This window comes from Desulfovermiculus halophilus DSM 18834, assembly GCF_000620765.1.
GTDB classification, from domain to species: domain Bacteria; phylum Desulfobacterota; class Desulfovibrionia; order Desulfovibrionales; family Desulfothermaceae; genus Desulfovermiculus; species Desulfovermiculus halophilus.
In genome coordinates, this window is record NZ_JIAK01000014.1 from 1 (window position 1) to 57,473 (window position 57,473).

At 59.0% G+C, this 57,473-nt stretch carries 52 protein-coding genes (1 of these 52 running past the window's edge); 21 read left to right on the forward strand and 31 right to left on the reverse strand.

The annotated features are described in order from the left end of the window. From N902_RS0107985 to N902_RS0108010, 6 genes are all read left to right on the forward strand, one after another. On the forward strand, positions 1-380 hold a 380-nt coding region (locus tag N902_RS0107985), incomplete at its 5' end, for a 3-hydroxyacyl-CoA dehydrogenase family protein (protein ID WP_027370511.1). A 362-nt stretch (positions 381-742) separates the two neighbouring features. Further along, the gene (locus N902_RS0107990; RefSeq protein ID WP_034622281.1) at positions 743-1,897 is read left to right on the forward strand and encodes an acyl-CoA dehydrogenase; all 1,155 of its coding nucleotides are present in this window, start codon (positions 743-745) and stop codon (positions 1,895-1,897) included. A gap of 10 nt (positions 1,898-1,907) precedes the next feature. Then, positions 1,908-2,888, forward strand: coding sequence for a CoA transferase subunit A (locus N902_RS0107995; protein WP_027370513.1), 981 nt, complete (start codon positions 1,908-1,910; stop codon positions 2,886-2,888). Continuing rightward, positions 2,888-3,721 carry a CoA-transferase subunit beta gene (locus N902_RS0108000; protein ID WP_051564438.1) on the forward strand — a complete coding sequence of 278 codons (834 nt, stop codon included), beginning with the start codon at positions 2,888-2,890 and terminating at the stop codon, positions 3,719-3,721. The genes N902_RS0107995 and N902_RS0108000 overlap by 1 nt, the downstream gene beginning before the upstream one ends. A 180-nt stretch (positions 3,722-3,901) precedes the next feature. After that, a complete protein-coding gene (locus N902_RS18715) occupies positions 3,902-6,253 on the forward strand; it encodes a sigma-54-dependent Fis family transcriptional regulator (protein WP_051564439.1) in 2,352 nt (783 codons plus the stop codon). A gap of 84 nt (positions 6,254-6,337) precedes the next feature. Continuing rightward, a complete protein-coding gene (locus N902_RS0108010) occupies positions 6,338-6,802 on the forward strand; it encodes a pyridoxamine 5'-phosphate oxidase family protein (protein WP_027370515.1) in 465 nt (154 codons plus the stop codon). A 152-nt stretch (positions 6,803-6,954) separates the two neighbouring features. Here the strand turns inward: N902_RS0108010 and N902_RS0108015 are convergent, their stop codons facing one another. The 9 genes from N902_RS0108015 to N902_RS18720 all read right to left on the reverse strand — a co-directional run bounded on the left by N902_RS0108015 (position 6,955) and on the right by N902_RS18720 (position 14,492). Continuing rightward, complete coding sequence (locus N902_RS0108015; protein WP_027370516.1) at positions 6,955-7,815, reverse strand: damage-control phosphatase ARMT1 family protein; 861 nt, start codon at positions 7,813-7,815, stop codon at positions 6,955-6,957. A 55-nt stretch (positions 7,816-7,870) separates the two neighbouring features. After that, on the reverse strand, positions 7,871-8,101 hold the full coding sequence (locus N902_RS0108020; protein ID WP_027370517.1) for a hypothetical protein: 231 nt from the start codon (positions 8,099-8,101) through the stop codon (positions 7,871-7,873). A gap of 25 nt (positions 8,102-8,126) precedes the next feature. Continuing rightward, on the reverse strand, positions 8,127-8,936 hold the full coding sequence (gene cysQ / locus N902_RS0108025; protein ID WP_027370518.1) for a 3'(2'),5'-bisphosphate nucleotidase CysQ: 810 nt from the start codon (positions 8,934-8,936) through the stop codon (positions 8,127-8,129). 495 nt (positions 8,937-9,431) lie between these two features. Then, positions 9,432-10,169, reverse strand: coding sequence for an RNA methyltransferase (locus N902_RS0108035; protein ID WP_034622284.1), 738 nt, complete (start codon positions 10,167-10,169; stop codon positions 9,432-9,434). A 53-nt stretch (positions 10,170-10,222) separates the two neighbouring features. Next, positions 10,223-10,891: a lactate utilization protein gene (locus tag N902_RS0108040; RefSeq protein WP_034622285.1), complete on the reverse strand. Its 669-nt coding sequence runs from the start codon at positions 10,889-10,891 to the stop codon at positions 10,223-10,225. 10 nt (positions 10,892-10,901) lie between these two features. Next, positions 10,902-12,074: a M20 metallopeptidase family protein gene (locus N902_RS0108045; protein ID WP_027370521.1), complete on the reverse strand. Its 1,173-nt coding sequence runs from the start codon at positions 12,072-12,074 to the stop codon at positions 10,902-10,904. 88 nt (positions 12,075-12,162) lie between these two features. Next, complete coding sequence (gene rocD, locus N902_RS0108050) at positions 12,163-13,362, reverse strand: ornithine--oxo-acid transaminase (protein WP_027370522.1); 1,200 nt, start codon at positions 13,360-13,362, stop codon at positions 12,163-12,165. After that, a complete protein-coding gene (locus N902_RS20625; protein ID WP_153304175.1) occupies positions 13,359-13,661 on the reverse strand; it encodes an amidohydrolase family protein in 303 nt (100 codons plus the stop codon). Before N902_RS20625 ends, rocD begins: the two co-directional genes overlap by 4 nt. Positions 13,662-13,664: 3 nt before the next feature. Continuing rightward, complete coding sequence (locus tag N902_RS18720) at positions 13,665-14,492, reverse strand: ATP-grasp domain-containing protein (protein WP_051564440.1); 828 nt, start codon at positions 14,490-14,492, stop codon at positions 13,665-13,667. Positions 14,493-14,596: 104 nt separating this feature from the next. Here N902_RS18720 and N902_RS0108060 point away from each other — a divergent pair, with 104 nt between their 5' ends. Genes N902_RS0108060 through N902_RS17045 form a run of 5 tightly spaced genes read left to right on the forward strand, consistent with a single transcriptional unit; the run spans position 14,597 to position 20,705 of the window. Beyond that, complete coding sequence (locus N902_RS0108060; protein ID WP_027370523.1) at positions 14,597-15,136, forward strand: hypothetical protein; 540 nt, start codon at positions 14,597-14,599, stop codon at positions 15,134-15,136. Next, positions 15,133-17,805: a DEAD/DEAH box helicase gene (locus N902_RS0108065; RefSeq protein ID WP_027370524.1), complete on the forward strand. Its 2,673-nt coding sequence runs from the start codon at positions 15,133-15,135 to the stop codon at positions 17,803-17,805. Before N902_RS0108060 ends, N902_RS0108065 begins: the two co-directional genes overlap by 4 nt. A gap of 24 nt (positions 17,806-17,829) precedes the next feature. Further along, on the forward strand, positions 17,830-18,549 hold the full coding sequence (locus N902_RS17040; protein WP_051564441.1) for an SWIM zinc finger family protein: 720 nt from the start codon (positions 17,830-17,832) through the stop codon (positions 18,547-18,549). A 26-nt stretch (positions 18,550-18,575) separates the two neighbouring features. After that, on the forward strand, positions 18,576-19,718 hold the full coding sequence (locus tag N902_RS20160) for an SWIM zinc finger family protein (RefSeq protein ID WP_027370525.1): 1,143 nt from the start codon (positions 18,576-18,578) through the stop codon (positions 19,716-19,718). 36 nt (positions 19,719-19,754) lie between these two features. Continuing rightward, positions 19,755-20,705, forward strand: coding sequence for a D-2-hydroxyacid dehydrogenase (locus N902_RS17045; protein ID WP_051564442.1), 951 nt, complete (start codon positions 19,755-19,757; stop codon positions 20,703-20,705). Between the two features lie 577 nt (positions 20,706-21,282). On the opposite strand, the gene N902_RS0108085 is transcribed toward N902_RS17045, so the two are convergent. The 6 genes from N902_RS0108085 to N902_RS0108110 all read right to left on the reverse strand — a co-directional run bounded on the left by N902_RS0108085 (position 21,283) and on the right by N902_RS0108110 (position 25,086). Further along, complete coding sequence (locus N902_RS0108085) at positions 21,283-21,933, reverse strand: histidinol-phosphatase (protein WP_027370526.1); 651 nt, start codon at positions 21,931-21,933, stop codon at positions 21,283-21,285. Further along, positions 21,914-23,035: a M20 family metallopeptidase gene (locus N902_RS17050; RefSeq protein ID WP_051564443.1), complete on the reverse strand. Its 1,122-nt coding sequence runs from the start codon at positions 23,033-23,035 to the stop codon at positions 21,914-21,916. Before N902_RS17050 ends, N902_RS0108085 begins: the two co-directional genes overlap by 20 nt. A gap of 133 nt (positions 23,036-23,168) precedes the next feature. Beyond that, complete coding sequence (locus tag N902_RS0108095) at positions 23,169-23,495, reverse strand: LolA-like protein (RefSeq protein ID WP_027370527.1); 327 nt, start codon at positions 23,493-23,495, stop codon at positions 23,169-23,171. Positions 23,496-23,531: 36 nt separating this feature from the next. Next, positions 23,532-24,242 (reverse strand): CDP-alcohol phosphatidyltransferase family protein, encoded by a 711-nt coding sequence (locus N902_RS0108100; protein WP_034622287.1) that lies wholly within the window; start codon positions 24,240-24,242, stop codon positions 23,532-23,534. Positions 24,243-24,294: 52 nt separating this feature from the next. Next, on the reverse strand, positions 24,295-24,876 hold the full coding sequence (locus N902_RS0108105) for a DedA family protein (protein WP_027370529.1): 582 nt from the start codon (positions 24,874-24,876) through the stop codon (positions 24,295-24,297). Positions 24,877-24,897: 21 nt separating this feature from the next. Then, positions 24,898-25,086: a hypothetical protein gene (locus N902_RS0108110; protein WP_034622290.1), complete on the reverse strand. Its 189-nt coding sequence runs from the start codon at positions 25,084-25,086 to the stop codon at positions 24,898-24,900. Positions 25,087-25,272: 186 nt separating this feature from the next. On the opposite strand from N902_RS0108110, the gene N902_RS0108115 reads away from it, so the two are divergent. The 5 genes from N902_RS0108115 (at position 25,273) to tsoX (ending at position 29,027) form a co-directional block, all read left to right on the forward strand. Next, complete coding sequence (locus N902_RS0108115) at positions 25,273-25,467, forward strand: hypothetical protein (RefSeq protein WP_027370531.1); 195 nt, start codon at positions 25,273-25,275, stop codon at positions 25,465-25,467. A 232-nt stretch (positions 25,468-25,699) separates the two neighbouring features. Then, positions 25,700-26,638: a ketopantoate reductase family protein gene (locus tag N902_RS0108120; RefSeq protein ID WP_027370532.1), complete on the forward strand. Its 939-nt coding sequence runs from the start codon at positions 25,700-25,702 to the stop codon at positions 26,636-26,638. Beyond that, on the forward strand, positions 26,635-27,492 hold the full coding sequence (gene panB, locus N902_RS0108125; protein ID WP_027370533.1) for a 3-methyl-2-oxobutanoate hydroxymethyltransferase: 858 nt from the start codon (positions 26,635-26,637) through the stop codon (positions 27,490-27,492). Before N902_RS0108120 ends, panB begins: the two co-directional genes overlap by 4 nt. 540 nt (positions 27,493-28,032) lie before the next feature. Then, complete coding sequence (locus N902_RS0108130) at positions 28,033-28,686, forward strand: DUF1638 domain-containing protein (RefSeq protein ID WP_027370534.1); 654 nt, start codon at positions 28,033-28,035, stop codon at positions 28,684-28,686. 62 nt (positions 28,687-28,748) lie between these two features. Further along, positions 28,749-29,027, forward strand: a complete 279-nt coding sequence (gene tsoX, locus N902_RS0108135; protein WP_337662328.1) for an HSGNPxU motif (seleno)protein TsoX — start codon at positions 28,749-28,751, stop codon at positions 29,025-29,027. Between the two features lie 383 nt (positions 29,028-29,410). Here tsoX and N902_RS17055 read toward each other — a convergent pair whose 3' ends face one another. The 5 genes from N902_RS17055 to N902_RS19920 all read right to left on the reverse strand — a co-directional run bounded on the left by N902_RS17055 (position 29,411) and on the right by N902_RS19920 (position 34,435). After that, complete coding sequence (locus N902_RS17055; RefSeq protein ID WP_051564446.1) at positions 29,411-29,830, reverse strand: PaaI family thioesterase; 420 nt, start codon at positions 29,828-29,830, stop codon at positions 29,411-29,413. A gap of 59 nt (positions 29,831-29,889) precedes the next feature. Then, positions 29,890-31,533, reverse strand: coding sequence for an AMP-binding protein (locus tag N902_RS0108145; RefSeq protein ID WP_027370536.1), 1,644 nt, complete (start codon positions 31,531-31,533; stop codon positions 29,890-29,892). A 77-nt stretch (positions 31,534-31,610) separates the two neighbouring features. Continuing rightward, positions 31,611-32,180 (reverse strand): helix-turn-helix domain-containing protein, encoded by a 570-nt coding sequence (locus N902_RS0108150; RefSeq protein ID WP_027370537.1) that lies wholly within the window; start codon positions 32,178-32,180, stop codon positions 31,611-31,613. A 123-nt stretch (positions 32,181-32,303) separates the two neighbouring features. After that, positions 32,304-33,353, reverse strand: coding sequence for a PP2C family protein-serine/threonine phosphatase (locus tag N902_RS0108155; protein ID WP_027370538.1), 1,050 nt, complete (start codon positions 33,351-33,353; stop codon positions 32,304-32,306). After that, a complete protein-coding gene (locus N902_RS19920; RefSeq protein ID WP_027370539.1) occupies positions 33,344-34,435 on the reverse strand; it encodes a PDC sensor domain-containing protein in 1,092 nt (363 codons plus the stop codon). Before N902_RS19920 ends, N902_RS0108155 begins: the two co-directional genes overlap by 10 nt. A gap of 135 nt (positions 34,436-34,570) precedes the next feature. Between N902_RS19920 and N902_RS17060 the strand changes: the two genes are divergently transcribed. From N902_RS17060 to N902_RS0108180, 4 genes are read left to right on the forward strand one after another with little or no spacing between them, the layout of a single operon-like run. After that, the gene (locus tag N902_RS17060; RefSeq protein WP_034622295.1) at positions 34,571-35,881 is read left to right on the forward strand and encodes an alkaline phosphatase family protein; all 1,311 of its coding nucleotides are present in this window, start codon (positions 34,571-34,573) and stop codon (positions 35,879-35,881) included. Between the two features lie 15 nt (positions 35,882-35,896). After that, positions 35,897-36,397 (forward strand): type VII toxin-antitoxin system MntA family adenylyltransferase antitoxin, encoded by a 501-nt coding sequence (mntA, locus tag N902_RS19165; RefSeq protein ID WP_084288050.1) that lies wholly within the window; start codon positions 35,897-35,899, stop codon positions 36,395-36,397. After that, positions 36,303-36,728, forward strand: coding sequence for a type VII toxin-antitoxin system HepT family RNase toxin (gene hepT / locus N902_RS0108175; protein WP_027370540.1), 426 nt, complete (start codon positions 36,303-36,305; stop codon positions 36,726-36,728). Before mntA ends, hepT begins: the two co-directional genes overlap by 95 nt. A 59-nt stretch (positions 36,729-36,787) precedes the next feature. Then, positions 36,788-38,911, forward strand: coding sequence for an ATP-dependent helicase (locus tag N902_RS0108180; protein WP_027370541.1), 2,124 nt, complete (start codon positions 36,788-36,790; stop codon positions 38,909-38,911). Between the two features lie 486 nt (positions 38,912-39,397). Here the strand turns inward: N902_RS0108180 and malQ (N902_RS0108185) are convergent, their stop codons facing one another. The 5 genes from malQ (N902_RS0108185) to malQ (N902_RS0108205) all read right to left on the reverse strand — a co-directional run bounded on the left by malQ (N902_RS0108185) (position 39,398) and on the right by malQ (N902_RS0108205) (position 49,828). Next, a complete protein-coding gene (gene malQ, locus N902_RS0108185; protein WP_027370542.1) occupies positions 39,398-40,894 on the reverse strand; it encodes a 4-alpha-glucanotransferase in 1,497 nt (498 codons plus the stop codon). Between the two features lie 145 nt (positions 40,895-41,039). Further along, positions 41,040-42,908, reverse strand: a complete 1,869-nt coding sequence (treZ, locus tag N902_RS0108190; RefSeq protein ID WP_153304169.1) for a malto-oligosyltrehalose trehalohydrolase — start codon at positions 42,906-42,908, stop codon at positions 41,040-41,042. A gap of 17 nt (positions 42,909-42,925) precedes the next feature. Beyond that, positions 42,926-44,866, reverse strand: a complete 1,941-nt coding sequence (glgB, locus tag N902_RS0108195) for a 1,4-alpha-glucan branching protein GlgB (RefSeq protein WP_034622298.1) — start codon at positions 44,864-44,866, stop codon at positions 42,926-42,928. Between the two features lie 86 nt (positions 44,867-44,952). Next, positions 44,953-48,288, reverse strand: coding sequence for a maltose alpha-D-glucosyltransferase (gene treS / locus N902_RS0108200; RefSeq protein WP_027370545.1), 3,336 nt, complete (start codon positions 48,286-48,288; stop codon positions 44,953-44,955). A 10-nt stretch (positions 48,289-48,298) separates the two neighbouring features. Further along, the gene (gene malQ / locus N902_RS0108205) at positions 48,299-49,828 is read right to left on the reverse strand and encodes a 4-alpha-glucanotransferase (protein WP_208596288.1); all 1,530 of its coding nucleotides are present in this window, start codon (positions 49,826-49,828) and stop codon (positions 48,299-48,301) included. A gap of 147 nt (positions 49,829-49,975) precedes the next feature. Between malQ (N902_RS0108205) and N902_RS0108210 the strand changes: the two genes are divergently transcribed. Further along, on the forward strand, positions 49,976-50,425 hold the full coding sequence (locus N902_RS0108210; protein ID WP_027370547.1) for a universal stress protein: 450 nt from the start codon (positions 49,976-49,978) through the stop codon (positions 50,423-50,425). Positions 50,426-50,475: 50 nt separating this feature from the next. On the opposite strand, the gene N902_RS0108215 is transcribed toward N902_RS0108210, so the two are convergent. From N902_RS0108215 to N902_RS0108240, 6 genes are all read right to left on the reverse strand, one after another. Further along, complete coding sequence (locus tag N902_RS0108215) at positions 50,476-50,814, reverse strand: P-II family nitrogen regulator (RefSeq protein WP_027370548.1); 339 nt, start codon at positions 50,812-50,814, stop codon at positions 50,476-50,478. Between the two features lie 86 nt (positions 50,815-50,900). Continuing rightward, positions 50,901-52,241: a glycosyltransferase gene (locus tag N902_RS0108220; RefSeq protein ID WP_244147392.1), complete on the reverse strand. Its 1,341-nt coding sequence runs from the start codon at positions 52,239-52,241 to the stop codon at positions 50,901-50,903. A gap of 101 nt (positions 52,242-52,342) precedes the next feature. After that, complete coding sequence (locus tag N902_RS0108225) at positions 52,343-54,601, reverse strand: hypothetical protein (RefSeq protein WP_027370550.1); 2,259 nt, start codon at positions 54,599-54,601, stop codon at positions 52,343-52,345. Between the two features lie 79 nt (positions 54,602-54,680). Beyond that, positions 54,681-55,922, reverse strand: a complete 1,242-nt coding sequence (locus N902_RS18725) for an OmpA family protein (RefSeq protein ID WP_051564444.1) — start codon at positions 55,920-55,922, stop codon at positions 54,681-54,683. 226 nt (positions 55,923-56,148) lie between these two features. Continuing rightward, positions 56,149-57,054: an AEC family transporter gene (locus N902_RS0108235; RefSeq protein ID WP_027370551.1), complete on the reverse strand. Its 906-nt coding sequence runs from the start codon at positions 57,052-57,054 to the stop codon at positions 56,149-56,151. Positions 57,055-57,148: 94 nt separating this feature from the next. After that, positions 57,149-57,473: the 3' end of an FAD/NAD(P)-binding protein gene (locus tag N902_RS0108240; RefSeq protein WP_027370552.1), read on the reverse strand. The gene runs 515 nt beyond the window's last position; only the last 325 of its 840 coding nucleotides appear in the window; its start codon lies beyond the right edge, outside the window; its stop codon occupies positions 57,149-57,151.

The following is a 57,473-nucleotide window of genomic DNA, read 5'->3' on the forward strand; positions in this document are numbered from 1 at the left end:
TGGCCACCTCGGAAGAGGTCACGGCCACGGTCCGGTCCGTGGCCGAGTCCATGGGCAAGACCCCGGTGGCCTGCCGGGACGTGCCCGGGTTCGTGTCCAACCGGGTGCTGATGGTCATGCTCAACGAGGCCCTGTGGGAGCTGTACGAGGGTGTGGCCGCGGCCGAGGGGATCGACCAGATCATGAAGCTGGGGATGAACCACCCCATGGGTCCGCTGGCCCTGGCCGACCTGATCGGGCTGGACACGGTCCTGTCCATCCTGGAGGTCCTGCAGGACGGCTACGGTGATCCCAAGTACCGGCCCTGCCCCCTGCTCAAGTCCTATGTCAACGCCGGCTGGCTGGGCCGGAAGAGCGGCAAGGGAATCTACGAGTACTAACCCGCATATTGGCCAAGGCGCAGGCACGCTCGCGCTAGCCAAGCATACAAACGATTTCGATTTCGATTTCGATACCGATACCGATTGGGAGTGGTTACCCATTAGGGTCCTGATAAGACAAAGGATCACTGGCGCGAAGAATAAGCGTCCAGTGCATCCGCCCCGTTTGTTGGGATTTGCTTTTTTCAGGATCGAAATCGCTATCGGGATCGGGATCGATATCCAAAAATTGAGGGTTCCTGCTGCACCGAATAACATATTCTTTCGATTTCGATAGCAATCCCGATTTCGATTTGGATTATCCTACAACCATTAACTCATAACAGTTTTTCATCCAAAAAGTGTAAGGAGATATATTTTCCATGCAGCTGAGCAAAGAACAACTCATGATCCAGAAAATGGCCCGGGAGTTTGCCCGCAAGGACCTCATGCCCATGGCGGCGGAGCGGGACCAAAAACACGAATATCCGGCGGATAGCCTGAAAAAGATGGGCGAGCTCGGCCTTCTGGGTATGCTGGTTCCGGAAGAGTACGGGGGCGAGGACATGGATACAGTGTCCTATGCCCTGGCCATGAGCGAGGTGGCCTATGCCTGTGCCTCCACGGCCGTGATCATGTCTGTGCACGACTCTATATGCTGCGGGAGCCTGCTCCGGTTCGGCACAGAAGAACAAAAGCAGAAATATCTGGTGCCCATGGCCCAGGGAGAGTTTGTCTGCTCCTTTGCCCTGTCCGAGCCCGAGGCTGGCTCGGACCCGGCCGGAATGGAGACCACGGCTGTCCGGGACGGCGACCATTATATCTTAAACGGGACCAAGCGATGGATCACCGGCGGGGCCACCTCAGAGCTGTTCATCGTTCTGGCCAAGACCGATCCTGAAGCCGGTCACAAAGGGATCTCCGCCTTTCTGGTCACCAAGGACATGGAAGGCTTTTCCACCGGCCGTTTGGAGGACAAGATGGGCCAGTGCGCATCAGACACCACGGACCTATTGTTCAACAACTGCCGGGTTCCGGCTGATCACCTCCTGGGCAAGGAAGGCCAGGGCTTTGTAGTGGCCATGTCCGGCCTGGACGACGGGCGGATCGGCATCGCCGCCTTGTCCCTGGGTGTGGGCCAGGCCGCCCTGGATCAGGCAGTGGAGTACTCCAAGCAGCGGGTGCAGTTCGGCAAGCCCATCGCCAAGAACCAGGGCCTGCGCTGGATGATCGCAGATATGGCCACAGACGTAGAAGCCGCCCGACTGTTGGTGTTAAACGCCGCGGCCAAGAAGGACAACGGTCAGAAATGCAGCAAGGAAGCCTCCATGGCCAAGCTGCATGCCTCGGAGATGGCCAACCGGGTCACCGGACAGGCCATCCAGATCCACGGCGGATACGGATACACCAAGGAGTTCCCGGTGGAACGCCTGTACCGGGACGCCAGGGTGCTGACCATCTATGAGGGGACCTCCCAGGTCCAGAAGGTGGTTATTGCCAATGACGTGATCGGGGACAAGAAGAAAGGTAAGAAGTAAGGAGAGGTCAATGGAGAAAAAGAAAGCACAGCGCATGGACCTGTCCGAGGCTGTCGCCATGATCCGGGACGGGGATTTGCTCACCTTTTCCGGATTTACCATCTGGCGCAGGCCCATGGCCGCAATCTATGAGATGATCAGGCAGGGCAAAAAAGACCTGCATCTGGTGGAAGTTCAGGGGGGGACACACAGCGACCTGCTCATCGGGGCCGGGTGTGTGAAGATATGGGAGTCGTGCTGGATCGGGCATGAGCTCTACGGCAAGCTGGGGGGCAACCTGGCCCGCAAGGCCGAGGCCGGGGAGGTGATCATCGAGGACTACACCCATATGCAGCTCTTGTGCCGTATGGCCGCCGGAGCCATGGGCCTGCCCTACTATCCGACCTATGCCGGCCTGGGTACGGACCACCTCAATCCGGAGTACGACCATCTGGGCAAGCTGGGTTACCGGGAGGGTTCCTATCCCAAGATCCCCAAAAAGAAGTACGAGCTGGTCAAGGATCCTTTCTTTGACAGCGAGCTGGTGCACGTCCCGGCCTGCAACCCGGACTGGTGCATTGTGTTCACCCAGGAGGTGGGCAGCGAGGGGACTCTGCGCCTCCAGGGCCAGCGCTTCAGCGACGAGGAGGCCATCAAGGCCGCGGACAATGTGCTGGTGCTGGCCGAACACGTGGTCTCAGAGGATTACATCCGTCGCGATCCGGATCGGAATCTGATCCCCCACTACATGGTGGACGCCATTGTGGAATGCCCCTGGGGTGCCCATCCCACCGGATGCTACGGCCTGTACGAGCCGGACGGACGATTTATCCAGGATATCTACAAAAAAACCCGGACTCAGGAAGGCCTGGAGGCCTGGGTGGATGAATGGATCCTTTCGGTCTCTGATTTCGACGGTTATCTGCATAAGCTGGGAGTGCCGCATCTGAAAGTGCTCAAAGCCAATCCGGCGGAAAAGCATTCCACACAGATCAAAAGGGGGAAAGCCTGATGTATAAGGAAAAGAGCGGTTCAGGCAGCGGTGCGTCGGCTTTGAGTCCGGGCGAATACCAGCCCATCGATATGCTGGCGGTGGCCGCGGCCAGGGAGGTTGCGGACGGTGATATCGTGTTTGCCGGAACCGGGTTGCCCATGCTGGCCATGAGCCTGGCTCAGCTGAGCACGGCCCCGAAATCGGTCTGCATCTACGAAGCTGGAAGTATTGACGGCTGTCCCTGCTCCATCCCCACCTCGGTGGGCGATGCCCGGTGCATTGAGAACGCCTCGGTTGCTTCCGGATTGTTCGATGTCTTTCATCAGCTGCAACGGGGATGGGTGGACCTGGCCTTTCTGGGCGGGGCGGAGATCGACAGATACGGGAATGTGAACACAACCGGGATCGGAAGGTACGGAGTGGTTCCGGAAAAGCGTCTGACCGGGGGTGGGGGCAACCCGGACATCAACGGTTTGGCCAAAAAGACCGTGTTCATCATGGTCCAGGAAAAACGGCGGTTCAAGGAGCAGGTGGACTTCATCACCTCCCCGGGCTGGCGGATCCCCAAGTGGCCGGAAGGGGAGATTCGGCACAAGCAGGAAGTCTACAACCGGGCTTATCGGGGGGGACCAACGGCCGTGATCACGGACATGGCAGTCTTTCGCTTTGACGAACAGGGGGAGATGTACCTGGATACCGTCCATCCCGGATTCACGGTTCAGGATGTGCAGGCAAAGTGCGGGTTTGTGCTGAATGTGGATCGGGTCAGCGGGGAGACCAAGGCCCCGACCAGGGACGACGTCCAGCTGCTGTATACCCGGATTGACCCGGAGCGGGTCTTCTTGCCCTGATTCAGGACAGAACGGCATGATCGTGATAGAGCCCGGACCTCAGCCCGATGACTGAGTCCGGGCTTTTGTTGTTCAGCGTCTTTCTTGTGAATCGCACGGCTTGTATCCTGAGGATAAAGTGTACTAGGATGCGCTCAGCCAAAGGGAAAAAAGCTTTCGAACCATTGCCTGGAACTCTCTATGTATATTGAGGATCACGCACGCAGCGGCATGGCCGATCTGGAAATCTATAAGCAGACCATTCAAATCCTGCGCCAGTTCAAAAAATGCCTGTTCAGGGCCCAGAGTGAGGAGGGATTCCTGCAGGAGCTGTGCGAGCTCATTGTTCGCACCGGGGGCTACAGAATGGCCTGGGCGGGGTATAACCTGGAGCCCGATCCCGGGCCTCTGGAACTGGTGGCCTGTCATGGACAGGGCACAGACAAAGATTTTGTGCGGCAATGTCTCCTGCTTGATCCGGTGGGCAATCGACATATGGGCCCCAGCCTGCGGGCTGTGGAAACAGGCGAGCCTTTTCTGGTCCACGATATCCCCCGCATGTCCAGCATGGCCTTTTCCAAGTGGAAGGAACTGGCCATGGAGTATGGCTTTGGGGCTGTCTTGAGCATACCTTTGCGTCTGCAGCAGGAGATGCTCGGCGTTTTGACCGTTTATACGGATGTGAATCAGGGGTTTGATCCTGTGGTTGAGGAAGTGCTTCTGGAGTTGTCCGCGGACATCGCCTACGGGATTCAAAGCCTGAGGACCCAGGCCGATCATGAACATGCCGAGGAAGTCATCCAGCGTACCGAGGCCAAGTACAGGGCGGTCCTGGAGAATACCGGGACTGGGACCATTCTGATTGAAAACAATGAAACCGTGTCCTTTGTCAATGAGACCTTCACCAATTTGACCGGATATTCCAAGCAGGAAATCGTGGGTCGGATGAAGTGGTCGGATTTCGTGGCCGCAAAGGACAAGCAACGGATGCAGAACTACCACGTGTGGAGGCGGACAGTTCCAGGCAAGGCCCCGTCCGTGTACCAGTGCACCGTTGAGGATAAGCAGGGCCGGCATATGAATGTGCTGATGAAGGTGGGCATGGTGGAAAACAGCACCATGAGTGTAGCCTCGTTCATGGATATCAGCCAGGCCACCCAGGCCCAGGACATTTTGTCCCAGAAAGAATCACAGCTCAATGTCCTGCTGGATAATTTTGAAGGCTTTATCTACGTTCGGGATACTTCCTATCGTATCGAGTATATCAACAAGCGGCTGATCAACCGATTGGGCCGGGACCCAAGAGGTGAGCTGTGCTACAAGGCCCTGTATAACAAGGAGAAGCCCTGTCCGGGGTGCAGGCACGAGATCCTGGGCCGGGAAGACTTCATGAAGCGTGAGTTCCACAGCAGCATTGACGACCGCTGGTATCGTGCGGTGCTCTCTCCCATCCTGAATTCCGGGGGAGCAGTGTCCAGAGTCCAGTGTCTGCTCACGGACATTACCGAGCTCAAGGAAGCGGAAAGCGATCTCATTGAGCGGGAGAAAAAGCTGAAAAAAGCCAGTCTCAGCCTGCAGAGCATGGATGGATCCAGGTTTCGGCTGGGGCGGATCCTGGGCAAGAGTCAGGCTATGCAGGAGGTCTACGATCTGATCCTTAAGGCGGCTGCATCGGACGACTATGTCCTCATTTACGGCGAGGCGGGGACGGGCAAAGAGCTTGTGGCCCAGACTATACACGACCTGAGTCCCAGGGCCAAAAATACATTTTTGCCGGTTAACTGCGGGGCGATCCATGAGAACATCATTGAAAGCGAATTCTTTGGATACAAGAAAGGGGCGTTTACCGGCGCGGACAAGCACAAGCCGGGATACATGGATGTGGCCGACCAGGGCACCCTGTTTTTGGACGAGGTGGGCGAGATACCATTGAGCATGCAGGTCAAGCTTCTGCGGGTCATGGACGGCAATGGGTATCTGCCCTTGGGCGGGGTAACCACCAACTCCTCGGATGTGCGCATTGTGGCCGCTACAAACAGGGATCTGCAGGATCTGGTCCGCCAGGGGCATATCCGCCAGGACTTCTTTTACCGGATTCATGTTATCCCTATCCCACTTCCCCCACTGCGGGAACGAAAAGAGGATCTGCCTCTGCTCATCGAGCACTTTGTCTCCTCCATAACCGGACAGGAGCAGAGCGACCCCCTGCCGGCCAGGGTGGTGGAGACCCTGCACCATTACAGCTGGCCGGGCAATGTGCGTGAACTGCAAAGCGTGATCAAAAGGACCTTGACCATGGGCCGTTTTGATCCTGAATTCCTGGATCATTCAAATGCCTGGCAGGAGCAGAGCCCTGGGATTGGTCATGATGCAGGTCAGGATTTGCTCTTTCAGCAGGATATGGACTTGAAGCAGGCCACAGAGGCTTTTGAAAAGCAATTTATTGAGCAGGCATTACAGTCCAATCGCTGGAGCCGGATGCACACAGCCGAGGCCTTGGGCATTCACCGCAAGACCCTGCACGCCAAGATGCGCAAGTATGGGGTGGAGTAGACGCATCTGCATACATGCTCAAACTCCAAAAATCTCCAGTCTGTTCCGGAATCTGTTTTTGGGTATCATAAGGAGGAGTGGCACATGGGCCGTGATGATCGGTACATAGAAGAGTCTGAGGAAATAAAGGCCGTCATCCGGCGGTGCGGTGTATGCCGTTTGGGATTGGCCAGGGAGAACGAGCCCTATATCGTTCCGGTCTGTTTCGGATTCGACGGTCATGCACTGTACATCCATACCGGAACAACAGGCCGGAAGATTGAGTTCTTTGAAGCCAACCCGCAGGTTTGCTTTGAGTTCGAGGACAATGCCCGGGTGATCGCGGATTCGGACAAGCCCTGCGCCTGGAGTATGATCTACACCAGTGTGGTGGGCAGCGGCCGAATTAGGGAGCTGCATACTGAGGATGAGAAGGTGGGCGGCTTGAATCAAATCATGAACCATTACTCCGGTAAGTCCTGGGTCATGCCCAGGGAGAAGCTGGACTCAGTCCGGGTCTGGGCCGTGGATATCGAGTCCATGCGGGGGAAGTCGTCCGCGCACAGCTGACAAAGGCCGGGCCAGAAAGTCTGGGCGGGTTTTGTATAAAAAACTGTTCATAGTTATCAGGATCCGATTGGGTAACCACTCCCAGTCGGTATCGAAATCGTTTTCATGCTTCGTTAGCGCAAGCGTGCCTGCGCCTTGGCAAGCATGTGTGGTTAGTAAGTCCTGAGCTGATCAAAAACTGACGTCCGGACTGGAAAACCGGTCAATCCGGCAACTACCGGACATTTGACCTTGAGGGCGAAAAAAACGCCCGGCAGACGGCCGTGCAGGGCTTCGAAATTGCCCTGGCCCTTGCTGATGACGATCTGGGTGGCATACAGCTCTTCCAGGAACTCTGGATCACACCTGGAAAGGATTGTACCCGGGCTGTCCACGCCTGAAGAGATCACCCGGCACAGGCGGTCCATGCCCACAAATCGGGCGTCCTCCAGGGTTGCATCGTTGAGGATGGGCGCCCCCCGGACCACATAACTCACCTCTGCCCCCAGCTTCTGCAGCTCTTTGACCAGGAGAGTATCCATGCCGATCTCCCCGGCGTTGTCGCCCAGAATCATGATCCTGGTCCGTACGGATTCCAGAAGCTGGCGCAATGTGGTGTAGCCTTGCATTCTTTCCTGGGCCTTTTCTTGGTTCAGAGCCGCTTCCCAGTCGAACTCCCCATCGACTCCCACATCTATATAATTGGCGATCAACGAGAAACGCAGGGCGGTCAGAAGAGGATCCGGACTGGTCTGGATCTGTTTCTTCAACACCGGCAGGAGGTTCAGGACTTGGGTGTTGGCCGTGTGTTTATGCTGGGCAAAAAAGTCGTTTTGGCCGCTGATTTCAGCTGCTTGGGCATAAATCCGGGCGGCCAGCTCCGGGGGCGGGTGATTGGTATCGGTGGCATGGATGATGTCCCGGCATTGGGTCTGAATCTGCTGCTGCAGCTGGTGATCCTCGCCGGCTATCATGGCGGCCAGTTTTTCGATTTGGCGTTCAAAACAGGGGATGCATTCGGTAAAGGTCTGCATACAGTATCCTCATTCGTAATATCCCGGCCGCAAGCGTACAGGGGTGTGTCCAGCTTTATTTCTTATGCGAGGGGTCTGCCTCATCCTGATCTTCGTCTTCTTCGTCCGTGGGGCTGATATCTGTTTTTTTTCGTACGCCCAGGCCAAAGATGTACAGGACAAAGAGCAGGGGAGTAAAGAGCATGGCCTGCTCCAGTCGGCCGTAAAACATGCTGACCACACTGAAGACAACGGCGCCGATGACCAGGATCAGCAGGATCCAGGCCAGAACTTTGGAATCAGTCATGGAATGCCCTGCTTTGATTGGTCTGTCATGCGTAGCTTTCGACCACAAACCATGGATTGTGCAGATCCTCTTTATTGTAGATCAAGGGCTGGTCAGTATCCCAGACCCGAACCCTGCATCCGGCTGCCAGGGCTATGGCCTGGCCTGCGGCGGTGTCCCACTCCATGGTCGGACCCAGGCGGGGATAGACGTCCGCCTGCCTTTCGGCCATGAGACAGAACTTGAGGGAGCTCCCGGCGGAGACGAACTGGACCTCGCCCAGCTCCCGTTCCTTGTCCTGGACATAGGCCTCCAACTCTGGACTGGGGTGGGAGCGGCTGCCGACGATGGTGAACGGACCGGACCGCTTGTCGCCCTCAGGGAGCTGAGCCGAGGATTGCAAAACAGCGTCCAGCTCAAGATCCAAAACCTGGGGAGGGGTGCCACAACGCCGGGCGCCAAGCTCGGGGCTGCCCAGATACAAGGTGTTCGTGGCCGGGACGAAGATCACGCCCAGCACAGGGGTCTGATCCTGCACCAGGGCGATGTTCACCGTAAACTCCCCGTTGCGCTTGATGAACTCCTTGGTTCCGTCCAGGGGATCGACAATCCACAGCCGATCCCAGGTTTTCCTCTGCTCAAAGGCTGCGCTTGTTCCTTCTTCGCTGAGGACCGGGATGGAGGTCTGGTCCAGGTGCCGGGAGATGATCTCGTGTCCGGCCTGGTCGGCTTTGGTCAACGGAGACGTGTCCTCTTTGTGTTCTACAGAGAAATCTGTTTGATAGATCTCCAGGATCTTCTTTCCGGCGTCCAGAGCCGCTGTGACGGCTGTGGATACAAGATTGAGGTCAGGCATAATCACTTTTCCTGTTTGGGTTGGGAATGAAATTCTTCAGTCGCTGCGCTCCTTCAGAACGACAAGAGGGGCGGAACTGCAAAAAGTCGATTGATGTTAAGGATGAGCCAAGCTAGAGCCTCCCACCAATTGATTCTTCTGTCATCTGTCGTCTATCCTCTGTCGTCTGTCAGCGGGCCGCCATTTTCCTGTTTTGTTGGGCTAATCCAAATCGAAATCGGGATCGCTATCGAAATCGAAAGAATATGTCATTCTGTGCAGCAGGAACCCTCAGCTTATGGATATCGATCCCGATATCGATTTCGATCCTGAAAAAAGAAAATCCCAACAAACGGATGCACTGGACGCTCATTCTTCGCGCCAGTGATCCTTAAGCGTTATCAGGATCCGATTGGGTAACCGCTTCCAGTCGGTATCGGAATCGAAATCGTTTGTATGCTTGGCTAGCGAAAGCGTGCCTGCGCCTTGGCAGGCATGGGGGTTAGAAAGAAGGACCTACGGCCTGCGGTTTGCCAACCACTGCACCTGGCGGCAGATGCCCATGAGCAGGTTGTATTCGTAGCGCTTGAGGTGCAGTCGTCCCAAAAAGCGGCGCAGGGGCATCATAAAGTAGTCCGCATTCTGCTCGTGCAGAAAATCGATACTTTGCAGGGTATCCTGCATGGTGTCAAAGAGCAGGCGCAGCTCGGCCTGGGTGGTCGCTTCTTCCCTATCCAGGGGCAAACGGCGCTTGAGTCCGGCCGGCCTGCGCTGCAGGCACTCATAGAGCAGGATGAGGACTGCATGGGAGAGGTTGAGGGACCACGCCCCGGGGTCGGTGGGGATGGATACCAGCTCGCTGCATTGTTCGATCTCCGCATTGGCCAGGCCCATGTCCTCCGGTCCGAAGAGCAGGGCTACCCGCAGGCCGCTTTCCAGCTCGTTGGTGATTCGATCCGCGGCCTGTCCCGGAAGAAGGACGCGCTTTCTCCATCCTCCGGTCCTAGCCGTGGTTGCGTAGACCCGGTGCATCGGGGCCAGGGCGGAGTGCACGTCGGGATGGATCTGCATGTGTTCCAGGATGCCCTTTCCCTGGGCAGTGGCCAGGCTGCGCCCGGCCTGGGGGCTGTAGGATCCTGGAGCAGCCAGGCTCAGGTTGGGGCAGCCCATGTTGGCGCAGACCCGGGCCACGGAACCTATATTTTCTGAGAGCTTGGGCCGGCAGAGGATGACGGTCAGGTTGGGAAACAGCATGCGGGCGTCCTTGGCGAGCATCCGTCCGCCCGGGCAGGGACGGATGTTGACTGTTACAGTCCCAAATCCTGATTGATGAGTACCACCTGGATCCGCTGGGCGGGGAAGGAGCATTCGGTTATGGTCCAGGTGTTGCATACCCGTTGGGGACTGGAGCATTCATGGCACTTTCCGGTCGTTGCGCAGGGGGTCTTGAACCCGTGGCGAAGGGCATTGGCCGGTGCCGACAGATGCTTGATCCGGGCCATGCCGGCATGCAGCCCGGGAACGATCTTGTTCCGCCCTACGCAGATGATCACATGTCTGGGGCCAAAAGTGATCCCGGAGACCCGATTGCCGACCATATCCAGATTGATCAGCCGACCGTCTTCAGTCAGGGCATTGGTCCCGGTCAGGAAGAGATCGACCAGCAAGGCCTGCCGTCGGCGCTCAATGATCTCCGGGCGGGGAACATCGGCCTCAAAGGTCTGAATCAGCTGGACATCATGCCGAGCGGGTATCTCCTGGATCAAGCGGGTGGCGGCCAGGGTCATCGAGTCCCCCCAGGACATGCTGGTGAACTCGATGCTGGGCAGGATCTCACTGAGTACCAGCTCTCTGGTCTGATCCGCGTTTTCCGCGATATGCGCCCCGAAGTTCCTGGCTTGCAGAGACTTCTGCACCTCGGTCAGCTTGATGCGCCAAAACTCGTCAAGGGATGTGTCTGTTGCGTTGCCTGCCATATACTTCCTTCTATTGCGTTCTGCCCAGGGCCAGCAGGGCATAGCCGGCAGCCAGCTCCACCCCGAGGGGGAGGATGGATTCGTCGAAGTCGAAATCCGGGCTGTGCAGTGCGGCCTTTCTCTGGTCCCCGATGCCCAAAAAGACATAGCAGCCGGGGACCTTGTCCAGGAAGAAGCTCATGTCTTCACCGCCCATGGTTCGCTCCGGAACCTGAATCCTTTCCCGGGAGACAACCTGGGCTGCTGCCCGGCGCATGCGTTCTGCTGCCCCGCTGTCGTTGACCAGAGGAGCGAATCCGGAGTGAAAGTCCAGGGAGTAGGCTGCTCCCATGGAGGTGCAGACTCCGGATACAACCTGTTCAATGCGCTCGGCCCAAGCACTCCAGGTCTCCCGGTCAAAGGTCCGGGTAGTCCCTGCCAGCTGGGCCTGATCCGGAACAACGTTGAAGGTGGATCCGGCCTGGAAACTGGCTACTGTGAGAACGGCCGGATGTAAAGGAGAAATTTTCCCGCTGACCAGCCGCTGCAGGGCGTTGATCACCTGAACCCCTGTGTCCACAGGATCCACGCACTTGTGGGGCATGGCAGCATGCCCGCCCTTGCCCCGGATGGTGATCTGAAACCTGCTCATTGCCGCCATGAGCGGGCCGGATCTGATCCCGATACACCCGTGGTCCAGATCGGGCCACAGATGGAAGCCGAAGGCCTCGTCCACCTTGGGGTTTTCCAGCACTCCCTCCTGAATCATGGTGTGGGCCCCTCCCGGCCCTTCTTCAGCCGGCTGAAAGACGAAGACCATGTTCCCCCGCAGCTGATCCGCAATGGAGGTCACCAGGGCAGCTGTGCCCAGGGCCATGGCCATGTGTGCGTCGTGGCCGCAGGCATGCATCATGCCCGGGTGGGTGGAGGCCCAGTCCAGTCCGGTCTGTTCCTGTATGGGCAGGCCGTCCATGTCCGCCCTGTACATCAGAGTGGGACCGGGGCGGCCGGTGCGCAGCACGGCCTTGACCCCGGTCCCGGCGATACCGGTGTGCACTTCAAGGCCGATTTTGCGGAGCTGCAAAGCCACATATGCGGATGTCTTGTGTTCAGCCAGCCCGGATTCGGGAATGCGGTGCAGATCCCGGCGGTAGCCGATGATATCCGGACCGAGTTCCTTTGCTTTGGATTTCAGGTCGAGCATACACATGTTCTCCTGGTGTCAGGTCACTCAGCACTCCAGGGAGAGGGTGAACGTACACATTGTTTCTTTGTCATTGCCCGGGCCGGCGCTAGCCGTCCACGACCTCCTTGATGGTCTCCACAGCCCAGTCCACCTCATCCGGGGTGATGACCAAGGGGGGAGCAAAGCGGATGGTCTGTCCGTGGGTATCCTTGCACAACAGGCCCTTTTTCTTGAGCTGGATGCACAAGGGCCGGGCCGGACCGGCTTGGGGCAAAAACTCAAGGCCGATCATCAGCCCCCTGCCCCGGATTTCCTTGATCAATGGGTTGGTCAGGGTCTTCAGGCCGTCCAGAAAACGCTGCCCCATCCGGGCCGCGTTGTCGATCATGCCTTCCTGGACCAGGACCTTGAGGGCCTCCCTGGCTACCGCGCAGGCCAGGGGATTGCCGCCGAAGGTGGATCCGTGCTCCCCGGGGCGGAGAGTGCCCATGACTTCCGAGTTGGAGAGCACGGCCGAGACCGGGTAGAAGCCTCCGGACAGGGCCTTGCCCACCAGGGTCAAATCGGCTTCGATTCCATCGTGCTCCTCGGCCAGGAGCTTTCCGGTCCGGCCCAGGCCGGTCTGGATCTCGTCCAGGATGAGGACCACGTTGTTCTGCCTGCAGATTTTTTGAGCCTCTCGCAGATATCCGTCCGGAGGGATGATCACCCCAGCCTCGCCCTGGATGGGTTCGACCAGAAAAGCAACCGTGTTCGGGGTGATGGCCCGCTCCAGGGCCTGGACGTCGCCGAAGGGGATGGAAGTGAACCCGGGAGGAAATGGACCAAAGCCGGTTTTGGCCTTATGGTCCGAGCTGAAGCCGACAATGGAGATGGTCCGGCCGTGGAAGTTGTTGTCGCAGACGATAATCTCGGCCTGGTTGTCCGGGACGCCCTTGACCTCGTAGCCCCACTTGCGCACGGTCTTGATCACCGATTCCACCGCCTCTGCCCCGGTGTTCATGGGCAGGACCTTGTGAGAATTGGTCAGCTCGCAGATCTCTTTGTAGAACAGGCCCAGCTGATCGTTGCGGAAGGCCCTGGAGGTCAGGGTCAGTTTTTGGGCCTGCTCGGTCATGGCCTGCAGGATCCGGGGATGGCAGTGTCCCTGGTTTACTGCGGAGTAGGCGGCCAGACAATCCATGTACTTGGCGCCGTCCACATCCCAGACCCAGACCCCGCGGCCTTTGGACAGGACAACATCCAGGGGCTTGTAGTTGTGCGCCCCGTACGACTCTTCCAAGGTGATAAAATCCTGAGCGTTCATGTCCGGCCCTCCCGGTCGTAGACCACCGTTCCATCGAATATGGTCATCTCCACCCGGGTGTGTTTGATGTCCCGGAGGGCGATGGCGTATATATCCTGATCCAGGACAATGCAGACCGCGGGCTTGCCCGGAGTCAGGCTGCCGAGCTCATGATCGATTCCGTAGGCCCGCGCGGGGGCCAGGATATAGCAGGAGCGGGTTCCCCTTTGCTTAGCGGCCGGAAAGGGCCAGGGCTGGGGACGAAGATGGCTCGGTTCAGGTTCACCATAGGTATACCGCGTGTCCTGCTGTTTGTATATACGTCATTCATTCGGATGTTTTTTCCTGTATCCTTGACTTTGACAGCTCTGCATCCAGGATTGAACTGCCTGGTGGAAAAGACGGTCGTAGCCCGTGCGCCCCCCGATGCCCTTGCGGCCGAAAAGGAAATTGATCTCAATGAACAGAGGAGGTCCGGAAGGGGGGAACATAAGATCCAGTCCGGCGACGTCGATGCCGGCTTTTGTGCACAGATGGCGGCCCATGCGCCGACCCAAGTCCTGCTTGTCAGGCCGGATATGATGGTCGATCCGTCCCCCCTTGGCCACATTGTTGTAAAACTGGCCGTGGCCCATCCGGAAGTAGCTCTCGGTCATTTCTCCGATGATGACCACCCGGAGGTCCATGCCCTCGTTGTCTACCCATTCCTGGAGGAGGACCGGCTCCTGGCTGGGAAGAGAGCACAGACAGGGATCAAGATCAGCCAGGGAGGATACGGGAAAGACGGCGGAACCGCCCCCGCCCTTGTCCCCTTTGAGCACGCAGGGGGTAAAGGGCAGTCCGTTTCTGCGGCAGGCGTGCAGGGCCTGGGCCGGTGTGTCGTAGATACGGGTCCGGGGATGGGGCAGCTCGAGCTGCCGAAAAAGCCGGATCTGGCTGGCCTTGCCCCGGTACAGATACCTGGGGCCCAGCCTGGGGAAGTGGTTTGGGGCCAGATCCTGAATCTGGCGATAGCGGATAGGGGAGAAGTATTTGGGCATGAGCACCCCGGCCGCATTGTGCAAGAGATCCCTGGAACGTTCATCCAGGGGGGCCAGGGCCGGCAGGTTGACGTCCAGTCGGATCTGATGGTGCAGGGAAACGAAGTACATAGAGTATAAGCAGGGCTGTGTATGGAAACGCCCCGGATTGATCAGGGATGAAGCAGACACGGTTTGTGCAGGACACAACCTAAACACGGGAAAGACGAGGGTCAATGTTTTCATCTGATGTTTTGTGGGAACATCCCGCCGTCTGGCGGGAGGTACAGACTGCACTGGATCATCATATGTGCCTGTATGTTCGGGAAAGCACTGCTCTTGATAACCTGGCCGGGTCCATAGCCGAAAATCTCCAGGCTGTTGATCCGGTCATGGAGGATCTGTGCAGAGAGACCTGCCCACATTGTCCGGCCCCCTGCTGTCTGCACGCGGATGTGCGCTACGATCTTCGGGATCTTGTCTTTCTCCACACCAGGCAAGAGGCCCTGCCCCTTCATCAGCCCAGGCAGCAGACCGGCCGGCCCTGTTCCTTTCTGGGCCAAAACGGCTGCATGCTTCCGCGGGGGTTGCGGCCTTTTATGTGCACCTGGTATCTGTGTCCCGGGCAAATGGCCATCATCCGAAACGACGCCGGGCAGGACATGATCTCTGTTCTGGCCGGGCTGCAGCGGATCAAAGAACTGAGAAAGGAGCTGGAAGACACGTTTATTTCTATGGTCTCCGGCATCTCACCCCGCAGAGACAGACACCTATGACTGACATTCGACTCCATCCCCAGGCCAGGCTGATCCTGGAGGACTTTGCCCAGGAGCCAGGAACACGGCCGGTCGACAAACGGGTGCGCGACGCGTTTGCCGCAGACTGGCGGGCCGGTCTCCTGGCCATGGCCGCTGATATGCAGGCCGGCCATACCTCACTCACCTTCCGTTTTTGGCGGGGGATCGCCGCCTCCTATCTGACCAGGATATGCCGTATGCCTGAGATGGACGGTCCAATCAGGGTCGGACGGCCTTCTGAGGCTGAGCTGGAGAAATGGATCTCTTCCGCTCCGCCCATGACCGGGGGGGAATATCTCAGCCAGGACATGCTGATCCGAATCTGGGATTCGTTGGCGGACTGGGGCCGGGAGGCGATTGCCCGGGCCGGGAGCATAGAATCATTCATCAGCGACCGGGCGCCGGGCTGGAAGCGGGTAGGCCGAGTCACCTTTCATCTGGCGGAAAACAAACAGGATGCAGACCGCCCGTTTGCCTTCATGGCCACATTCACCACCGGCCTTGGGTCCCAGGGGCGGGCAAAGCACGTGCCCCTGCGCAAGGCCCTGGAGATGTACTCCGGCCCGGAGGACAAGCAGGGCCTGGTCAAGCTGCTTACTCCGGTCCATGAGGCGGCCAAGCAATGTCCATGGGTGAAGGACCTTGTATCCAGCGGGCGGATATATCACCCCATGGCCTGGACGGCTGATCAGGCCTATACGATGCTCCGATCGGCTCCTGTACTGGAGGAATGCGGCCTGAGCGTGCGTCTTCCCGATTGGTGGTCCAAACGGCCGAAAGCCCAGGTACAGGTCACCATCGGGGAGGAGAAGAAGACAGGCCTGGATGCAAGCAGCCTGCTGGACTTCAATGTGGACGTCGCTGTCGGGGATGTGCAGCTCACACAGGAAGAAATCAATGAGCTTCTGTCCCAGAAGGACAACCTGGTCTTTCTCAAGGGGCGCTGGGTGGAGGTGGACCAGGACAAGCTGGGGCAGGCCCTGGAGCACTGGAAAAAGGTGGAGGCTGAGGCCAAAGAGGGACGGATAGGCTTTATAGAGGGCATGCGTCTTCTGGCCGGGGCATCAACCGACCTGCAGCAGGAGGAGAGTGAGGACAGGCGGCGTTGGGTGCATGTTGGCGCTGGAAACGCCCTGCAGCAGACTTTGAATCAGCTGCGTGATCCCAGCAGCCTGCAGGGTGCGGGGACGCCACTGGGGATTACAGCCGAGCTTCGTCCCTATCAGCTGGAAGGGATGAACTGGATGGCCTTTGTGACCGGGCTGGGTCTGGGGGCCTGCCTGGCCGACGACATGGGGCTGGGCAAGACCCTGCAGGTTCTGGCCCTTCTTGCCAGGAGAAACGGCAATTCCGGCTCAAATCCTGCGCTTTTGATCATCCCGGCCTCCCTGCTGGGCAACTGGAAGAACGAGGCCGAGGCCTTCGCGCCCGGCCTGAAGCTAAAGACTGTGCATCCCTCGGAGGTCAGCCGCAAGGAGCTGCAGGAGCTGGCAGGTGATGTGCAGAACCGGTTGTCGGCTTACGATCTGGTGGTGACCACCTATTCCATGGTCCACCGCCTGACCTGGCTCAGGGAGATGACCTGGTCCCTGATTATCCTGGATGAAGCCCAGGCGATCAAGAATCCATCCACCAGGCAGACCAGGGCGGTGAAGAAGCTTCCGGCCCAGGCCAGGATCGCTCTGACCGGGACCCCGATCGAGAATCGTCTCGGGGACCTGTGGTCTCTTTTTGACTTCTTGAATCCCGGTCTGCTGGGATCCTCCAAGGTGTTTCAGGGGTTTGTCAAAACCCTGCAGGCCCGGGAACAGGATCAGTTCGGCCCCTTGCGCAGGCTGGTGGGGCCTTATATCCTGCGCAGACTGAAGACCGATGCCAAGGTTATTTCCGATCTTCCGGACAAAACGGAAACCGTGCGCTACTGCAACTTGAGCAAAGACCAGGTCAAACACTACACGCATATCGTCCAGTCCATGCAGAAAAGCCTGCAGTCTGTGGACAAAATGGCCAGGCGGGGCCTGGTCCTGCAGACGCTCACCCGGTTGAAGCAGGTGTGCAATCATCCAAGCCAATTGACCGGGGACGGGGAGTTCAGACCGGAAAACAGCGGCAAGTTCAACCGGATTCGGGAGCTCTGTGCAGAGCTGGCTGAACGGCAGGAAAAGGTCCTGGTCTTCACCCAGTTCCGGGAGATCATTCCCGCTCTGGAGGAGCATTTGGCCGGGATATTCGGCCGGCCCGGCCTGGTTCTGCACGGTGCGACCCGGGTGGGACAACGAAGCAGGCTGGTGGAGCAGTTCCAGGAAGAGAATGGCCCGCCCTTTTTCATCGCCTCCCTCAAGGTCGGGGGAACGGGCCTGAACCTCACTGCGGCCTCACATGTCATCCACTTTGACCGCTGGTGGAATCCGGCCGTTGAAAATCAGGCTACGGACCGTACCTACCGCATCGGGCAGCGCAAGAACGTGCTGGTCCATAAGTTCGTGACCACAGGGACCATAGAAGAACGGATCGATCGGCTGATCGAGGAGAAAAAGGAGCTGGCCGAAGATGTGCTTTCCGGCAGTGGAGAGGTCAAGTTGACCGAGCTGCCGGACGAGGAACTCCTGGACCTGGTCAGGCTGGACGTGACCAGGGCCATGGGGTGAGGAGTGAAGACAGAGGACAGGAGTATGAAACACGCTGATTGGCCGAGATTCATCCCGGTTTCCGAGCGCAGGGCCAAGGCCGAAGAGCGCCTTGAAGCCATGCGGGCCCAAGGAATGGATATACTGCCTGAGCGGGCAACGGGGCGGGATATGGCCAGCAGTATATGGGGCAGGGGGTGGTGCCGGCATATGCAGTCCCTGCCCAAGATTGGCAAGCATCTGGCCCGGGGCAAGATCTACGCCCGCAACGGCTCCATCCGGCATTTGGAGATCCTGCCGGGGCAGATCAGGGCCCTGGTCATGGGTACAGATATCTATGCAGTAAGCATACCGGTTTTGCCTCTCAGCGGCAATGTGTGGCAGGAGATAAAGGACCTGAGCCTGGGTCGGATAGAAAACGTGCAGGATGTGTATCAGGGAGAGCTTCCTTCTGATGTCATGGACAAGCTCATGGATATACCAAAAGGGATCTTCCCCGGTCCCAAGGAATTCAGTCTGCGTTGCGAGTGCTCAGAGCAAAAACCTGTATGCAAACATGCGGCCGCGGTTCTTTATGGCGCAGGGTCCCGTCTGGATCAGCACCCGGAGCTCTTGTTCACCTTGCGGGGGGTAAAGGCCCAGAGCCTGGTCACATCGTGGACCAAAAAGGTGCGGGACCGGTTTGAAGAAAAGAAAAGCATCCTGGATTTTGAGCAGGCCAAGGATATTTTTGACCTGGAGTGGGATCAAGAACCTAAAACCTGATGTAAAGCAGGACATGGAGATAGGTTATGGCTCGACGGAGACGGTGGCCCAGGTATGTGCCTGTGGCTGAGCGCCGGGCCAAGGCCCAGAAAAAAGTGCGGCAGCTGCGCAGGAAAGGCGTGGATATCCGTCCGGTGCAGATTGAGGGCCGGGTTATTGCCCGCAGCTTTTGGGGCCAGGGATGGTGCACCCATCTGGAATCGTTTTCCGACTTTTCCAACCGTCTGCCCCGGGGGCGGACCTATGTGCGCAACGGCTCGGTCTGTCATTTGGAGATCGAGCCCGGTCACGCAGCTGCCATGGTCAGTGGCTCCCGGATCTATGACGTACGCATCGGCATCCAGGAACTGAGTTCCGCTGTCTGGGAAGACGTAAAGCACAAATGTTCGGGCAGCATCGGGTCCTTGCTGGAGCTGTTGCAGGGCAGGCTCTCGGAGGAAGTGATGCATGTGGTCACAGATGCCCGGCAGGGTCTCTTCCCCAGACCGGAGGAGATCTCTCTGTACTGCAGCTGTCCGGACTGGGCGACGATGTGCAAGCATGTGGCCGCAGTTTTGTACGGTATAGGACACCGCCTGGATGAGGAACCCGAGCTTTTGTTCACCTTGCGCGGGGTCGATCCCAGGGAGCTCATAGCCCCGGATTTTACGGCGGCTGATGAAATGGCAGATACGGGTGAGGATTGTATCAGCTTGGACCAAGTGGGAGATATCTTCGGCATTGATATGGATGAGGATGCCCAGAAGCAGGGGGGAGATTCAGCAAGTCATGCCTCACCTTCCGAGATCGGGGAGCAGGTTGATCCAAGATGCCCGAATCCCGGTAGCCGGGATACAGACCACGAACAGAGCTTTGCGCAGGAATCATCCAAAAGCGCCGGATCAAAGGCGGTGACCTCCCAGCAGGCAGGATCTGCCCGGCATACACCTGTCCAGGCGACAGCCCGGGCCACGTCCGGCAGGGAACCTCTGGATCCTCCGACCGGAGAAAAGATAACCCGTCTGCGTGAGCAGTGCGGCCAGTCCGGTCCGGAGTTTGCCAAGAGTCTGGGCGTTTCGGTGGCCAGCGTGTACCGGTGGGAAAACACGCCCGGAACGCTTACCCTGCACAGGCGGACCTTGACGGCCTTGCGGCGGCTGTATCTGGATCTGAACGGCAGGACGCAATAAACAGCTTTTTGTCATCATTTAATAAGAGGGGCGCATGTGACCAAGCTCGTATTTTTTCATTCCGTACCCGACGATGTGTTTGAGGAGATGCAGGCTGAATTTCCGGAAGTGAGCATGGACCAGCGCACAACCAGGCAGTCCCTGCAGGAGGTTTTGCCCCAGGCCGAGGTTCTGGTCACCTTCAAGTGCGACCAGTCCATGCTGGATCAGGCACCGGCTCTGAAATGGGTCCAGGCCCTGTCCACCGGAGTGGATACCTTGCCGGTGCAGGACCTTCAGGACCGGGGTGTTATGCTGACCTCGACCACTGGAATGCATGCCGGGCACATGTCAGAGCTGGCGATCATGGCTATGCTCATGCTGGCCAGGAACATGCATCAGGTCCTCAGGAATCAAGGCTTGAAGGTCTGGGATCGTGATGTCGCCCAGGACGAAATCGCCGGGAAAACGGTGGGGATCCTGGGCCTGGGCAGCATCGGGCGGGAGGTGGCCCGGAAGGCTTCCTGCTTGGGGATGCAGGTCGTCGGGGTCAAAAAGCATCCGGAACCGGTGGACAATGTGAGCCGTCTCTACGCCCTGGACGGCTTGGACGAGGTCTTTGCCCACAGTGACTATATCATCAACCTTCTTCCTTTGACTGAGGAGACCAGAGAGTGCATCGGAGCCAGCCAGTTTGGGGCCATGCCTGCCGGGGGCTGTTTCGTCAATTTGGGCCGGGGCGGAAGCGTGGACGAAAAGGCGTTGATCCAGGCCTTGGAGAGGGGGACTGTGCGGGCGGCCGTATGCGATGTCTTTTCCCAGGAGCCGCTTCCTGCAGACAGCCCGCTCTGGGGAGTGGACAATCTGATTGTCATGCCCCACATCGGGGGGCAGAACCCAAACTATATGCGCAAGGCCGCGCCCATTATCCGGCACAACCTGCGGGCCTATCTGGATGGACGCCTGGAACAGATGCAGAACGTGTACCGCCCGGATCGGGGATATTGATTCCATCCTGGGATCAGGATGTAGGAAGCCCTCGGCTGCTTTGCCTGGATATTTTGCTCAACGTCATTCCCGGATACGTTGAATGTCAGGCGCCTGGCGATTCGGGAAAAAAGCTTTGAAATCGCAATAATCTGACAATGTTGTATGAAAGACTGTTATGAGTTAATGGTTATCAGAATCTGATTGGGTAACCACTCCCAGTCGGTATCGGTATCGGTATCGAAATCGTTTGGTTTTTCGACGTAGCCTGTGGGTTTTTAGGGTTTGTCATCTCTTCTGTGTGCCCACTTTCGGCCCGGTACTTTCTAAGTCCCGCTAAAGGGGGATCCCTGCCCCCTCCAGGCACTCACATGATGGTCATTGCCTTCAGATGGACTGAGCATATCATGCATGTGAGTGCCTGGTTTCCCCCTTTTGGCGGGACCAAGAAAATGTGCGGGCCTGCCGCTCACGGCACACAGAAGAGACGGCAAACTCTTATGTAGGCAATTCCACTTTCTGTGTCGAAGAGCCAATCGTTTGTATGCTTCGGTGCGCCTGCTCTGATGGATTGTCACGCAAAACGCGTGACAATGATCTACCGCAGACTGATCACCGGCCATCCCCGGGAAGCGGCCTCGGCATGCAGAGTGCTGTCCGGATCCACTGCTACCGGGTTGTGGACCAGTTCCAAGAGGGGCAGGTCGGTATGGGAGTCGGAATAGAAGAAGCTGCCGTCCAGGGAGTGTCCAGTCGACCGCAGCCAGTCGTTGAGCTTGAGGACCTTGTTCGGGCCAAAGCAGGGTATTCCCTTGATTCTGCCGGTCAGGCGGCCGCCTTCTGTCTCCAGGTCAGTGGCCAGCAGATGCTCGACTCCCAGGAGGCGGGCGATAGGTTCGGTGATCAGCCGGGTTGTGGAGGTGATGATGACCAGGATATGGCCCCAACCGCGGTGCTCGGCCAGAAGGGACTCAGCTTTGGGCAGGCGCATGGGCTGTATGCTGTCCCGGATGAACTCCCGGCGCAGCTCGTTCAGTTCGCTCAGGTCAAAGCTGAGCAGAGGCTGAACCATGAACTCTATGTATTCGCGGACGTCCAGATTCCCAGCTAGATACTCCCGGTAGAAGCGGTCGTTTCCTTCCTTATATGCGCGGTCCACAATGCCTTTGCGGGCCAGAAACTCCCCCCAGGCGTGATCCGAGTCCCCGTTCAGCAGGGTGCTGTCCAGATCAAATACGGCCAGGGTCATGGATCCGCTCTTCCTTGGTCTGTTCATTGCGGGTCAGATGCCCCAGGAACTCGTCCAGCACCGCGTACATCTCGTGCACGCTGCTGATGACCACATGTTCGTTTTCCGAGTGCTGGCTCATTTCGCCTTCCGCACCCCAGACGATCCCGGGAATATTGTGCTCTGAGAGGTGCCGTGCATCGCTGGCCCCATGCTCGAATCCGAATTGGAGCTCAGGACGGAGCTCCCGGAGCATGGTGATATACGGCGAATCTCCGCTGTGAAACAGTGGCTCGTTCATCTCGATTTCCAGGGTGCCCCGAACCGCCTGCCGGATGGATGCAATCAGCTCATCCGGATCGTCGTTTTCGGTATACCGGATATCGAAGACCCCTTCAGCCGTCTCCGGAACCTGGTTGTGCGAGGTCCCGGCCCGAAGGGTGCCGAAGTTCAAGGTCCGGTGCCAGTGGTCATCGGTCTGCTGACTGAAAAAGCTCCGGATGGTCTGATAATCGTCGATCAGTGCATCGATGGCGTTGATCCCCAGCCAGGGTCTGGCCCCGTGGGCGGTTTTCCCCCTGGAGGTGAGCTTGAGCTTGATTACCCCCTTTTCCTTGACCACGACCTTGTCCGGACTTCCCCCGTCCAGGGCAATGCAGAAATCAGTTGTACAATGCTGCAGGGCGTGCTTGGCGCCGTTGCATCCCCCGGCCTCCTCATCACCGGTAATCAGGAGGCCAAAGGGCAGGGAGTCTTGGTCCAGACCTTTTTGGCGGGCCTGCTCCAGGTGAGAGATGTACAAAATGACCGACAAGGCCACTGCGTACTTGTCGTCAATGCTTCCCCGGCCGAAGAGCCTGCCGTTTTCCTCATAGGGGAAAAAGAGCTCGTCCGGCCCGTTCACGACGTCGATGTGGGTCATCAAGGTAACCGGGACGTTTCCGGAATGAGGGGCAACCAGAAGGGAAGGGACATAGTTGTGGTCTATGCGCTGGAAATAGACCTGATGTTCGGCCAGGTGCTCCTGAATGAAGTCCATGCATCTGTGGATCTCTTCCGGGTGGGCGTGCATGCTTTTAAAGCGGATGAGTTCCTTGGTCAATGATATGACGTCGTCGGTCATTGCTCATTGTCCTCCACAAAGAGTTTGAGAAACCGGCGGCAGCTGTCCAGGAATGCACTGCAGCCGGGGAGCGGGGCGTATGACGGTTTTCGTCCCCAGACCACATACGACATAAGGATTGAGAAATGTTCCATCATAGGCGATGGGAAGTCAAGCATGGCTGGGCTGTAAACCGCATGTCCTGCCCCTTTTTCAAGGTCCCGTTGCCTTTGTCCTTGGCCGGTTCCAGGATGCGGATCAGGCTTTGGGAACGGCCCTGGGTCCAGGTCTGCATGCGCATTGTCCGTTCCCAGTCCGGACGGTGGATTGTCATGGCCACCTCTCCCCTGGATGCCTGTCCCCGAAGCTGATTCCAGGTCTCTTCGATGAGTTCCTGGGCTGAGAGGGCGTGCAGAGGGCGCGGCAGGAGAAGGATGGAGAGGAGAGAGCAGCAGAGGAGGAAAAGGGCTGTTCTGCACATGCACACCTCATAGCCCCACGTTGTCTCTGTGTGGGGCTACGTGGAATATCCCCGGCTGTTGAGCCAAAAGCGGCGGTGGTACATGACGGATACCACAATATAATATACCGGGTAGCTCAAGGAAATCAAGGTCAATTCCTTGATCCAGTCAGCGTGCATAAAGATACAGATAATTCCGTAGATAACCCCGTATAGTCCGGTGAGGGGCAGGGAGATGTTTTTCAGCCATTTGGTCTTGGAGGGGTAGATGTAGTGGATGGGTACGAAAACAAAGATGGACAGGGCAGCAAGGAGAACGATGACCAGCCAGTATGAGGGAGAGAGGACATAGAGGTAGAGGAAAACAACGTTCCAATAAGAGGGGAAGCCGACAAAGGACTCGTCGGTCTTGGCGTTGTCCTGACTGAACCCATAAGCGCTGGCCAGCAGGGGAAGAACGGCCACCCACTCCCAGGAAGGGGGTAGGACGTCGAATACCACTAGGGCGACGCAGGGCAGAAAGGCATAGGTGATGAAATCGATCAGATCGTCCAGGCGCCGGCCGTCGAAATGGGGCAGGATCTCCTTGACTCCCACATAGCGGGCCAAAAGCCCGTCTGTGGAGTCAATGACAATGGTCATCCACAATGAGATGAAAAAGAGTTTCACATCCGATGTGATCAGGGCCAAAGCGGCGGTGAAGGCGAATACAAGCCCCAGGCTGGTATAGACATGGACGGCCGAGGCAATGATTTTTTTTGTTTCCATCAAGTGAACTCCGTCAAAAAAAGTGTACGCACAACGCGCCCTTTGCGTTCAATCACGGGATGAGATGCAGATATTTGCCCACCATCTTCCGCCGCAGGGCGACAAGCCCCCAGACCAGAAGGCCGGCCCCGGTCAATCCGCCTATGATCCACAGTTCCCAGTTTCGAACACTCTGCAGGACCCAGTCCAAAGCATGGCCGAACACGTACCCCAGGCTGGTCAAAAGAAAGACCCAGAGGCTGACACCGATGAGATTCAGGATCAAAAATCGAATTGGGGTGATCCCGCACAGGCCGATGGTAAAAGGGGTAATGCTCCGAAAACCATAAACAAATCGGAAAAAAACCGCCAGCCAGAGGTGGTTTCTGTGCACAAGGCCGGTGATCTTTCTGCTTTTTGCTTGCAGCTTGGGCCACTTGTTCAGGGCCTTGCACCCCTGAAAGCGGCCGAGAAAGAAAAAGAACTGGTCGCAGGCCAGGGTGGTCAGAAAGGCGATGCCGACAACCCATCCCAGGGCGAAATATCCTTCCTTGGCCAAGATCCCGCCGAAGATCAAGGCCGCTTCTCCCTCGATCACTGTCCCTATAGACAATGCCGGATAGCCGAACTGAGTAAGCAAATCCTCAAAGGCCATAGCTCACATCCCAGCAAGGAATCATTCCCGGCTCTTCTGCTGTTCCATAAACTCCTGATGAACCTGCTGGACTTCGGAGGAGAACTCTTCCTGGGTCAGCAGTCCCTTGCGGATCAGGATCCGCATCAGGGCCTCATTGCCGATCATATTGGAATAGGCGATATTCTGCCAGGAGCTGGACTCATTCTGTTCTGTCTTGTCGGTGCTCATTGCAATCTCCTTCTGGGATATCGTTTCGCCGCGTCGGGAGCAAACTTTTGTAGCACCACGGGCAGTCTGCAATCAAGCATTGAAGTGGCGGATTTTATCTTGCGCCCGGACACGAGTTGTGCAATGATATAAAACTGGTAAGGAATCAAGGATATTAAATATGTTCAGGATTTGCAGGTGAGCCCTATGGATATGAATTGGCAGAGTCCGGAATATGTACTGCCCCCTGAAGGCGAGGTGGTTGTCTGTCAGGCCCTGGAACGCAACGGCCTGGTCAAGGGAGTGTACTCCCGCGGAATGTGGCTGGACATGAACCGGCTGCCCATTGACGTCGTCAAATGGAGAGAGATCCATCCTGAGCATGAGCCCGGGACGGAGTAGCTATGGGAGTTCACTGCTTGTCCGTCGGCTTCGAGGAGGGAGGCGGCAAACTCTCGTGAATATCAGGATCCGATTGGGTAACCACTCCCAGTCGGTATCGGTATAGAAATCGTGCCCGCTTCGGGCATGTGGGTCCATTGGAATGCCTTGACCTGGATGCGGGCCGGGTCTAGGTTTTTCCTGCGGATGACGAAAACGAACCGATCAATTGATTATTATTGAGAAAGATCAGATGCGTATTTTTCTTCTGGGAGCCGGGGCCATGGGGTCCCTGTTCGGGGCCCGTCTGCGGAGCATTGGGTTGCGTCCGGTTCTCTATGGTCTGGATACCATCAATCTGCAGACCATAGCCGAGCGCGGACTGAAGGTGGACGAGCTGGATGGGACCCAGAGTGTTTGGGACCTGGATGTTTGTCTATCCCTGGAGGAGGAAGTCACCCAGCCGGATGTGGTCGTAGTGGTGGTCAAGGCATACGCCACCGGGCCGGCGGTAGCCTCCATACTCCCCTTGTGCCATGACCAGACCGTGTTTGTAACTGTCCAGAACGGGATGGGGAACTGGGATCAGATTGCTGCCCATGTGCCCCCGGAGCGGATCGTGGCCGGAGTGACTGCCCAGGGAGCCACCCGGACAGGGCCGGGGCACATCCGGCATGGGGGGAACGGTCCCACGGTTTTTGGATCTATCGGGGGCGAGCCGTCCCCGGTTCTGCATGATCTTGTCCGCATCTTTCACCGGGCGGGCATGGACTGTGAAGCCACTGATCGGGTCATGGACCATATCTGGGCCAAGCTCCTGGTCAATGTGGGCATCAATGCTGTTACCGCCCTGGCCGGAGTAGCCAACGGCTGGATTGCCCAATGCGCTCCGGCCCGGGATGTGGCCCAGGAGGCAGTCAAAGAAGCTATGGAGGTGGCCAGGGCTCGTGGTGCCCAGCCCGCAGTGGATACTGTGGACCGGGTGATGGGGGTTGCCCAGGCCACGGCGGTGAATCATTCGTCAATGCTTCAGGATGTGCGGGGCAAAAATCGCACTGAAGTCGAGGCCATCAACGGCATAATCTGCCGGTGGGGGCGGGAAGCTGATATCCCCACTCCGGTGAACAGGGTCCTGACCGATCTGATTCAGGTCCTGGAATATAAGAATCAGTCCAGAGGAGAAAGAGGATGAGCCGATTAAGCACCCTGGATATCATCCAGGCCAAAGGGCAGCGCAAGCTGAGCATGCTTACTGCCTATGACTATCCCACAGCCAAGATTGTGGATGAATGTGAACTGGATATGATCCTGGTTGGGGATTCTCTGGCCATGGTCGTTCTGGGTCATGAGGACACCCTGTCCGTGGACATTCCGGAGATGATCCACCATACCAAGCCAGTGGTCCGGGGTGCCAAACGGAGCATGGTGGTCAGCGACATGCCCTTTATGTCCTACCAGGTCAGTGTGCAGCAGGCGGTGGACAACGCCGGGCGGCTGATCAAGGAGGGCGGGGCCCAGGCAGTCAAGCTGGAAGGCGGAGCATCGGTCCTTCCTCAGGTTCAGGCCATTGTTCGAGCCGGGATTCCGGTCCAGGGCCATCTGGGACTTACCCCCCAGAGCGCAGGCCAATTGGGCGGGTTCAAAGTCCAGGGCAAGTCAGCCCGGGCCGCAAGGCAGCTGATGGATGATGCCCAGGCCTTGGCCCAGGCCGGATGCTTCAGCCTGGTCCTGGAAGCGGTGCCTGCACCTTTGGCCGAGCGGGTCAGTCAGGCAATCCCCATACCGACCATCGGGATCGGGGCCGGGGCTGGATGCGACGGCCAGGTCCTGGTTCTGCAGGACTTGGTTGGGCTTTTTGATCGCTTCCTGCCCAAGTTTGTGCGGCAGTACGCCAGACTGGGCCAGGAAATGAGCAGAGCGGTGGCAAGCTATAAGCAGGATGTGGAAACCGGGACCTTCCCTGGATCAGAGCACAGCTTCGGCATGAAGCAGGAGGAGCTGGAGGCCCTGGATCAGATTCTGAAGGGGGATGGAAGGGAGAAGTGACCCGCTCACTTCTTGCTGTGGAAAACAGGTGTGAAGGACGAGCGTGAACAATCGTTAAGCTCGCAATATGTTCCTGCTTAAGTGGCTTTCATAAGAAAACAAGATTCTCAGCTTGTTGGCGGACACATCAAGGGGAAGGGGACCAATGTGTATGTCCGGCATGGTCTATGCTTGAAATCATACAGGTGATCTCTTTCCAGGACTGAGCTTCTGGTCTCGGAGGAGGGAGATTATATCTGGTTTTTCGACGTAGCCTGTGGATTTTTGGAGTTTGCCATCTCTTCTGTGAGCCCACTTTCGGCCCGGTATTTTCTAATTCCCGCCAAAGGGGGATCCCTGCCCCCTCCAGGCACTCACATGATGGTCATTGCCTTCAGATGGACTGAGCATATCATGCATGTGAGTGCCTGGTGGCGGGACCAAGAAAATGTGCGGGCCTGCCGCTCACGGCACACAGAAGAGACGGCAAACTCTTATGTAGGCGATTCCACTTTCTGTGTCGAAGAGCCTTATATCTTTGGTTTCACGCAAGGAGGAAATATGTCCGGAGTTTCGTTTCGGGATATGGCCATTGTTGCTTGCGGCACAGTGAGCCTAGAACTCAACCACCTCAGGCACGAGGGTTTTTTGGATACAGAGGATGTATTCTACACCACGCCGGGACTGCATGAGAATGTCAAGGAGCTTGAGCGGCAGCTGGTATCCCGAATCCAGAAGGCCAAGCAGGTAGTAGACAAGGTCATTGTCGTTTATGGGGGCAAGTTCTGCTACGTCAATCCGGCACAGCCTACCCGGACCATGCAGACCATTGTCGAGGAACAGGGGCCGAACGTGGCCCGGATCAACGCAACCCACTGCATGGACATGGTGGCTAGTGAAGCGGAACGGGAGCAGATCGCCCAGGAGGTGGCCGGAGGGGAAAAGGTCTGGTGGATGACCCCGGGGTGGATCAAGTTCCGGCATCAGGTGTTCAAGGGCTGGGACAAGGGCCTGGCCAATGAGAACTTCCCCCGGCATACCGGTGGTGCCGTGGTCCTGGATTCCATAGGCTATGTAGAACAATACATGGCTGAAAATCCTGAAGATTTTTTAGAGTACTCCGACTGGATGGGCATTCCCATCCAGCCCTACCCGGTAACTCTGGACCGGTTCAAGACCCTGCTCACTGAACAGGCGGAAAAGTTGAGCGCGTAGCAGGTTGTTCTTCCCCGCGTGTCTGCGGCGTAACAGGCAAGCGGGGTGTGGAAAATGTGATTATGGTCCGTATCACTATCTACCACAAAACGGCATTCGCCTGACCCGGCTGTGACAAGGCCATAGGCGTGGCCGAAGATGTGGCTGAGAAACTGGGGCCGGAGGTCCAGCTCCGGATCGTGTCCACAGACTCGGAAGAGGCTCGATCCCAGGGGATCAAGAGCGCGATAGCCTTGTTTGTCGACGGCAGGAAAGTGCCGATCAAAGAGGTCCTGAATCGGACGGGGTTTGAAGGCATGGTACGCAGGAGACTGGAATCGCGTGCCCATGGCGACGACTGAACAAGGGAATGCGCTGATCTTTGGTCAGGTGATTTCTCATCTTATTGATGAGAGCAAAAAGTTGTATACTTTTTGCGCGCTGCACTCAGCTGCGCGGGAAATAAATTCCCGCTCGCTTCATGCGCGAGTTCCGCCATAGGCGGAACTACTAATGGGAGCACAATGTAAAGAACATTTCGCACCCATTAGTATCAGCGAAGATCATCTTTATCAGCGGTTAATGCTTCTTCCTCTTTTCAGTTTATCGAGCACCACGATCATAGATTGAAATCTCTATCAGAAGGTTACGAGCCCCCTCCTTGGCAAGGAGGGGGCTCCAGGGGTGGTTGCATAGTGACAGGATCCTCTGAATTCTTGCCAGTTCACAGTTCACGATTCACAGTTCACAGTTCACGATTCACAGATTCCTTCCTGTCCCTGGCCTGCTTGAACCTGGCCTCAAAGTGCAGGACGGCCCGCCCCTGATCGTCCTCCACATCCGCATGTCCGTAAAACTCGCGGCCTTCCCGGCTGGTGATCCTGGCCCTGGCTGTGACCTGCCCTTTACGAACAGGTGCGAGAAACCGGGTATGGGCCTCAATGGTCCCGAAATGGGTCCCTGGGGCCAGAAGGCTCTTGATAGCCATGGCCAGGGCGGTGTCGGCCAGGCTGACCATGGCCCCGCCGTGCATCAGGCCCGCTCCCTGGGCGAACTGGGGCAAGAAGGGCATGCTCAGGACGGCCTCTCCTTCGGATGCCTCATGGATCTGCATCTGAAGCAGGGACTCAAACGGGGCACAGGCGATCCAGTTCTCTTGATCCATATTCACAATAGATTTCCCGGCGTCTTGTTTTCTGCCATTATGATTCTGTCTCCGGGTGGCTACTGGAACATCTCAGCGGCCATCTCCCGAAGCTTAAACTTCTGCACCTTGCCCGAAGCGGTCATGTCGTATTCGCTGACAAAGGCGATGTGTTTAGGGATCTTGTACCGGGAGATCTTTCCCCGGCAGAAGTCCCGGACGTCTTCGGCCTGAATGTCGCAGTCACCTTTGAGGATGATGAAGGCCCCGACTTCTTCTCCGTATTTCTGGCTGGGCACGCCCACGACCTGCACGTCGTAGATTCCCTCCATGGTATACAGAAACTCCTCGATCTCCCGGGGATAGATGTTCTCCCCGCCCCGGATGATCATATCCTTGATTCTTCCGGTGATGCTCACATAGCCTTCCTCGTCCATGACCGCCAAGTCCCCGGTATGCAGCCAGCCCTCCCGGTCGATGGTCTCGGCCGTGGCCTGGGGGTTGTTGTAGTAGCCCTTCATCACATTGTAGCCCCGGCAACAGATCTCTCCCGGCTCTCCGGCCGAGACCTCCTCGCCGGTCTTGGGGTCAAAGATGGCCACCTCGATTCCGGGCATGGCCCGGCCGACGGTTTCCACCCGCTTTTCCAGGCTATCGTCGGCCCGGGTCTGGGTCATGACCGGAGAGCCCTCGGTCAGCCCATAGCAGATGGTGATGTCGGTCATATGCATGGTGTCTATGACCTGGCGCATGACCTTGATCGGACAGGGAGAACCGGCCATGATCCCGGTGCGCAAAGATCCGAGATCGAACTGGGAGAACAGGCTGTGATCCAAAAGGGCCATGAACATGGTCGGGACGCCGTAAAGGGCGGTGCATTTCTCAGCCTGGATCGAGGTCAGCACCAGCAGGGGATTGAATTCCTCCAGGATAACCAGGGTGCTGGCATGACTGACCGCCCCGAGCACTCCCATCACGCAGCCGAAGCAGTGAAAGAGGGGCACAGGCACGCAGATCCGATCCCGGGGAGTGAGCAGTTGATGTTCGCCGACCCAGAATCCGTTGTTCCCGATGTTCGAATGGGTGAGCATAACCCCTTTGGGGAAGCCGGTGGTTCCCGAGGTGTACTGCATGTTGACCACATCGTGGGGGTCAAGGCTTTTCTGCCGGGCCAGATAATCGGCATCGGATATCAGCCGGCCCAGGCCAAGCAGCTCGGGCAGGGAGTACATGCCCCGGTGTTTTTCCTGGCCCAGAAAAAAGACCCGCTTCAGGCAGGGGAACTCCGGGCTGGCCAGGTGTCCCCGTTGCTGAGTGCGCAGCTCCGGGACCAAAGAGTACACGGTCTGCACGTAGTCGGTATCCTTGAAGCCGTCGATGATGACCAGGTTTTCGGCCTCAGACTGCTGGAGCAGATAGGCCAGCTCGCTTTCCTTGTAGTAGGTGTTCACCGTGAGCAGAATGGCCCCGATCTTGGCGGTGGCAAACTGCAGCGCCACCCAATGCGGTACATTGGTAGACCATATGGCCACTTTCTCTCCCTTTCCTATTCCCAGGGCCATAAGGCCTTTGGCCAATTCGTCCACCAGGTCTCCAAACTCCCTGTAGGAGAGCCGGAAGTCCCGGTCCACATAGACCACCGCGTCATTGTCCGGATGCTCTGCTATGGCCTGGTCCAGCATTTGGCCCAGGGTAATCTCGCGTATAGGATTCTCTTGGTGCATACCTTCATTGTCCATAATAAAACCAGAATTCTTCACTGATCGCTGCCTCCTGCCTTCCGATTCCGGCTTCGGATTCCTCAGTTGGGCAGATACAAAACAGCGTAGATCTCGGCCGGCTCATCCCCGGCACAGGAGACGTGGTGGGGGATGATGGAGTTGTAGTAGATGCTGTCTCCGGGCTCCAGGATCGTGGTTTCTTCCCCGTAGACGATCTGCACCCGGCCGGAGACCACCACGATGAACTCCTCGCCTTCATGGGAAGAAAGATCCGTGTGCTTGGCCGATTCGGGGAGGATTTGAATGAAGAAAGGCTCCATATGCCGGTCATTCTTGCCTTTTCCCAAAGAGTAAAAGCGCAGGGAGACAGGATGGTCCTTGTCCCGGATCATGTGCAGCTCTTCTTCCCGCTCCTGCAGGCGGACAATCAGTGGATCCTGGCTGACCTTGTCGTCCATGAAGGTGCCCAAGCGCAGTCCCAAAGCCCTGGAGATCTTGAGCAGGGGGCCGAGGCTGGGGTAGACGTCGTCTTCTTCCAGGGAAGAGAGAAAGGCAACGCTCAGGTCGGTTCTGGAGGCCAGCTCTTCCAGGCTGAGCTCCCGGGCCTGACGGAGCTTCTTGACTCTGGTGCCGATGGGGGTGTCGCTCATTGATGCGTGCTCCTGCCGTGTATAGTCGTTGATCCAAGCAAGGGCAGGACAATACTGAGATTGGACCCAAAATGCAACGTTATCGGGTTGGGGATGATCAGCGTGACTCCTCTATGACCGGTTTTACCCGGTGGCCTTGATGACCATCAGGGTGATATCGTCATTGGGTGCCTCCCCCTGCCGAAAGTGTTCAAGCTCCTGCAGAAAGGTCCGGCAGATTCCATCCGCATCCACCTCCGCCAATTCCAGCAGCAGGGAATCGACCCGCTCTGTGCCGAACATCTCTCCGTCGGGATTTGTGCATTCCCAAACCCCGTCGCTGCAGGCCAAGAGGATATCGCCCGGATCAAAAACAATGGGCTCCGCGGCCTCGAATGTGCTGTGCTCCATGACCCCAAGGGGGATTCCCGAACTGTCCAGATGGTGGATCTCACCGGAGCTGCGATACAGGAACAAGGGGGCATGGCCGGCTGAAATCCATTCCAGGGTGGCCTGTTCACAGTCCAAGACCCCATAGAACATGGTCATGAAGTAGGTATCTTCCGTGTCCCGGCACAGGGAGCTGTTCAGCTCGGAGAACAGGCTGTTCAGGTCGCTTCCGTGCCGCATGGCCAGGGCGTGGAGCATGGCCCGGGCCGTGGCCATGACCAGGGCTGTGCCCACCCCGTGCCCGGAGACGTCGCCCAGGGCCAGGGCGGGATGATGAAGACTGTCTTGGCCCAAGAAGATGAAATCGTAGTAATCCCCGCCTGTTTCCTGGCAGTACTGACTCATCCCGGTCAGGTCGAAGCCGGGGCATGGAGGGGCTTGGTCCGGAAGCAGGCGCTGCTGAATGATCCTGGCCAGCTCCAGAGACTGCTTCATCTCTTCTCGTTCCTGAAGCCTCGGTCCCAGGCAGTTGAAGACGTCTCCCAGCTCGTTCAGCTCCCGGCAGTAGTTGGTTTGCACCTTGGTCTCGAAATCACCGTCGGATAGGCGGTTGGCGGCGACAGCCAGCTCCTGGACCGATTCGGTCAATTTGCGGGAGCGAACTACGGCCAGGCCGATGGCCAGCAGGACGGCCAGAACGGTCAGGACGGCGGCGATGGACAGGCCGAGATTCATCTGATGGGTTATGTGCTCTTCAGCGGTCAAGGCCTGGGCTATGACCTCTCTGTATGGAACTACAGCCACGGGGAAGGTTCGTTGTCTGTCCGGCTTCCATAGGCCCACAGGGCTTCTTGGCCCTGATAGGGCATCCTGTGGATCCCGGAACGTCCGGCCCGGATATCCTCCAGCAGAGCATTCAGGTGTTCTGCCGGAAGGTCCAGGAACTTCTGCTCCACCGGGATCCGCCAATCGCGATTGACGTCCTCTTTCCGGTTCCGGAGCAGGATCTCCAGTTGCCGGTTCGGCGCCCGCCGCCGGCCCGGGCGATAGGCAACCACCATGCAGTCCATGCTTTGGGACCATTGGTCCGGGATGTTCCAGTCGGCGAAGAACTGGCGGTAGTCGATATCCAGGGCGGTGACCCCGGCCACGCTGCCGTCCCTGGAGTGGATGGGCATGGCCATGGTCAGGATCATGCTTCCGGTGCTCACATCAGTCATGATCTGCTCGATCTGACCGCCATGATCCAGGGCCAGCATGTACCACAGGCGTTCTCTTGGATCGTAGCTCGAGGGATAGGCGCCTTTCCCCGGGTAGCTGACATGCATGCCGGACTCCAGGGCGGTGTACTGCCACAGGAAGAGCTCCGGCTGAATGTTGTGCAGGGTGCGGTACACGTCCGGCATGGTGCTCAGGCGACGAACCTGGTCCTGGACCTGCTCTTTGTCCACTCCGGGCGCAAGATAGATGGTCTGCTGAGTGAAGGAGACCGGAATCGGGTGGGCCTTGCCCCGGCTGTCAGTCTGCCTGTACTTGTCTGTGGTGGTCAGGTCCCCGGGCTGCTCCTGGGGTGATGTATAGTCCTCGGCGTAGTACACAGGAGGGGGAGAGGAAGGCGGATCGGCCCTCAGGCGGCTTGTGACCGCCTGGGCCTGGATGTGCAGGGCCATCTCGGCCAGGGAACGATCCCGGTGCAGGATATGGGCATAATCGGCGGTCAGGGTCTGCAGCAGGCTCCGGGCGCTTTCTTCCATCCGTTCCCGGGCATCTTCGGCGATCTTGTCCCCGAAGTAGTTTACGGAGATTTGTTGGGCGGCAAAGCTTAGGCATAGGGGGACAAGGGCGACCGTCAGGAGCAGGAGTAGGAGCTTGGTCTGGAATTTCATGCCGGCTCTGGGGTTTGGACCCGAAAAATAGGAATTTTTCACGTTACACAGTCGTATAGCATGAACGCAGAGGGATGGAAAGGGAGGCCCTCTGTCCGCTGGTCAACCGGCATGGATACTGGTACAGTTGCTTTTATGGCACACATACAGCGTCCCAGGTGCGTCGTCCTCGGCCTGGACGGCCTGCCTTTTTCTCTGGCCCGGGAGCTGGGGGCTGGGGAAGAGTTCCCGAACCTGGCCCGCTTGAGCCGCACTCCAAAGGCCCAGGCTATCCGAGCCGAGCTGCCCGAGCTCTCCCCGGTGAACTGGACCTCGTTCTTTACTGCTTCCGGTCCGCAGGAGCACGGGATCTTCGGGTTCACTGCCATCGATCCGGTCTCCTACCAACTGCGCATCGCGGATTTTTCCCAAGTTCAGGCCCCGACCATCTTTAGCCGCTTGGGGGACAAAGGGCTGACCAGCAAGGTGATCAACCTGCCCAATACCTATCCAGCGATGACCCTGCGGGGGATGCTCATTTCCGGGTTCGTGGCCCCGGATCTGGAAAGGGCGGTCTACCCCCGGGTCCTGGCCGGGATGCTGGCCTCCAGGGGGTACAAGCTGGAAGCGGATACAGAGCGGGGACGGGCCGACTTCGGCTTCTTGCTCTCCGAGCTCCAGGCCACCCTGAATTCTAGACGCATGGCCCTGGACTTGCTTTGGCCGGATCTGGCCTGGGACTTGTTCGTCTTTGTCCTGACCGAGACGGACCGGTTGGGGCACTTCCTGTTCCCGGCCCTGGTCGACCCGGATGATCCCTGGCACGGTCCGGTCATGGAGCTCTTGCGCACCTGGGATCAGCTCATCGGCGAGATCCTGGACCGCTATCTGGCCCTGCCCGGTCCCAAGCGTCTTCTGGCCCTGGCAGATCACGGATTTACCACCCTGGAGACTGAGGTGGACGTAAATGTCTGGCTCATGAATATGGGCTGGCTCCGTCAGCAGCGCAGGCCACAGCACGAGCTGGACGCCTCCTGCATTGCGGAAAAGAGCGCTGCCCTGGCCCTGGATCCCGGGCGGGTATACATTCACGATCAGCAGCGCTTTGCCCGGGGACGGGTGCCTGGAACGCAGGTCAACTCCGTGCGGGAGGAGATCCGGGCCGGGCTTTTGGAGCTCACCTGGAAGGGCAGGCCGGTCATGGCCCAGGTTCATTACGGGGAGGAGCTCTACCCCGGCTGCAAGCTGGCCATGGTTCCGGACTTGGTCTGTACTCCTCACCCTGGCTTTGATCTCAAGGCCAAGTTCGACCGGACCGAGATCTTCGGCTTCTTCGGCCGTCGGGGGATGCATACTGCCGATGATGTGTTCTGCTATGACTGCCAGGGAACGCAGATTGAGCATGTCCGGGATGTGGGGCGGGAGGTCCTGGATTTCTTTCAAGGAGCCTCAAAAATCATGGTCTGAACCTGGATTGAGGGTATGAATAGAGTGGAAGATAAAGACATTCAGCTTTACGAGTTCCTCCAGGAAAATTATTCGGACATAGTCCTGGCCTATCTCTTTGGCTCACGGGTCGCGGGCCACATCAGTCCGCAGAGCGATTACGATTTTGCAATTCTTCTGGACCGGGATGCAGACAAGGCAGTGGTGCGCTCATCTCTGGCTTCAGATCTGGCCGGGCTGCTGCACTCGTCCCGGATCGATGTGGTGATCCTAAACAACGCCCCGATTGATTTGTCTTTTGCAGTCATTTCTCAGGGTCAGATCCTGTATGAGCAAAGCGTGGAAGCCAGAGTGGATTTTGAGGCCAAGGTCATGGGAATGTATTTCGACTATTTACCTTTTTTGAAGAGGAGCAGGGATGACATCCTCAGGGAGGACCCCTATGCAGCAAGGGTTTTGCGGTATCGAAAAGCGTTTGGACGAACTCAGAGAACGCTTGGCCAGATTAGAACCGCTGAGTCACAAAAAACGGACTGATTTTGATAACGACCCTTATCTGCGGGATATTGTGGAACGTAATCTGGAAGTGGGTGCTCAGTGCTGCATAGATATCTGCCACCGAGTCATAGCTCTAGAAAAAGCCCAAAAGCCTGCTGACGCCCATGATGCCATACTTCGCATGGGGGAGTTGGGTATCGTGGACTCAGGGTTTGCCAAATGTCTGGCCCCGATTGCCGGATTTCGAAACATTCTGGTCCATGAATATTTGGGCTTGAACTGGGATGAGATATACTCCAATCTTCAGCGTTTGGAGGATCTTGAGCGCTTTGCAGAGGCTGTATCTGTTTGGATCAGGGAAAGCGAATAATCGAAGCACAAGGCATGCAGAACGAATAACCGATAACGAATAAACAAGGGTGAACACCCATGCAGCTCGATCTTGAAAACAATCTCAATCCGGCCCAGCTGGAGGCCGTGACTCATGCTCAGGGGCCGCTTCTGGTCATTGCCGGAGCGGGCAGCGGCAAGACCCGGACCGTGGTCTACCGTCTGGCCCATCTGGTGGGACAGGGCGAGCCTCCGGAATCAATCCTCCTGCTCACCTTCACCCGTAAGGCGGCCCAGGAGATGCTCAACCGGGCCAGCCACCTCCTGGGTCAGGGACTGCACGGGGTAAGCGGCGGGACCTTCCATTCTTATGCCTACTCCATGCTCCGCCGCTACGGTCAAGCCCTGGGGCTGCGCCCGGATCTGACCATTCTGGACCGGGGGGACGCCGAGGACATCCTGGCCCAGGTCAGGGAGGCGGAGGGCATCGCCAAGGGTGACCGTTCCTTTCCCAAGAAGGGAACGGTCATGTCCCTGATCAGCAAGAGCCGGAACAAGGAGCTGGATCTGGAGCACATCATCAGCAAGGACTCCAGCCATTTTTTGCCTTATGTCCAGGACTTGCGGACCATTTTACAGGGCTATGAGCAGTTCAAGCTGGACTACGGCCTTGTGGACTATGACGACCTCCTGTTTTTGTTCGAGCGTCTGCTCAAGGAGCGGACTGACCTGAGGGACTTTTTGGCCCAGCGCTCGAGCCATATCATGGTCGACGAGTATCAGGACACCAACCTGGTCCAGGGCCGGCTGGTCAAGCTTCTGGCCGGGGAGGAGGGAAACGTCATGGCCGTGGGGGATGACGCCCAGTCCATCTACTCTTTCCGCGGGGCCACGGTGAGCAATATCCTGGAGTTTTCCACCAGCTTCCCCCGAACCAAGGTGGTCAAGCTGGAGCAGAACTACCGCTCCACCCAGCCCATTCTTTCCCTGAGCAACCAGATCCTGGCCGGGGCCAAGGAGAAGTACGAAAAGCGCCTCTTCTCCCGGCACGAGGAAGGGGGGTTGCCCCAGCTCCTGCGGCCTTTGAGCGACCAGTCTCAGGCCGCGGTGGTCATGAACACCATCATGGATCTCAGTCGACGCTACGATCTGGGGGATATCGCGGTTCTGTTCCGGGCCGGGTTCCAGTCCTATCCCCTGGAGCTGGCCCTGGCCAAGAGCGGGTTGGACTTTCAGAAGTTCGGGGGCATGCGCTTTACCGAGGCCGCGCACATCAAGGACGTGGTGGCCCATCTGCGCCTGGGGGCCAATCCCACCGACCTGCCGGCCTGGCAGCGGGCCATGAGCCTGGTCTCCGGAGTGGGTCCCAAGACCTGCCGGCGGCTCTACGATTACCTGGTGGATCAGAACTTTCAGGCTTTGAACAAGGCATGCGGCTCCAAGCCCGGGCTGCAGGAAGCCCTGGACATGGTCAACTGGCTGCGCGAGCACCGCTCGGACCCGCCCCAGGACATTGTGGACAAGATCCGCGAGTACTACGGTCCCAAGCTCAAGGAGCGCTTTCCGGACGACTATCCCAAGCGGGAGAACGGTCTGGAGCAGCTGTCCCAGATCGCCTCCGGGTATTCGGATCTGGAGCTCTTCCTTTCCGATCTGAGCCTGGAGAATCCGGAGCAGCTGGGCCGCAGGCAGGTCAAGGAGAATGTGTTGACCTTGTCCACGGTGCACTCGGCCAAAGGGCTGGAGTGGAGCGCGGTGATCGTCCTCGATCTGGTCGAGGACCGTTTTCCGTCCAAGCACGCGCTTATGGACATGGAGGGCATGGAGGAGGAGCGGCGCCTGTTCTATGTGGCCTGCACCCGGGCCAAGGAGTACCTGGGTCTGTCCATGCCCGAGTCCCTGTTCAACCGCTTTCAGGGCCGGAGTGAACCGGCCCGGCCCAGCCCGTTCGTCCAGGAGTTCACTGCCGGATCCTACGAGGAGCTGCGGGAGAACTACACCGGGGGGATGATTCCTCCCGGAGACAAGAAACAGAGGCAGGAGCAGACACAACCGCAGGAGTCCGGTGAGCCCCAGCCTGTCTCCGGCCATTGCCGGCACAAGGTCTTCGGCCAGGGCAAGGTCTTAAGCTTCATCCCGCCCAATAAATATAAGGTCAACTTCCCAGGATTCGGCCTGAAGGTCATCATCGGAGACTACCTGCAGTTCGAGGAAGCTGGGTAGGGGGACAGAGAACAGAGGTCAGAGATCAGAGGACAGAGGTCGGAAGACAGAAGACAGGGGACAGAGATCAGAAGTCAGAGATCAGAGGTCAGAGGTCAGAGATCAGAGGACAGAGGTCGGAAGACAGAAGACAGGGGACAGAGATCAGAAGTCAGAGATCAGAGGTCAGAGATCAGAGATCAGAGGTCCGAGGTCAGAAGGCAGAAGACAGAGATCAGAAGACAGAGATCAGAAGAAAGAAGACAGAGGTCGGCCTCAGGTCTAAATCCGGCGGATCGGGTGTAGGGGCGAATAATCATTCGCCCTCTTTGGGCTGAGCAGTGGACAGAGGTCGGAGGACAGAGGTCAGAGGACAGGGGACAGAGGTCAGAGGACAGAAGTAGGATGCCGGAAATCGGGAGACCGTTACCCATCTCGCGTCAAGCGCAAAATGGGTAATTCAGGTTGGGGGAGGAATGGGTCGGGCGGTAAAGGCACACACCTCTTCTATGTCCGCCCGTAGGCGGCGGCCATGTCTGCCAGGGCATCGGCCAGGTCCGGGCTCAGTTCCTCGGGCCGGGCCCGCCAGGCCCAGTTGGCCTGGGTGGTGCTGGGCAGGTTCATTCTGCTGTCCGCGTTCAGTCCCAAGAGATCCTGAAGGGGGAAAACGGCCTTGTCAGCCACTGAGCCCATGGCCAGGCGGACCAGCTCCCAGGGGACCTGGCGGTCCGGAAGCTCCCGGCCCAGATAGCGGTACAGGCGCTGCCTGGTCTGCTGGTCGGTCTCGTTCTGCAGCCAGCCCAGAACCGTGTTCGTGTCGTGGGTTCCGGTGTAGGCCACGCAGTTCCGCTCATAGGTGTGCGGCAGGAAGGGGTGCAGGGGATTGTCCTCGTAAAAGGCGAAGACCAAGACCTTCATGCCCGGAAAGTTGAACAGGTGCATGACCTCCCGGACATCCGGGGTGATCTCCCCCAGGTCCTCGGCAATGATGGGCAGGCAGGGAAAGCGGGTGAGCAGGGTGCGGAAGAAACGGATGGCCGGGGCCTCGGTCCACCAGCCGTTGACCGCGGTTTCTTCTGCGTAGGGGACCTCCCAGTAGCCGACAAATCCCCGAAAGTGATCGATGCGCACGATGTCGTAGAGGGAAAAGGTGTGCTGCAGGCGCTGGATCCACCAGGCAAAGCCGGTGTCTTCCATCCGCTCCCAGTCATAGACCGGGTTGCCCCACAGCTGCCCGGTGGAGCTGAAGTAGTCCGGCGGAACCCCGGCCACGGTGACCGGAGTACCCTGCTCGTCGAGCTTGAACTGCTCCGGCTGGGCCCAGACCTCGGCGCTGTCAAAGCTGACGTAAATGGGCAGATCGCCGATGATTTGGATTCCCTTGTGATTCGTGTATTTTTTTAGCCCGGCCCATTGACGGAAAAAAAGGAACTGTCCGAACTTGATCCTCTCTATCTCCACCCCCCGCTCCCGGGCCAGATCGTCCAGGGCCTGAGCATCCCGGTCCCGAAGCTCCCGGGGCCACTGATTCCAGCAGTCCCGTCCGCAGGCCTCCTTGGCCACGCAGAATAAAGCGAAGTCATCCAGCCAGTTTTTCTCCCGGAGACAGAAGCGGTGAAACTCGTCCTGGAGGCCGGGATAGGCCGGCAGGGCGGCATGGGCCATGTGCACAAGGTTCTGCTTGCTCTCTTCCGCGGCAGTGTAATCCACCGTGGACGGGTCGGCGGGGGCTTGGGGCAGATCGGTCAAGGAGATGAGTCCATCCTCGGCCAGGAGTTCCGGACTGATCAGCAGGGTATTTCCGGCAAAGGCGGAGATGCTGCTGTACGGGGAATGGCCGTTGATTCCGGATGTGGGGGTCAGGGGCAGGATCTGCCAGAAGGCCTGACCGGCCCGGTGCATGAAGTCCACGGCCCGGTAGGCGCCGGGTCCCAGGTCGCCGATTCCGAAAGGGGAGGGCAAGGAGGTAATGTGCAGGATGAGTCCGCTGCCGCGTCGGTTCATGGTGTCTCCATTCCAATGTTCAGGGTTCAGCTTTGCCTCAGGCAAACCTGAAATTGACATGTTGTATCTTCATGCTGCCATTATTTTGTGCAATCATGCAAAGGGGATTTATGGGCACAATCAAAGAGTGATCTTTTTTGCTCTCTCAGCCGCCGGCATACAGCACAAAACTCCAGGGCATGAGGGAAATCTGGGTTGTATGCCCTAATACTGCCGGGGCCAGGCCGCCGGGACCGGCCCATTCTTCCCGGCTGGAGTCCAAAAGCAGGTTCCGAGCCCCCCTTGGAACTCTGGCGGTCCAGGTCTGCTTTCGGCCGGAGAAATTGCCGATGAACAGGATATCCTGTCCCCGATACCAGCGAAGGACGGTGAGCACGGTGTCATCGTTCCAGGTGTCGGCCTGGACCCGGTCCTTGTCCAGGACCCGCAGCGGGGGAAGGGTGCGACGGAGGCGAAAGAGCTCTTGGTAAAGGGCCAGCATTTGGGCATGTTGGCCTGTAGAACATAGGTCCCAATTGAGCTTTGAGTCCAAGAATGTTTTTTCATCCTGAGGATCCGGGGGCGTGCCTGCCCACTGAAAGTCCTTGAATTCTTCGGCCCGTCCGCGGCGCACGGCCTCCACCAGGTCCGGATCGGAATGGTGGACGAAATACAGGAAGGGAGCAGGCTCCGCGTACTCCTGGCCCATGAACAGCATGGGCACGAACGGGGAGCAGAGCATGCACCCGGCGGCCAGCTTCAGGGCCTCGAAGTCCACCAGCCGGCTGAGGCGCTCGCCCAGCATGCGGTTGCCCACCTGGTCGTGGGTCTGGGAGTAGATGACGAACTGCTCTCCCCGGCACTCGCTGTTTGGGGTTCCGTGTCTCCGCTTGCGGAAGTTGGAGTACTGCCAGGTGTAGACATAGCCGTTCTCCATGCTTTTCTGCAAATCCTGCAGGCGGCCGAAATCCTGATAATATCCCTGATCCTCGCCGGTGAGCACGGCGTGCAGACTGTGGTGGAAATCGTCCGTCCACTGGGCCTGGTGGCCGAAGCCTCCCTGGGACCTGGGCCGCAGGACCTTGGCGTCGTTTAAGTCGCTCTCGGCAATGATGGAGATCGGCTTGCCCAGGTTCTGGCCCATGGCCTCCATTTCCTTGCTCAGCTCCTGCAGAAACGGATGTGGGCTCTGGTCCATTATGGCGTGTATCGCATCCAGGCGCAGGCCGTCGATATGGAAGTGTTCCGCCCAGTACAGGGCGTTGTCCAGGAAAAAGCGGCGGACCGGTTCGGAATAGGCCTGATCGAAGTTGATCGCCTCCCCCCAGGGAGTGGCGTAGGCCGAGGTAAAGTAGGGACCGAAGTCGCGTAGATAATTGCCTTCCGGGCCCAGGTGGTTGTAGACGACATCCAGGATCACGGCCAGACCCGAACGGTGGCAGGCGTTGACCAGCTCCTTCAAGCCCTGGCATCCGCCGTAGGCCTGGCTGACGGCATAGGGAAAGACCCCGTCGTAGCCCCAGTTCCGTTCCCCCGGGCACTGGGCCACGGGCATCAGGGACAGGGCGGTGATCCCCAGCTTTTTGAGCTGGTCCAGCCGGGGGATGATTGCTTGGCAGGTCCCCTCCGGAGTGAAGGTCCCGATGTGCAGCTCGTAGAGGACGAGCTCGGAGTGAAAAATCCCGGTCCAATCCCGGTCCTCCCAGGCAAAGGCCCGGTGATCAACAACCCGGGAGGGACCGTGCACGCCCTGGGGCTGGGAGTTGGAGGCCGGGTCCGGCCGTTCCAGTTCCCGGTCCAGGCGGTAGCGATACAGGCTTCCCGGGGGAACCCCGGAGATCACGGCCTGCCAATATCCCTGACCGGCAGGCTGCAGGGGCACGATGCGGTCCTGCTCCGGGTCCAGGATTGTGACCTCCATATGCTCCCGAAACGGGGCCCAGACCGTGAACCTGCACCTTGAGTCTCCCAGATAATGCGCACCGCAGATCATGGATATTTCCCTGGGTAGAGGGTTGCTCGGGGGACTGATCATCCGCCCTTTTCATCTTTTCACCACGTATGAGCTGATTCGCCGGACGAGGTCCGGTGCTTGAGCACGACCATGGCCAGGGGGGGCAGGGTCAGGCTAAGGGAATGGCTGCGGCCGTGGGCGGCAATCGGCTCTGATTCCACCAAGCCGAGGTTGCCCATCCCGCTGCCTCCATATTCCAGGGCGTCGCTGTTGGCTATTTCATCCCAGGTTCCGGCCCTGGTCACGCCGAGCCTGTAGTCCTCTCTGGGCACCGGGGTGAAGTTGCAGACCACCAGGAGCTGCTCGTTGTGTTCCCGGTCCATGCGCAGGTAGCTGATCACCGAGTTCTCCCAGTCCGAAAAATCCGCCCATTCGAAGCCGGCGGACTCCAGCTCCGCTGAATGCAGGCCAGGCTCCCGGCGGTAGAGATGGTTCAGGTCCCGCATCCAGGTTCGCAGGGCAGAGTGGGATTCGTGCTCCAAAAGCTCCCAGTGCAGGGGCTCTTCATGATACCACTCCTGCCGCTGACCGAACTCTCCGCCCATGAAGACCAGCTTCTTGCCGGGAAAAGTGTACATGTAGCCGAACAACAGGCGCAGGTTGGCGAACTGCTGCCACTGGTCGCCGGGCATCTTGCCCAGCAGGGAGCCCTTGCCGTAGACCACCTCGTCGTGGGACAGGGGCAGGAGAAAGTTCTCGGTAAAGGCGTACCACAGGGCGAAGGTCAGCTTGTTCTGGTGATAGCGGCGGTAGATGGGGTCCTGGGCCATATACTCCAGGGAGTCGTGCATCCAACCCATGTTCCATTTCAGGCCGAACCCCAGCCCCCCGGCATAGGGCGGACGGGTGACCATTGGCCAGGAGGTCGATTCCTCGGCGATGATCTGGATATCCGGAAAATTGGTGTACAGCTCCTGGTTCAGGGTGCGGATGAAATCGATGGCCGGCAGGTTCTCCCGCCCGCCGTACTTGTTGGGGATCCATTCCCCGTCTTCTCGGCCATAGTCCAAATAGAGCATGGAGGCCACGGCATCCACCCGCAGCCCGTCCACATGGAAGGTTTCCAACCAGTACAGGGCGCTGGAGATGAGAAAGGAGCGGACTTCGTTTCGGCTGTAGTTGAAAATGCAGCTTTTCCATTCCGGATGAAAGCCCTGTCTGGGGTCGGCGTGTTCAAAGAGATGGGTGCCGTCGAAGTAGGCCAGTCCATTCCCGTCATTGGGGAAATGGGAAGGGACCCAGTCCAGGATGACCCCGATGTCCAGGCTGTGCAGATGGTCGATCAGGGCCATGAAGTCCTCGGGCGTGCCGTATCTGGAGCTGGGAGCGAAAAACCCCAGGCATTGGTAGCCCCAGGAGCCGTAGAAGGGATGCTCCATGAGCGGGAGGAACTCCACGTGAGTGAAGCCCATTTCCCGGACATAGCGGCCCAGGCTTTCGGCCACCTCCTGATAGGAAAGGAACTCCCCGTCCGGGCGCCTGGCCCAGGACCCGAGATGGACCTCGTAGATGGACATGGGGGCGTCAAGGGCATTGTGTTTGCTTCGCTTGTCCATCCAGGCCTGATCCTGCCAGGTGTACCTGGGGGACCAGACCCTGGTTCCGGTCTGGGGCGGGACCTCCCAGAGCCGGGCGAAGGGGTCGGCCTTGTCCATCCGGTATTCGCTCATGGCCGAGATGATGTGGTATTTATACACCGTTCCGGCCTCCACTCTGGGCAGAAAGCCTTCCCAGATCCCTGAGCCGTCCGGGCGGCAGGCCAGGGGATGGCTGGAGGTGTCCCAGGCGTTGAAGTCCCCGATGACCGAGACCGCCTCCGCATTCGGGGCCCAGACCGCGAAGTAGGTCCCCGGCATCCCTTCCCGGTGCATGGGGTGGGATCCCAGCTTGTCAAACAGGCGGTAGTGGCTGCCTTTCTTGAACAGGTAGATGTCCAGCTCGGAAAAGCGGCTGATATCGGTATACACAGTCTCGGTCATGGGGACCTCGCTTGGTGAATGGGTTGTACTCATTGTCCGGGCTGAGAGGAGGGGTGCCTCCACTTTCTGTGTCGAAGAGCCAATTTTTACTGCCAGGCCATTATGTTCTGCAATCCCAGCAGAGGGGTCTCCAATCCCTGCGGGTTGGTGTATATCCGGTACAGGATATCGTGCAGGGCCTGCTCCAAAAGATAGTGAGTGAGCAAGATCTGGATCTGATCCCGCTTGGTGGGGATAAAGGCCTGGTTCCCGGCCTCCTGAAAGTAGGCGTTGATGAATATCCCGCTCAGAATCCTGTGCCAGGGCTCGATCCACAGCTTGAGCTGGGCGTGATCTTCGGGATGGAGCTGGGCAAAGGCCTGCAGACCGCTGTTGGCTGCGTAGAAGAAGGAGCCGATCATGGTGGCCACATCCATGAGGGCGGAACGCTTCAGCCGGCGCTGACTCAGAGGCTTGGAGGGATCGCCCTCGAAGTTGAGCACTGCAAAGCTGCTGCCGGTGAACAGGACGTGGGTCAGGTTGTAGTTTCCGTGGATGCGGATCTTTTGGCCCCGGATCTTGGTCTGGATGATGTTCCGGGCCAAGGCGATCAGGTTCTGCTCCGATTCCAGAACGAATTCGGCCAAATGCATGGCATCCGGGGGGACGTGGTGATAGCTGCGGCGCAGGGTATGCATGGTCCGCCGGATCAGGGTCCGGATGGCCTGATACTCCGAGCGCTGGTACAGGGTGGAGAACGGTTCGGGCTGGAACCCGGGGTACTCCTTGGGCCGGGCCAGTCTGGAATGCAGGCTGGCGGTGGTGGTTCCCAGCTGGGCCATGAGATCCAGATAGGGACCGCCAATGCTGTCCAAAAGCGGCGCAGGTATGGCCTCAAGGGATATGTCGAAGACCGAGGCCGGCAGTCCACCGATTTCCTCTGCAGACATCCGGGTGGTGAGCACGGCCTCAAAAAAGCGATACAGGGCGTCCCTGGTCAGCTTCCAGGCGTCCCCCTGGCCCTGGTTGGGGATGAAGTCCCGGAAAATGCCCAGGCTGAGCGACTCACCGGGCTGGTTTTGGTAGACCAGCTCTCCGGCCAGGGTGGGCACATTGGCCAGGGTCCCGTTGTGGCCCAGGTATCTGAGCATTTCGACTCCCGGATTGGCTCCTTCCTCCAGGCAGCGGTAGAGCTTGAGACACAGGCGCTGGTCGTACAGGATGCACAGGTTGTTGTGCTTTTCGGACAAGACCCTGGAGGAGAGGCCCTCCACAGGCCGGATCCAGACCTGGGCCAGCTCGGGGCTGGGCAGAAACCGCAGCCTGCCTCCCACGCCGAGCACTGTCTGTCGCTGCTCCAGCTGCTCCAGCAGGGCCTGCTGGAGGCTCGGGTCGTAGAGGCCGTCGTAGAGCACTCCGGTGCTCTGGGCGGAGCTGAGGTGGGCCAGGACCGAGTGCTGGGGTATGCTCTCCGGGCGTTCCTCCACCCGGCATTCCTGGTAGGACAGGGCCAAGAGATGGGTTTCCGGATCGCCCTCGGCGAACATGGCTTGAACGATGAGCACCCAGTGGTGGTTGTGGGCCGAGGTGATCGGGATGCGGTCCCGGACCTGGACGTCCAGGAGCCGTTTGCTGGTCGCCCGGGACCAGTGACTGCGGAACAGGTAGGAGGGCAGGATCCTTTTTTCCAGGATCTCCAGTCCGTTTCGCTGCAGGAGATAGTCCCAGCGGTCGCGAATCGTAAGGCTGGGGATCGGTTCCCCGTGCATGCGGTGATCCGTTTCCGGGCTCTGGACCAGCTGAAACCAGAAGTAGTCGTTCATGCCCATGGTGAACTGATAGGGCTCCTCCTTGATCCTGGGGAACTCGTTGCCGCTGAACAGGTCCAAGGGGACCCGCTCGCTGAAGGCGGACAGGTCCAGGGACACGGCCTGGGCGAAGCGGGAGAGGTTGATGATGACCAGGACGGTCTCCTCTCCATAGCTGCGGATGAAGGCCAGGACCTTGGGGTTTTCCGGGAACAGGAACTCAATGCTGCCCTGGCCGAAGGCCTTGAACCTCTTGCGCATGGCGATGACCCGGCGCATCCACCAGAGCAGGGAGGACGGATTCTTGTCCTGGTTCTCCACGTTGACCACCTCGTAGTGGTACTCCGGGTCCATGATCACCGGCAGATACAATTGCTGGGGGTTGGTCTTGGAAAAGCCGGCGTTGCGGTCAGGGCTCCACTGCATGGGGGTGCGCACCCCGTTGCGGTCGCCGAGGTAGTAGTTGTCCCCCATCCCGATCTCGTCCCCGTAGTAGATGATCGGGGTTCCAGGCAGGGAGAAGAGGAGAAAGTTCAAGAGCTCCAGCTTTCGGCGGTTGTTGTTCAAGAGCGGGGCCAAGCGGCGGCGGATGCCCAGGTTGATTCTGGCCCTGGGGTCCTTGGCGTACATCCGGTACATATAATCCCGCTCTTCATCGGTGACCATCTCCAGGGTCAGCTCGTCGTGGTTGCGGAGGAAAATGGCCCATTGGCTGGACTCCGGGATGTCCGGGGTCTGCTCCAGGATGTCGATGATCGGAAACCGGTCTTCCATCCACAGGGCCATGAACAGCCGGGGCATGATGGGGAAGTGAAAGGCCATGTGGCATTCGTTGTCTCCGCCGAAATAGGCGGCGGCCTCCTCCGGCCACTGGTTGGCCTCGGCCAGGAGCATCCGGTTGGAGTAGTTCGCGTCCACGTACTGCCGGAGGTCCTTTAAGAACTGGTGGGTCTCGGGCAGGTTCTCGCAGTTGGTCCCCTCCCGCTCGTACAGGTAGGGCACGGCGTCCAGGCGCATGCCGTCCACGCCCATCCCGAACCAGAAGTCGATGACCCGGAACAGGGCGTCGTGCACTGCGGAGTTGTCAAAGTTCAGATCCGGCTGATGGGAGTAGAAGCGGTGCCAGAAATAGGCCTTGGCCGCTGGATCCCAGGTCCAGTTCGAGGTCTCGAAGTCCTTGAAAATGATCCTGGCTTCCGGATACTTGTCCGGAGTCTCGCTCCAGACGTAGAAGTCCCGTTCCGGGGAGCCCGGCTCCGCCCGTCTGGCCCTCTGAAACCACTCGTGCTGGTCCGAGGTATGGTTTAAAACCAGCTCGGTGATGATCCGGATGCCCCGGTTATGGGCCGCCTTGAGCAGATTGCGAAAATCCTGGATGGTCCCGTAGTCGGGATGGATGTTCTCGTAGTCGGCAATGTCGTATCCATCGTCCCGCAGGGGGGAAGGGTAGAAGGGCAGGAGCCAGATCGCGGTGCATCCCAGCTCTTGCAGGTAGTTCAGCTTGGAGAGCAGTCCGCGCAGGTCACCGATGCCGTTGTTGTCTGCATCAAAAAAGGTCTTGATGTGCAGCTGGTAGATAACGGCATCCTTGTACCACAAGGGGTCGTTGTTCAGGATCACGGCGGATTGGTGCATAGGATGTACTTCATATCCGTTCAAAGATCTCGGTTTCCCGCCGCAGGCGGGTCAAAGTCCCGGATGTGAGCTGCTCAAAGGTGAACCGCCATTCCCAGTTGCCGCTGGCCGAGCCCGGGAGGTTCATCCGGGCCTGGGTGCCCAGGCCCAGAACGTCCTGCAGGGGGAAGACAGCGGTAGCGGCCACCGATCCCAGGGCCAGGCGGATGAGGTCCCAGTGGATCTCCCGGCCGTTTGTGCCCAGGTAATCCAGAACATATCTGCGCTCGGCCTCGATCTCCTCCCTGCTTTGGGTGCTCTGGGTTCCGGGGTCGGAGGTGAACCAGCCCACGCTGGTGTTGTGATCATGGGTGGCGGTGTACACCACGCTGCGCTGAATATGATTGTGCGGCCTGTACTCCGCGGCTTTGGGATCGTTTCCAAAGGCCATCTGCAGGATGCGCATTCCGGGAAAACCCAGGGCGTCCCGCAGGGCATCCACTTCCGGGGTGATCACGCCCAGGTCCTCGGCAATGACCTGGATGGGTCCCAGGGCGGCCTGGACCGCCTTGAACAGCTCCTGTCCCGGCCCCTTGACCCAGCGGCCGTTGGCCGCGGTCTCCTCTTCGGCCGGAACCTCCCAGTAGGCCTCAAATCCCCGGAAGTGATCAATGCGCAGGATATCGAACAGGGTCAGGTTGAGCCGAAAGCGCTCGATCCACCAAGCGTAGCCGCTTTCGGCCATCCGCGTCCAGCGGTAGATGGGGTTTCCCCAGCGCTGGCCGGTGGAGCTGAAGTAGTCCGGAGGAACTCCGGCAATGACCGGAGGCCGGCCGTGGGGGTCCAGATGAAACAGGTCCGGGCGGCTCCAGACCTCGGCGCTGTCGTAGGCCACGTACAGAGGGAGGTCGCCGATTATGGACACCCCGTGCCGGTGGCAATAGTTTTTCAGCGCAGTCCATTGCTCGAAGAAAAGAAACTGCATATACTTGTGCAGTCCGATCTCCTGTTCCAGCCGAGACTGCCAGGCTTCCAGGGCCGACGGGTCCCTGTGGGCGGCTCCCGGCTCCCACTCGGTCCATACCCTGTTTTCGTGGGCCTCTTTCAGGGCCATGAACAGGGCATAGGTCTGCAGCCAGGGGGTATGGACATGGCAAAAGGAGGCGTAGCGTTCGTGCTGCTGGTGCTCCGGGTCCGCAGTGAAACGGTTGTAGGCGGCGGCCAGCAGGGAACGCTTCAGCGCCTGAACCCGGCCGTAGTCCACGCTGTGCGCGGGCAGTCGGGGAGTGGCCTGGATTTCGTCCCGGGTCAGGAGACCTTCCTCGGCCACGAGTTCAAGATTGATCAGCAGGGGGTTGCCGGCAAATGCGGAGAGGCACATGTAGGGAGAATTGCCGTATCCAGTCGGCCCCAGGGGCAGGACCTGCCACAGGGTCTGGCCGCCCCGGACCAAACAGTCCACGAAACGGTATGCGGCAGGCCCCAGGTCCCCGATCCCGTGCGGGCCGGGAAGGGATGTGGGATGGAGCAGTATGCCGCTTCGGCGGGTATTCATGCTCATGGGCAGCTCCGTGGAAACTGGCTGTTTGTCGGCTGGTGCGCGGTTTTTTCACCCGTGGCGCAATCGCCGGCCGAAGGCACGATCTCCCGCTCGGTGTCAGCAGGCAGAATGTTGAATGGGTACCCTTCAATCCGAGGAGAATGCAGCATGTTGAAGACTATCCTTTTTCCTACCGACTTTTCCGAACATTCGTACCAGGTGCTGGATGTTTTTGCCGATCTTCGGGCCAGGGGCGCCGACACGGTGGTCCTGTTGCATGTGGTCGATGAACGGAGCTTTCAGGCCATGGAACACTACGCCTATGGCCGGGCCGAGGAGGTGGAAAAGCACATCCTGGACAGCTCCGGCGCCGAGCTTGAGGAGATTGCCGGCCGGCTCCGGGACCAGGGTTTCACGGTCATCCCCAAGGTTGTGGTCGGCGTTCCGGTTCGTGAAATCTTAAAGGCGGAACACGAAGAGGATGTATCCTTGATCGTTCTCGGCTCCCACGGGCGGAGCAACCTGCAGGAGGTCCTCCTGGGCTCGGTGGCTGAAAAGGTTGTCCGCAAGTGTACCAAGTCGGTCCTGGTGGTCAAGCGCTCCCAGGGCAAAGTGTAATCTGCAGGAACAAATGCAAGCGAGCATCCTGATTGCCGCATCGCTGGCAATTACAGGGCGTCCTCGCCCGTTTCCCCGGTCCGGATGCGGATGGCCTCTTCAACCGGGGTGATGAAGATCTTGCCGTCTCCGATCTTTCCGGTCCGGGCCGCTTCCTGGGTTGCGGCCACGGCCTGGTCCATCATCCGGTCGTGGACAATGACTTCAATCTTGGCCTTGGGCACAAAGTCGACCTGGTATTCCGCTCCGCGATAAATTTCGGTGTGCCCCCGCTGCCGGCCGTAGCCCTTGACATCGGTTACGGTCATGCCCTTGATGCCCAGCTCGTTGAGCTTGTCCTTGACCTCGTCCACCTTGAACGGGCGGACGATGACCTCAATCTTCTTCATTTTTTCCTCCTCCTGTCGATATGCACAGCCCGCTGCTCAGCAGACTGCGCGGCTTCCGCCATGGTCGCATTCCCCGCCCTTTGGGTCTACTCTTTTCCGCCGGGCAGTTTTTTCTTTTCCGGGGCCATGGCATCCACAACTGCCTGCGTCTTTTTGGTGATCAGCTCCCACTCCGTCTTCAGAGAACGCAGCAGGACATCCCAGGACAAAATATCGTCCGGGTCGTGCACGGTACGTTCGGAACGTCCCGGGGGCAGGGAGCGATACAGCTCGCTCAGGCTCTGGGCGCTGGCTTGCCGGGAAAAGGCGGCTGCTGTTTCCCGGGCCTTTTCCGCCGCCCGCTCCCGGTATCCGCTGTCGGCGAGGAGCCCGGCCACAGCCCGGGCGAAATCCTGTTCAGTGCTTTGGGCCGCTAGAAGACGTCCGTTGCTCCCATCAGCTACGACCTCCCGGGAGCCCGAGGCATCCAGGGAGACCACCGGAGTAAAGGCGGCCATGGCCTCAGCCAGGACCAGGCCCTGGGTCTCGGTCCGGGAGGCGAAGACAAAGACGTCCATGGCCGCATAGGCGTTTGCCAGATCCCGTCCGGTCCGCTTTCCGGCCCACAGCAGGTGGTCGGACAGGCCGTGGCGGGCAAAGCAGCTCCGGATGTCCTCCAGGCTCGGCCCGTCCCCGACCAGGAGAAAGACGGCCTTGGGTCGGTCGTGCATGGCCCGGCAGACGGCCCGGGCCACAAAGTCCAGGTTCTTTTCCGGAGCCAGGCGTCCGACATGGCCGATGACCTGCGTGTCCGGATCAAGACCGAACTCCCGGCGGACCGGCTCTTTCCGGCCGGAGGCAAAGAGCTGGAGATCAATGCCGGTGGGGATGACCCTGATGTCGGTCCTCACGCCCCGTTCGCGCAGGATCCGGGCAATGCTCCGGCTGGGGGCGACCACGGCCGAGCACATATTGGCGTATTGGGTTGAGAGATTGATCACGAAGCGCTTCATCCCTTTGGAGTCAAAGGGCACGTAATGGGTGTACCACTCATACATAGTGTGGTGGGTAAAGACCAGGGGGAGCTCTCTCTGCCGGGCCACCCGCATGGCTGTATCCCCCAAAAGGAACGGATGGTGACTGTGGATCACGTCCGGAGCCAGATCGTCGATCCGCTCGGAAAGGACAAAGGGGATGGGCAGGCGGACGGAGAAGTCGCTCCCGTTGAAGTTTTGAATGGCCGGTACCCTGATCACCCGGACATTGTGAGGGCCATGATCGTCCTCTCCTTTCTGAAAATGGGGGGCGACAACCGTGACCCTGTGTCCCAGGTGGGCCAGATCCCGGGCAAAGACGGAGACCGAGCGGGCCACTCCTCCCACATGGGGGAGATAGGTGTTGGTAAACATCAGGATGTTCATGGCGTGGGCGTATGCTGCGTCCTGCACTCTTGGCGTTCCCTGTCTATGATCATAGTCGGCGGCGTCCGCGGGGCTTTTCCCACATGTCTGCGTCGAGACCGGCATGTGAGGTGGGAGCTGTCCGGCCGCTAGCTTCGGCGGACCAGGATTTCCCGGTCCGTCTCCCGGATCGTGAGCGGCTCATACCCGGGGATGCGGGCCTGAATGGGCGTCTGTTCGGGATCGACGGTCCCCTGGATGCGAACTGAGGCGGTCTGGTCCGTCCTGCCCTGGATCCGGCCGAAGGGAGTCAACGTGGGGCCACACTCCAACCGCTCCCCGGAGTCCACCCATTCCGGGTCCAGCCCGGAGCCCAGAAACAGGCCTTCGCCCTCTTCCCGGACAAAGAGATTGCGCATGATCATCACCCATTCGCTGGCCGCCCATCCGTGCTGGCCGTCGCCCATGCATCCCCCGTGGGTCAAGGGATGGACGGCTTCCGGCCATTGCCCGGTTGGAGAGGCCAGATCGGCCACTGTGTGAATCAGATCCATACACTGCATATCCTGTGCCCGCAAGAGGGTCTGGGCGATGCACAAGGTCAGGTACGGGTTGATTCCGGAATGGATCATATCCTGAAAAAAGCCGCCCCGGTGAAAGCAGTTGCGGATCAAGAAATCAGTCGTGCGCAGTATCCGTTCGTCGGCGGCCGGACTTATCTGCAGGGGATAGTCCGCGACCAAAGACCCCACGGCGCCGGCGTCCAGGCGGCGGTAGGGAGAGGCCGGTATGCCTCCGGCTTTCCGCTGATCGGGTATGGCCGCCTGGCTGTTCCAGATGGTCCGCAAAAATGCATCTCCGGCCTGGAAAACGGACCGGGCCTTGCCGGCCTGACCGTGTCTTTGCAATATGCGGGCCGCGCTGTGCAGTCCGCCCACGGCCCAGAAATTGTCCCAGTAGTAGTAGTCGTTGGGGCCCAGATGCTCTGCGCTGAACCCGGCGGGCAGGAGCCCGGCGTGCAGGCCGTTGACGTGCATGGAAATGCGTTTGGTCTCGATCCAGGTGCAGGCCGAGCGTACAGCCGGGATCCAAGCCGGGGCAAGTTGCCTTCCGCTGAGCTGCTCAAAACGGTCCAAGAGCCACAGGACCTGCCCGTTGGAGTCCCATTCCCCGGCTTGGGACTGGAAGTAGCCGGAGGTCTTCTGGCGGTGGGGAAAGGCCTGGATGATCCGGTGGACCGTGTCGGTCAAGCCGAGATTGAGCAGGGCGTGGAGCATGAAGCAGGCATCCCGGAACCAGAAGCGGCGGTAGGTGTAGGGTCCGGGGACCACATCCCGGGTGGAGAGCAAAATCAGGGTATGCACAGCCTTGTGGTACAGATCGGCCAGCTTGCGGTCCGGCACCCGCAGAGTGCAGGTTCCGTCCAGGGCCTGGGGCCACGTTTCCCGCGCGGCGGGAGGCGGGCTGCGTCTTGGCCCGTAGCCGTCGTCGGCGGCGGACAAGGGAATCCGGGCCGTGACCTCCCGGGTCTGCTCCTGCCCGTACAGGGGGAAAACGGCTGCGGCAGTGGCCATGCCGACCTTGCAGCTGACTGCATGGGATTTCTCAGTCTCATCCAGCTTGTGCAGGACATCGCCCTGGGTATATTCTGAAAACACGACCTTTTGCGGCGATTGGCTGAAATGGGTCCGGGCGGCGCCGTTGATCTGCAGGGTCCTCTGGGCTGGATCGTACGCGGCTTTTTCAATGAACTGCACTCCTTCCGGGTTGTAGGGCCGAAAGGCGAGGATCAGGCTGCTGCCGGCCGGAGCAGAGAACACGACCTGCATGCAGGCCTGGGGAGTCTCCCGGGCGTCCAGCTCCATAAAGCACAGGGCGCGCAGGCTCCAGTCCTTCTCCTGCAGCTCGGTTCGGACCTGCAGCTCGGGCTCAAGCCGCAGGGTCTGACTGACCAGGGCCTGTCTGGAGGGCAGGATGATCCGCCCGTCGGGGAGCCGGAGCCAAAAATCCAGGGACCATCCGTCGTACAGGGGGGTGAACAGGCCGCGGGGGTCGACGATGGGGTACAGAGCCAGACCGGGGAGGCCCACAGCGGTCCAGTTCCGGTGAGTCAGGTTGACGTGGCTGAAGGAGAAGCCGCGGGGAATGAAGGAGACATCCCGGGGATTGAACTGGCGTTCCACCCAGTAGGGCCAGACCCAGTCCAGGTTGTGCTGAATGGCCTTGGTGTTGATCAGCCCCCGGGCGTGAAAGACGATACCGGCCCGGAGGAGTTCAATGGGCTCCTGGACTTCCGAGGGCTGGGCGAAACGACGGACCCGGGCCATGACCGAAATGGGGTCAATGATCCCATAGGCCTTGGCCGCCTTCTTGACGATGAACTTCCAGGGGATCCAGCGGTGAATCATACAACTCGCCCGATATGGGTAAGGAATCAAAAAAGGGAGGCCAGGTGGCCTCCCTTTGCAAACTCACAGAAGACTCGGTCTACTTGGTGACCACGCCGATGACCCGCCGGTTTTTCTTCCGGCCCTGTTTGGTGTCATTGTCGGCAATGGGCTTGGTCTCGCCGTACCCCTTGGTTGTCAGCCGGTCGGGGTCAACGTCCAGGGTGTTCACCAGGCGATCCCTGACGCTCTCTGCCCGGCGCTCGGAGAGCTTCATATTGTATTCCGCCGGGCCAACGCTGTCGGTGTGGCCTTCAATGGTCATATCCGTCTGCGGATTCCTGCGCAGATAGTCGGCGATCTTCATCAGCTCGGTATCGTACTTGTCTTTGATCTCAGCATTGTCGAAATCGAAGTAGACCTTGATGGTCTTGTGCACCGGGAAGGGGCATCCGACGTCGTCAACTTCCACTCCGGCTTCTGTGCCGGGGCACTTGTCCAGGTAGTCCGGAACGCCGTCACCATCGCTGTCGATCGGGCATCCGTATTCGTCGACTTCCACCCCTGCGGGCGTGTCGGGGCATTGATCGTCGGCATCAAAAACGCCGTCCCCGTCACTGTCCATTGCAGTGCTGAAAAAGACCTGCTGGACGAAGTCCTGCATCTTTGCTTCGTCGGTCATGTCCGCGCCGGTGACCAGGACGGTGCAGTCCTGGACATCAGCCATGGCATCGATGGTCTTTTTCTCGTCCGTGCTCTGAGCGTAGCTGACGATGTGGAAGCAGGTGTTGTACTGGCTGCCCAGTCTGTCAATAACTGCCGCAGGTGATCCACCCAGATTTTCTCCCCCGTCGGTGAACAGGATAACCGCTGTCTTTCCGGACAGGTTCTGCAGTGTAGGTTCCAGCTTGCTCAGGCCCTTGGACAGGGGGGTGTTGAATCCGTACATCCTGGGCGCGACCTCGGTCTTGGAAATGGCCTGACACATTGCCTTGGTGTCGTAAGGCGTGGGGTCCTGATAGGCTTGGAAACCAGTGACTGCTGAAAACAGGCCGGCCTGATAATCCAGCTCAGGGATCATCTGGTTCATGTCCTGCATTGCCCGTTTGGCAAAGCCGAACTTGAAGTACTCTTCTTCTCCGGTGGACGCGGTTGTGCCGGTGGCGTGGGTGAAGGTTCCCTGGCCCATGTAGTTGTCCCGCATGGACCCGGATTCGTCGCTGACGAAAATGAAGTTGTCAACCTTGGGCTGGTGCTTTGCAGCAGCCCCCCACGCTGATGTTCCCAGGGCCACGACGAGCAGCGCGGCCAGGCCGATGAAAAGGTGCCTCGACAAGTACATGGTTTCCTCCTTGGTTTGTAGAAATAGCCTAAAGCTGAAAAGCCGACAATCCGGATGGATGTGCCTGGTCCGCCGTGCTGGACGATCTGGATCCAGACCGAACCAATCTCACACATTACCTGTTGACTTTAAAGCACTGTTGCAAAATGTCAACATGCAACTGCCGGGCTTTTATTTTCAAAATCCCGGAAGTCCGGAGCATTTGCCTCTGGTCGGACCCGGCCCGTCAGCCCAGAAGGGCCAGGACCAGGGGCATTGTCAGGGCCGCCAGGACGGTGTGCACGGTGACTATGGAGGCCATGAGAGTGGTGTCCCCTCCCAGTTGGCGGGCCAGGATAAAGGCGGAGACGGCAGTGGGCAGGGAGGCGAAAAGGATGGCCACCGTCCGGGCCTCGCCGCTGACCTTGAACAGCTCGCAGAACAGGACGGTGACCAGGGGAAAGATGATCAGCTTGACCAGACAGGAGGTGCACAGGGCAGTGATATTGGTATGCAGGCTGGTGACTCTGAGTCCGGCGCCCACGGCCAGGAGTCCGACCGGGAGGGCCGCCCGCCCCAGGAGGTCGAAGACCTGGAAAACACCGGCCGGCTTGGGCAGGGAGGAGATATTCAGGGCAAAACCAATGATGCAGGCCAGGATAAGGGGGTTGCGCAGGATCTCCCACAGCATGCGCCGCACCCCGGCCGAAGCGGCATGGCCGAAATAGGCAACCGTAGGCACGCACAAAAGATTGATCAAGGGGATCATGGCCATCAGGGCCACGGCGGCCAGGGTCACCCCGGATGGTCCAAGGAGGGCGGAGACAGCGGCCAGGCCGACGAAGGTGTTGAACCGGATGCTGCCTTGGAATACCGAGGAAAACACAGGACCGGACCACAGCTTTCGGGGCCGGAAGAGGAGCAGGCCGGCGCTGAGGGTCGCTATTGCCGCCATGATGGCGGCGGCCATGGGCAGGGCGGTGGAGGCGGCAAAGGAGGCGAAGGCCAGCTTGTTGATCAGCAGGGCGGGAAAAAAGACGAAGTAGGTCATCCGCTCGGCGGCGACCCAGAACCCGTCGCCCGGAAATCCGAGCTGTTTACAGGCGTAGCCCATGAAGATGATGATGAAGACGGGCAGAAGGGCGGTGAACATTTTTACTGTGCGTGGAGCGCGGGGAGCGAAACAAGGGTATCATTCCACTCCCCGCAGCATGGGCCTCGGTTTTTTGGTCTGGCCCGTGATATGCTTAATATTCCTTGGGCAGTTCGTCCAGCTGGGCCTTGGTGAAGACCGGGCCGTCCTTGCAGACATAGTAGGGGCCCACATTGCACCGTCCGCAGATGCCGACGCCGCATTTCATCCGGTTTTCCAGGCTCATGATGATCTGATCTCCGGTCCAGCCCATCTTGTCCAGGACCGGCTGGGTGAACTTGATCATCACCGGAGGTCCGCAGACCAGGGCCACGGCGTTGTCCGGCTTGGGGGAGACCTGGTCAGCGATCTGGGGCACAAAGCCAACGTACTTGTCCCAGCCTTCAACCTCGTTGTCGATGGTGATGTAGGTGTTCACG

Coding starts and splice junctions, on each gene's coding strand:
- N902_RS0107990 (WP_034622281.1), top strand. CDS start 743: ATGCAGCTGAGCAAAGAACAACTCATGATCCAGAAAATGGCCCGGGAG.
- N902_RS0107995 (WP_027370513.1), top strand. CDS start 1,908: ATGGAGAAAAAGAAAGCACAGCGCATGGACCTGTCCGAGGCTGTCGCC.
- N902_RS0108000 (WP_051564438.1), top strand. CDS start 2,888: ATGTATAAGGAAAAGAGCGGTTCAGGCAGCGGTGCGTCGGCTTTGAGT.
- N902_RS18715 (WP_051564439.1), top strand. CDS start 3,902: ATGTATATTGAGGATCACGCACGCAGCGGCATGGCCGATCTGGAAATC.
- N902_RS0108010 (WP_027370515.1), top strand. CDS start 6,338: ATGGGCCGTGATGATCGGTACATAGAAGAGTCTGAGGAAATAAAGGCC.
- N902_RS0108015 (WP_027370516.1), bottom strand. CDS start 7,815: ATGCAGACCTTTACCGAATGCATCCCCTGTTTTGAACGCCAAATCGAA.
- N902_RS0108020 (WP_027370517.1), bottom strand. CDS start 8,101: ATGACTGATTCCAAAGTTCTGGCCTGGATCCTGCTGATCCTGGTCATC.
- cysQ (WP_027370518.1), bottom strand. CDS start 8,936: ATGCCTGACCTCAATCTTGTATCCACAGCCGTCACAGCGGCTCTGGAC.
- N902_RS0108035 (WP_034622284.1), bottom strand. CDS start 10,169: ATGCTGTTTCCCAACCTGACCGTCATCCTCTGCCGGCCCAAGCTCTCA.
- N902_RS0108040 (WP_034622285.1), bottom strand. CDS start 10,891: ATGGCAGGCAACGCAACAGACACATCCCTTGACGAGTTTTGGCGCATC.
- N902_RS0108045 (WP_027370521.1), bottom strand. CDS start 12,074: ATGCTCGACCTGAAATCCAAAGCAAAGGAACTCGGTCCGGATATCATC.
- rocD (WP_027370522.1), bottom strand. CDS start 13,362: ATGAACGCTCAGGATTTTATCACCTTGGAAGAGTCGTACGGGGCGCAC.
- N902_RS18720 (WP_051564440.1), bottom strand. CDS start 14,492: ATGTACTTCGTTTCCCTGCACCATCAGATCCGACTGGACGTCAACCTG.
- N902_RS0108060 (WP_027370523.1), top strand. CDS start 14,597: ATGTTTTCATCTGATGTTTTGTGGGAACATCCCGCCGTCTGGCGGGAG.
- N902_RS0108065 (WP_027370524.1), top strand. CDS start 15,133: ATGACTGACATTCGACTCCATCCCCAGGCCAGGCTGATCCTGGAGGAC.
- N902_RS17040 (WP_051564441.1), top strand. CDS start 17,830: ATGAAACACGCTGATTGGCCGAGATTCATCCCGGTTTCCGAGCGCAGG.
- N902_RS20160 (WP_027370525.1), top strand. CDS start 18,576: ATGGCTCGACGGAGACGGTGGCCCAGGTATGTGCCTGTGGCTGAGCGC.
- N902_RS0108085 (WP_027370526.1), bottom strand. CDS start 21,933: ATGACCCTGGCCGTATTTGATCTGGACAGCACCCTGCTGAACGGGGAC.
- N902_RS17050 (WP_051564443.1), bottom strand. CDS start 23,035: ATGACCGACGACGTCATATCATTGACCAAGGAACTCATCCGCTTTAAA.
- N902_RS0108095 (WP_027370527.1), bottom strand. CDS start 23,495: ATGTGCAGAACAGCCCTTTTCCTCCTCTGCTGCTCTCTCCTCTCCATC.
- N902_RS0108100 (WP_034622287.1), bottom strand. CDS start 24,242: ATGGAAACAAAAAAAATCATTGCCTCGGCCGTCCATGTCTATACCAGC.
- N902_RS0108105 (WP_027370529.1), bottom strand. CDS start 24,876: ATGGCCTTTGAGGATTTGCTTACTCAGTTCGGCTATCCGGCATTGTCT.
- N902_RS0108110 (WP_034622290.1), bottom strand. CDS start 25,086: ATGAGCACCGACAAGACAGAACAGAATGAGTCCAGCTCCTGGCAGAAT.
- N902_RS0108115 (WP_027370531.1), top strand. CDS start 25,273: ATGGATATGAATTGGCAGAGTCCGGAATATGTACTGCCCCCTGAAGGC.
- N902_RS0108120 (WP_027370532.1), top strand. CDS start 25,700: ATGCGTATTTTTCTTCTGGGAGCCGGGGCCATGGGGTCCCTGTTCGGG.
- panB (WP_027370533.1), top strand. CDS start 26,635: ATGAGCCGATTAAGCACCCTGGATATCATCCAGGCCAAAGGGCAGCGC.
- N902_RS0108130 (WP_027370534.1), top strand. CDS start 28,033: ATGTCCGGAGTTTCGTTTCGGGATATGGCCATTGTTGCTTGCGGCACA.
- N902_RS17055 (WP_051564446.1), bottom strand. CDS start 29,830: ATGGATCAAGAGAACTGGATCGCCTGTGCCCCGTTTGAGTCCCTGCTT.
- N902_RS0108145 (WP_027370536.1), bottom strand. CDS start 31,533: ATGCACCAAGAGAATCCTATACGCGAGATTACCCTGGGCCAAATGCTG.
- N902_RS0108150 (WP_027370537.1), bottom strand. CDS start 32,180: ATGAGCGACACCCCCATCGGCACCAGAGTCAAGAAGCTCCGTCAGGCC.
- N902_RS19920 (WP_027370539.1), bottom strand. CDS start 34,435: ATGAAATTCCAGACCAAGCTCCTACTCCTGCTCCTGACGGTCGCCCTT.
- N902_RS17060 (WP_034622295.1), top strand. CDS start 34,571: ATGGCACACATACAGCGTCCCAGGTGCGTCGTCCTCGGCCTGGACGGC.
- mntA (WP_084288050.1), top strand. CDS start 35,897: ATGAATAGAGTGGAAGATAAAGACATTCAGCTTTACGAGTTCCTCCAG.
- hepT (WP_027370540.1), top strand. CDS start 36,303: ATGCAGCAAGGGTTTTGCGGTATCGAAAAGCGTTTGGACGAACTCAGA.
- N902_RS0108180 (WP_027370541.1), top strand. CDS start 36,788: ATGCAGCTCGATCTTGAAAACAATCTCAATCCGGCCCAGCTGGAGGCC.
- malQ (WP_027370542.1), bottom strand. CDS start 40,894: ATGAACCGACGCGGCAGCGGACTCATCCTGCACATTACCTCCTTGCCC.
- treZ (WP_153304169.1), bottom strand. CDS start 42,908: ATGATCAGTCCCCCGAGCAACCCTCTACCCAGGGAAATATCCATGATC.
- glgB (WP_034622298.1), bottom strand. CDS start 44,866: ATGACCGAGACTGTGTATACCGATATCAGCCGCTTTTCCGAGCTGGAC.
- treS (WP_027370545.1), bottom strand. CDS start 48,288: ATGCACCAATCCGCCGTGATCCTGAACAACGACCCCTTGTGGTACAAG.
- malQ (WP_208596288.1), bottom strand. CDS start 49,828: ATGAGCATGAATACCCGCCGAAGCGGCATACTGCTCCATCCCACATCC.
- N902_RS0108210 (WP_027370547.1), top strand. CDS start 49,976: ATGTTGAAGACTATCCTTTTTCCTACCGACTTTTCCGAACATTCGTAC.
- N902_RS0108215 (WP_027370548.1), bottom strand. CDS start 50,814: ATGAAGAAGATTGAGGTCATCGTCCGCCCGTTCAAGGTGGACGAGGTC.
- N902_RS0108225 (WP_027370550.1), bottom strand. CDS start 54,601: ATGATTCACCGCTGGATCCCCTGGAAGTTCATCGTCAAGAAGGCGGCC.
- N902_RS18725 (WP_051564444.1), bottom strand. CDS start 55,922: ATGTACTTGTCGAGGCACCTTTTCATCGGCCTGGCCGCGCTGCTCGTC.
- N902_RS0108235 (WP_027370551.1), bottom strand. CDS start 57,054: ATGTTCACCGCCCTTCTGCCCGTCTTCATCATCATCTTCATGGGCTAC.